This is a genomic window from Stenotrophomonas maltophilia (assembly GCF_025642255.1).
Lineage (GTDB): Bacteria > Pseudomonadota > Gammaproteobacteria > Xanthomonadales > Xanthomonadaceae > Stenotrophomonas > Stenotrophomonas maltophilia_P.
Window position 1 is genome coordinate 285,239 of record NZ_CP106759.1, and the last position, 42,262, is coordinate 327,500.

Annotated in this window: 43 protein-coding genes (1 of these 43 only partly in view); 17 read left to right on the forward strand and 26 right to left on the reverse strand. The window is 68.1% G+C overall.

From position 1 onward, the window contains the following. The 3 genes in view from N8888_RS01260 to N8888_RS01270 are tightly spaced (each overlapping or abutting the next) and all read left to right on the forward strand, a layout consistent with a single transcriptional unit that may run on beyond the window. Window positions 1–150: the 3' portion of a hypothetical protein gene (locus tag N8888_RS01260; protein ID WP_065182016.1), read on the forward strand. Its footprint begins 36 nt before the window's first position; 150 of the gene's 186 nt are visible here — the last part of the coding sequence; its start codon lies beyond the left edge, outside the window; its stop codon occupies window positions 148–150. Further along, window positions 147–1,370: a sensor histidine kinase gene (locus N8888_RS01265; RefSeq protein ID WP_263176897.1), complete on the forward strand. Its 1,224-nt coding sequence runs from the start codon at window positions 147–149 to the stop codon at window positions 1,368–1,370. Before N8888_RS01260 ends, N8888_RS01265 begins: the two co-directional genes overlap by 4 nt. Next, the gene (locus N8888_RS01270) at window positions 1,367–1,969 is read left to right on the forward strand and encodes a response regulator transcription factor (protein ID WP_053516542.1); all 603 of its coding nucleotides are present in this window, start codon (window positions 1,367–1,369) and stop codon (window positions 1,967–1,969) included. The genes N8888_RS01265 and N8888_RS01270 overlap by 4 nt, the downstream gene beginning before the upstream one ends. Window positions 1,970–2,059: 90 nt before the next feature. On the opposite strand, the gene N8888_RS01275 is transcribed toward N8888_RS01270, so the two are convergent. From N8888_RS01275 to N8888_RS01315, 9 genes are all read right to left on the reverse strand, one after another. Then, window positions 2,060–2,596, reverse strand: a complete 537-nt coding sequence (locus tag N8888_RS01275; protein WP_065182014.1) for a cytochrome b — start codon at window positions 2,594–2,596, stop codon at window positions 2,060–2,062. Next, window positions 2,593–3,696, reverse strand: a complete 1,104-nt coding sequence (locus N8888_RS01280) for a catalase family peroxidase (protein WP_263176899.1) — start codon at window positions 3,694–3,696, stop codon at window positions 2,593–2,595. The genes N8888_RS01275 and N8888_RS01280 overlap by 4 nt, the downstream gene beginning before the upstream one ends. Window positions 3,697–3,837: 141 nt before the next feature. Next, the gene (locus N8888_RS01285) at window positions 3,838–5,205 is read right to left on the reverse strand and encodes a leucyl aminopeptidase family protein (protein ID WP_053516540.1); all 1,368 of its coding nucleotides are present in this window, start codon (window positions 5,203–5,205) and stop codon (window positions 3,838–3,840) included. Between the two features lie 3 nt (window positions 5,206–5,208). Next, a complete protein-coding gene (locus N8888_RS01290) occupies window positions 5,209–5,928 on the reverse strand; it encodes an HAD family hydrolase (protein WP_197600106.1) in 720 nt (239 codons plus the stop codon). Window positions 5,929–5,959: 31 nt separating this feature from the next. Beyond that, window positions 5,960–7,069 (reverse strand): AI-2E family transporter, encoded by a 1,110-nt coding sequence (locus N8888_RS01295; protein WP_053516537.1) that lies wholly within the window; start codon window positions 7,067–7,069, stop codon window positions 5,960–5,962. 67 nt (window positions 7,070–7,136) lie between these two features. Further along, on the reverse strand, window positions 7,137–7,574 hold the full coding sequence (locus N8888_RS01300; RefSeq protein ID WP_053516536.1) for a hypothetical protein: 438 nt from the start codon (window positions 7,572–7,574) through the stop codon (window positions 7,137–7,139). Beyond that, the gene (locus tag N8888_RS01305) at window positions 7,571–8,041 is read right to left on the reverse strand and encodes a phage holin family protein (protein ID WP_053516534.1); all 471 of its coding nucleotides are present in this window, start codon (window positions 8,039–8,041) and stop codon (window positions 7,571–7,573) included. The genes N8888_RS01300 and N8888_RS01305 overlap by 4 nt, the downstream gene beginning before the upstream one ends. Window positions 8,042–8,050: 9 nt before the next feature. After that, on the reverse strand, window positions 8,051–8,416 hold the full coding sequence (locus tag N8888_RS01310) for a hypothetical protein (protein WP_053516533.1): 366 nt from the start codon (window positions 8,414–8,416) through the stop codon (window positions 8,051–8,053). 103 nt (window positions 8,417–8,519) lie between these two features. Continuing rightward, a complete protein-coding gene (locus N8888_RS01315) occupies window positions 8,520–9,953 on the reverse strand; it encodes a Do family serine endopeptidase (protein WP_263176903.1) in 1,434 nt (477 codons plus the stop codon). A gap of 491 nt (window positions 9,954–10,444) precedes the next feature. Here N8888_RS01315 and N8888_RS01320 point away from each other — a divergent pair, with 491 nt between their 5' ends. Then, window positions 10,445–11,272 carry a histone gene (locus N8888_RS01320; protein ID WP_111186482.1) on the forward strand — a complete coding sequence of 276 codons (828 nt, stop codon included), beginning with the start codon at window positions 10,445–10,447 and terminating at the stop codon, window positions 11,270–11,272. Between the two features lie 134 nt (window positions 11,273–11,406). Continuing rightward, window positions 11,407–12,090: a hypothetical protein gene (locus tag N8888_RS01325; RefSeq protein WP_111186481.1), complete on the forward strand. Its 684-nt coding sequence runs from the start codon at window positions 11,407–11,409 to the stop codon at window positions 12,088–12,090. A gap of 14 nt (window positions 12,091–12,104) precedes the next feature. On the opposite strand, the gene N8888_RS01330 is transcribed toward N8888_RS01325, so the two are convergent. Further along, window positions 12,105–12,464: a DUF1428 domain-containing protein gene (locus tag N8888_RS01330; RefSeq protein ID WP_053516528.1), complete on the reverse strand. Its 360-nt coding sequence runs from the start codon at window positions 12,462–12,464 to the stop codon at window positions 12,105–12,107. 274 nt (window positions 12,465–12,738) lie between these two features. On the opposite strand from N8888_RS01330, the gene N8888_RS01335 reads away from it, so the two are divergent. Then, window positions 12,739–13,311 (forward strand): OmpO family porin, encoded by a 573-nt coding sequence (locus tag N8888_RS01335; RefSeq protein WP_053516527.1) that lies wholly within the window; start codon window positions 12,739–12,741, stop codon window positions 13,309–13,311. Window positions 13,312–13,497: 186 nt separating this feature from the next. Then, window positions 13,498–14,169: a response regulator transcription factor gene (locus N8888_RS01340; RefSeq protein ID WP_053516559.1), complete on the forward strand. Its 672-nt coding sequence runs from the start codon at window positions 13,498–13,500 to the stop codon at window positions 14,167–14,169. Between the two features lie 9 nt (window positions 14,170–14,178). Here the strand turns inward: N8888_RS01340 and N8888_RS01345 are convergent, their stop codons facing one another. Further along, window positions 14,179–14,568: a DUF6165 family protein gene (locus N8888_RS01345; RefSeq protein WP_065174221.1), complete on the reverse strand. Its 390-nt coding sequence runs from the start codon at window positions 14,566–14,568 to the stop codon at window positions 14,179–14,181. A 164-nt stretch (window positions 14,569–14,732) separates the two neighbouring features. On the opposite strand from N8888_RS01345, the gene N8888_RS01350 reads away from it, so the two are divergent. Beyond that, entirely contained in the window at window positions 14,733–15,425 is a 693-nt protein-coding gene (locus N8888_RS01350; protein WP_253119881.1) for a TorF family putative porin, read from the forward strand. A gap of 52 nt (window positions 15,426–15,477) precedes the next feature. Here N8888_RS01350 and N8888_RS01355 read toward each other — a convergent pair whose 3' ends face one another. Beyond that, entirely contained in the window at window positions 15,478–15,945 is a 468-nt protein-coding gene (locus tag N8888_RS01355; RefSeq protein WP_053516523.1) for a YehS family protein, read from the reverse strand. Window positions 15,946–16,030: 85 nt separating this feature from the next. Here N8888_RS01355 and N8888_RS01360 point away from each other — a divergent pair, with 85 nt between their 5' ends. Next, complete coding sequence (locus N8888_RS01360) at window positions 16,031–16,522, forward strand: hypothetical protein (protein ID WP_263176908.1); 492 nt, start codon at window positions 16,031–16,033, stop codon at window positions 16,520–16,522. Between the two features lie 88 nt (window positions 16,523–16,610). After that, complete coding sequence (locus tag N8888_RS01365) at window positions 16,611–17,363, forward strand: SDR family NAD(P)-dependent oxidoreductase (RefSeq protein WP_065174225.1); 753 nt, start codon at window positions 16,611–16,613, stop codon at window positions 17,361–17,363. Between the two features lie 99 nt (window positions 17,364–17,462). On the opposite strand, the gene N8888_RS01370 is transcribed toward N8888_RS01365, so the two are convergent. The 4 genes from N8888_RS01370 to N8888_RS01385 all read right to left on the reverse strand — a co-directional run bounded on the left by N8888_RS01370 (window position 17,463) and on the right by N8888_RS01385 (window position 21,567). Then, window positions 17,463–18,341, reverse strand: a complete 879-nt coding sequence (locus N8888_RS01370) for an SPOR domain-containing protein (RefSeq protein ID WP_065174226.1) — start codon at window positions 18,339–18,341, stop codon at window positions 17,463–17,465. A gap of 21 nt (window positions 18,342–18,362) precedes the next feature. Beyond that, window positions 18,363–20,051 (reverse strand): arginine--tRNA ligase, encoded by a 1,689-nt coding sequence (gene argS / locus N8888_RS01375; protein WP_053516518.1) that lies wholly within the window; start codon window positions 20,049–20,051, stop codon window positions 18,363–18,365. Between the two features lie 114 nt (window positions 20,052–20,165). After that, window positions 20,166–20,870, reverse strand: coding sequence for a RadC family protein (gene radC / locus N8888_RS01380; RefSeq protein ID WP_065174506.1), 705 nt, complete (start codon window positions 20,868–20,870; stop codon window positions 20,166–20,168). A gap of 70 nt (window positions 20,871–20,940) precedes the next feature. Further along, complete coding sequence (locus tag N8888_RS01385) at window positions 20,941–21,567, reverse strand: response regulator (protein ID WP_053516509.1); 627 nt, start codon at window positions 21,565–21,567, stop codon at window positions 20,941–20,943. A gap of 227 nt (window positions 21,568–21,794) precedes the next feature. On the opposite strand from N8888_RS01385, the gene coaBC reads away from it, so the two are divergent. The 3 genes from coaBC to N8888_RS01400 are packed head-to-tail and all read left to right on the forward strand — an operon-like array spanning window position 21,795 to window position 25,882. Beyond that, on the forward strand, window positions 21,795–23,057 hold the full coding sequence (coaBC, locus tag N8888_RS01390) for a bifunctional phosphopantothenoylcysteine decarboxylase/phosphopantothenate--cysteine ligase CoaBC (protein ID WP_065174227.1): 1,263 nt from the start codon (window positions 21,795–21,797) through the stop codon (window positions 23,055–23,057). Beyond that, window positions 23,054–23,527 (forward strand): dUTP diphosphatase, encoded by a 474-nt coding sequence (dut, locus tag N8888_RS01395; protein WP_053516506.1) that lies wholly within the window; start codon window positions 23,054–23,056, stop codon window positions 23,525–23,527. The genes coaBC and dut overlap by 4 nt, the downstream gene beginning before the upstream one ends. Before the next feature lie 12 nt (window positions 23,528–23,539). After that, the gene (locus tag N8888_RS01400) at window positions 23,540–25,882 is read left to right on the forward strand and encodes a phosphomannomutase/phosphoglucomutase (RefSeq protein WP_263176914.1); all 2,343 of its coding nucleotides are present in this window, start codon (window positions 23,540–23,542) and stop codon (window positions 25,880–25,882) included. Between the two features lie 38 nt (window positions 25,883–25,920). Here the strand turns inward: N8888_RS01400 and N8888_RS01405 are convergent, their stop codons facing one another. From N8888_RS01405 to pyrE, 8 genes are all read right to left on the reverse strand, one after another. Beyond that, window positions 25,921–26,634, reverse strand: a complete 714-nt coding sequence (locus tag N8888_RS01405; protein ID WP_053516504.1) for a response regulator transcription factor — start codon at window positions 26,632–26,634, stop codon at window positions 25,921–25,923. Then, entirely contained in the window at window positions 26,615–29,269 is a 2,655-nt protein-coding gene (locus N8888_RS01410; protein WP_111186504.1) for an ATP-binding protein, read from the reverse strand. Before N8888_RS01410 ends, N8888_RS01405 begins: the two co-directional genes overlap by 20 nt. 36 nt (window positions 29,270–29,305) lie before the next feature. Further along, on the reverse strand, window positions 29,306–29,956 hold the full coding sequence (kdpC, locus tag N8888_RS01415; protein ID WP_065182000.1) for a potassium-transporting ATPase subunit KdpC: 651 nt from the start codon (window positions 29,954–29,956) through the stop codon (window positions 29,306–29,308). After that, entirely contained in the window at window positions 29,953–32,010 is a 2,058-nt protein-coding gene (kdpB, locus tag N8888_RS01420; RefSeq protein WP_193395769.1) for a potassium-transporting ATPase subunit KdpB, read from the reverse strand. Before kdpB ends, kdpC begins: the two co-directional genes overlap by 4 nt. A gap of 10 nt (window positions 32,011–32,020) precedes the next feature. Then, the gene (kdpA, locus tag N8888_RS01425; protein WP_065181998.1) at window positions 32,021–33,727 is read right to left on the reverse strand and encodes a potassium-transporting ATPase subunit KdpA; all 1,707 of its coding nucleotides are present in this window, start codon (window positions 33,725–33,727) and stop codon (window positions 32,021–32,023) included. Window positions 33,728–33,739: 12 nt separating this feature from the next. Continuing rightward, a complete protein-coding gene (locus tag N8888_RS01430; protein ID WP_053516498.1) occupies window positions 33,740–33,832 on the reverse strand; it encodes a potassium-transporting ATPase subunit F in 93 nt (30 codons plus the stop codon). 174 nt (window positions 33,833–34,006) lie between these two features. Continuing rightward, window positions 34,007–34,669: a hypothetical protein gene (locus tag N8888_RS01435; RefSeq protein ID WP_053516496.1), complete on the reverse strand. Its 663-nt coding sequence runs from the start codon at window positions 34,667–34,669 to the stop codon at window positions 34,007–34,009. Window positions 34,670–34,688: 19 nt separating this feature from the next. Continuing rightward, window positions 34,689–35,348: an orotate phosphoribosyltransferase gene (gene pyrE / locus N8888_RS01440; protein WP_065174233.1), complete on the reverse strand. Its 660-nt coding sequence runs from the start codon at window positions 35,346–35,348 to the stop codon at window positions 34,689–34,691. A 163-nt stretch (window positions 35,349–35,511) separates the two neighbouring features. Between pyrE and N8888_RS01445 the strand changes: the two genes are divergently transcribed. The 3 genes from N8888_RS01445 (at window position 35,512) to N8888_RS01455 (ending at window position 37,922) form a co-directional block, all read left to right on the forward strand. After that, on the forward strand, window positions 35,512–36,312 hold the full coding sequence (locus tag N8888_RS01445) for an exodeoxyribonuclease III (RefSeq protein WP_053516492.1): 801 nt from the start codon (window positions 35,512–35,514) through the stop codon (window positions 36,310–36,312). After that, window positions 36,309–37,613: an AmpG family muropeptide MFS transporter gene (locus tag N8888_RS01450; protein ID WP_263176921.1), complete on the forward strand. Its 1,305-nt coding sequence runs from the start codon at window positions 36,309–36,311 to the stop codon at window positions 37,611–37,613. Before N8888_RS01445 ends, N8888_RS01450 begins: the two co-directional genes overlap by 4 nt. Before the next feature lie 78 nt (window positions 37,614–37,691). Beyond that, on the forward strand, window positions 37,692–37,922 hold the full coding sequence (locus N8888_RS01455) for a hypothetical protein (RefSeq protein ID WP_053516488.1): 231 nt from the start codon (window positions 37,692–37,694) through the stop codon (window positions 37,920–37,922). Between the two features lie 155 nt (window positions 37,923–38,077). Here N8888_RS01455 and N8888_RS01460 read toward each other — a convergent pair whose 3' ends face one another. Both N8888_RS01460 and N8888_RS01465 read right to left on the reverse strand, forming a co-directional pair. Next, window positions 38,078–39,205 (reverse strand): anhydro-N-acetylmuramic acid kinase, encoded by a 1,128-nt coding sequence (locus N8888_RS01460; protein WP_164153152.1) that lies wholly within the window; start codon window positions 39,203–39,205, stop codon window positions 38,078–38,080. Between the two features lie 64 nt (window positions 39,206–39,269). After that, window positions 39,270–40,742, reverse strand: a complete 1,473-nt coding sequence (locus N8888_RS01465) for a M23 family metallopeptidase (protein WP_263176925.1) — start codon at window positions 40,740–40,742, stop codon at window positions 39,270–39,272. Window positions 40,743–40,910: 168 nt separating this feature from the next. Between N8888_RS01465 and tyrS the strand changes: the two genes are divergently transcribed. Next, window positions 40,911–42,122, forward strand: coding sequence for a tyrosine--tRNA ligase (gene tyrS, locus N8888_RS01470; protein WP_053516484.1), 1,212 nt, complete (start codon window positions 40,911–40,913; stop codon window positions 42,120–42,122). Window positions 42,123–42,262: the final 140 nt, after the last annotated feature.

Consider the following 42,262-nt stretch of genomic DNA (forward strand, 5'->3'; position numbering starts at 1 on the left):
CAGGTGCAGGTGCGTCGTAACGGCGCCGGCAAGAGTACCGCGATCAGCGGGCTGTTGCGCCTGCGCAGGCCTGGCGGAGGGCAGCGCACGCGGCCGGCAGGGCCGTGCTGGCGCGCCCGCGCCTGCGCAGGATCGGCTGAACTGGCATGATCGGCAGCGATCGTTCCCGCCTGGACCCTCCCGTGTCATCGAGCTGGCTGGCCTCCCTGCTGCGCCCTGCGCCGGACTCGGCGGTCGCCGACACGCTGCGACGTGGCAAGTCGCCCTGGAGCGAGGCGATCCATCTGCTGTGGTCGGTGTGGATCTTCCTGACCCCTCTGCTCGGCCATGGGTTCACCCTGCGCTGGCTGCTGCTGACCCTGGCCAGCTACCCGCTGTTCCTGCTGCTGTACGCCAAGGTGCTGGTGTCGCCCCGCCACCACGCAACCCGTTATGCGCTGGGTCTGATTGCAATGGCCCTGGTCCTGCTGCCCTGGTATCCGTCCGGGCTCACCTACTTCGTGTTCGGCTGCGTACTGATGCGGGTCAGCGGGCGTGGTGGCTGGTGGCGGTACCTGCTGCAGTTGACCGGTCTGAACATCGTGTTCTGCGTGGTCGCGCTCGCGTTCGAGTATCCCTGGCAGAGCCTGGTGTGGATTCCGGCGGTGTCGTACATCGTCGGCCTGGTCGTCAATGTCGAGGCGCTCAACCAGGAGAAGGAGGCGGCCCTGCAGCTGTCGCAGGAGGAAGTACGTCGCCTGGCGGCGACCGCCGAGCGTGAGCGGATCGGTCGCGACCTGCACGACCTGCTGGGCCACACCCTGTCGCTGATCACCCTGAAACTGGAGCTGGCACGCAAACTGCACGATCGCGGCGACGCGCGCGCGCGGCAGGAGATTGGCGAGGCCGAGGCCATCGCCCGCGAAGCGCTGGCGCAGGTGCGCAGTGCGGTCACCGGCATCCGGGCCAGCGACCTGGCCGGGGAGCTGGCCTCGGCGCGGCTGCTGCTGGAGTGCCAGCAGGTGCATCTGCAGTACGCGCCGCCGCCGCCGATGCCGGTGGAGGTGGAGCGTGGCCTGGCGCTGGTCCTGCGGGAGGCCGCGACGAATATTGCCCGCCATGCGCAGGCGACACAGGCGCGGGTGGACTTCATGAAGGAAGGAAAAGTACTGGTGATGCAGATCCGCGATGATGGCCGGGGTGGCATGCAGGCCGAGGGCAATGGACTGAGCGGCATGCGTGAGCGCACTGCGGCGCTGGGCGGGTATGTCACCGTGCAGTCTCCGCGCGGCGAGGGCACGGTGCTGAGCGTGCGCGTGCCGCTGTCGGCGGCCACTGTCCCGTTGCCGCCCGCTGCACCCGCGCCGGTGGCGCAGGATGGCGCGGCATGATCCGCATCCTGCTGGCGGAAGACCAGGCCATGGTGCGCGGCGCACTGTCCGCATTGCTCAGCCTGGAGGCGGACATCGAGGTGCTGGGCAGCGCCGCCGATGGCGAGGCCGCCTGGCGCATGCTGCAGCAGCTGAAGCCGGACATCCTGGTGACCGATATCGAGATGCCCGGACTGTCAGGGCTGGAACTGGCCCAGCGCATCGCACGCCACGAACTGCCCATCAAGGTGGTGATCGTGACCACCTTCGCGCGCGCCGGTTTTCTGCGCCGCGCGCTGGACGCAGGCGTGCTCGGCTATCTGCTCAAGGACGCGCCAGCGGAGAACCTGGCCGATGCACTGCGCAAGGTGAAGCAGGGCGTGCGTGCGATCGACCCACAACTGGCACTCGATGCCTGGTCACAGGCGGACCCGCTGACCGACCGCGAGCGGCGCGTGCTGCGCCTGGCGGGCGAAGGACGGACTGCCAGCGAAATCGCCGAGCAGCTGGGGTTGTCGCACGGCACGGTGCGCAACTACCTGTCCGAGTGCATCGGCAAGCTGGGCGTGGCCAACCGGATCGAGGCGTACCGGCTGGCACGGCAGAAGGGCTGGCTGTAGCGGAGTGGCTCGACCCTTTTGAGCCGAGCCATGCCCGGCGGCTCCCGAGGGGTTCCCTGGCCCACGAGCGATCGACAGGCCGCAGTCGCGTCAGTCCTTCCCGCGCGCCATCGCCTGGAACACGCCATCGCGGCGGACCCACAGGTGGAAGAGGGCGGCACCGACATGCATCAGCACCGTGGCGAACAGCACGTAGGCCAGCAGGCTGTGCGCGCTGCGCAGCGCTGCATACAGTGCCGGTGTGTGCGGCACGATCGGTGGCAGGTGCAGTCCGCCCCCCAGCACGATGGGGTAGCCTCCCGCGGACAGCATTGCCCAGCCCACCAGCGGCATTGCCAGCATCAGCGCGTACAGCATCCAGTGCGATGCCTTTGCCGCCATCACCTGCCACACCGGAAGATCGGCCGGCAGCGGCGGCGGCCGATGGCGCAGGCGGTTGTACAGGCGCAGCAGCACCAGCACGCCGATCGCGATGCCCAGCGGGCGGTGCAGGTCGAGCAGCATCGGCCGCAGGTGCAGCGAGGCGACCATGGTCACGCCGATGAACAGCATGGCGATGATCATCACCGCCATCGACCAGTGCAGTACCCGCGCCAACAGGTTGAAGTGGCCATTGCCGGTACTCATCGTGCAGCCTCCTTCGGTTGCGCTGCCGCTCCGGCCGCGCGCTCGCGCTCGCGCCGGTTGAACGACTGCGAATAGACCGCCGACCGCGCGGCCAGGATCGGATCATCACTGCCGCGGATGCCGCTGGGCAGGATCAGCGGGTCGAAGTTCAGCTCGCCGCAGGCGCCCTGTTCCTGCGACTGCATGCGCTCCAGGCTCAGCACGCCTGCCACCACCGTTTCCCGCGCGTCCGGCCAGGGTACCGACGGGTCATCGATGGCGTCCCCCGGTTCGGCGATGCTGACCACCAGGTCCCATTGCACCGGGCCGGCCGCCAGGCGGCGCTGCAGGTCCTGGCTGAGGAAATCGACATCGGCGCGCTTGCGGGCGTCGGCATCAAGCTCGGCGACCGGCGTGCGGGGCTGCCACTGCCAGCGCACGGCGCGTCTCTGGCCCTGCGCATTGGTGAACCAGAAGCTGTTGACGCTGTTGAAGCGGGTATTGGCCCAGCTGTCGGTCCACGGCGCGGTCCGTGCCCATTGCTGGAACGCCTGCGCGCTGGGGTACTTGGCCAGCACCGCCGCCATCTTCTGCGGGTCGGGCTTGCCGGTCGCCGGATCGGGGATCTGCGCCTGCGTCTGTTCGAAGAAGGCCTCCGCCGTCGGCACCGCGAAGAACGGGAAACTGTTCATCGCCATCCGCCATTCCTGGCCATCGTCGCTGACCAGCTGCAGGGCGATGCTGCGCACCCGGGCGCTGCCATCGGCCCCATGGGGATCGCCACCACCGATCGACAGGCGGCCCAGCACCGGTACCCGGGCCTGCGAGAACACGCGCGCGCTGGACAGCGTCGGCGCCTGTGCACTGGGTGCGAACCAGCCACTCACGCACACGCCCTTGCTGTGCGCACGGCGGAACCCGGGATGGGCCGGGCCGGTGGCCTCGATGGTGTCGGTGAAGCGTTGCGCGGTGAGGCGGTGGCCGACCCAGCCGGCCAGCCAGGCAAAGCCCAGCGTGATCCCGCCAAGAATCAGGGCGATCAGCGCGATCCAGGGCAGCGGCGAATGCCTGCGCGGTGCGCGCGGCCCCTGGCCGGCGCGGGTGTAGCGGAAGAGCGACATGGTCGGAGTCCTGCCTTCACGGAATGTGTGGGTGGTCGACCGACACATCCTCGCAGAACCCGACCGTGGCCGGAATTCAATTTTTCGTCACAACTCGGTGGAGCGGACCCCTGTCCGGCTCCACCCGCGCATCGGCTGCGCTCAGGCGTAGCGTGCCTTCAGCATCGCCCAGGCCGAGCGCAGGGCCAGTGCTTCGCCGCCGGCCGGGCGGCCCGGCCGTTCGCCATCGTTCCAGGCGTACACATCCAGGTGCGCCCAGCGCTGGCCATCCTCAAGGAAGCGCTCCAGGTACAGCGCGGCGGTAACCGAGCCCGCCATGCGCGAACCGGCATTGGCCAGGTCGGCGATGCCGCTGCTCAGGTAACGCAGGTAGGGACGCCACAGCGGCATGCGCCAGACCGGGTCGCGCGTTTCATCTCCGGCCTGCAGCCACTGCTGGGCGACGGTGTCATCGTTGCTGAAAAGTGCCGGCAGGTCCGGGCCCAGCGCGATGCGCGCAGCGCCGGTCAGGGTCGCGAAGTCCAGCACCAGGTCCGGCTTCTGCTCAGCGGCGAAGGTCAACGCGTCGCACAGGATCACACGGCCTTCGGCGTCGGTGTTGTCGATCTCCACGCTCAGGCCCTTGCGGGTGGCGATGACTTCGCCCGGACGGAACGCATCCGGGCCGATCGCGTTCTCCACCGCCGGCACCAGCAAGGTCAGGCGCACCGGCAGCTGCTGGGCCATCACCAGTCCTGCCAGGGCCAGCGCGTGCGCGGCGCCGCCCATGTCCTTCTTCATGTTGCGCATGCCATCGGCCGGCTTGATGTCCAGCCCACCGGTATCGAAGCACACGCCCTTGCCGACCAGCACCAGCGCCGGATCCGTCGCCTTGCCCCAGCGCAGCACGACCAGGCGCGGCGCGCGATGCGATGCGCGGCCGACGGCATGGATGGCCGGGAAATTCTGCGCCAGCAGCGCATCACCGGTGATCGCTTCGACCTCGGCGCCGTGCGCCGCTGCCAGCGTGCGTGCGGCCTCTTCCAGCTGCTGCGGACCCATGTCCTCGGTGGGCGTGTTGACCCAGTCGCGCACGCGCAGGCTGGCGGCGATCAGATCCGCCACTTCCCCGGTCGGTGCGGCAACCAGCTGCGCCGGGTGCCGGTTGCGCTTGCGGTAGCGGTCGAAGCGATAGCTGCCCAGGCCCCAGCCCAGCTGCAGCAGTGCCTGCTCGCTGGCCGGCAGCTCACTGGCGAGCTGCCACACGCTGCCTTCGGGCAGGGCGTGCGGCGCGTGCGCATAGCTGTAGGCATCGCCGCGATCGCCCACGCCCATCACCGCACCGGCCAGACCCTCGCTGCCGGGCAGCAGGGCGATGCTGTGCGAGCCGGCGGTGAAGCCCTGCGAGGCCAGCCAGGCCTGCGTGGCGGCCGGCTGTCCGGCGTTCCAGCGGGCGAACTGCTCGCGATCCAGCACGTACAGCGGCAGTGCGGCAGAAGTGTCGGCGGTGAAGCCCGTGATCTCGCTCATGCGTCAATTGCTCCGGGATGCGGTGGCGCCGAGGTTGGCGTCCAACCAGTCGGCCAGGCCGGTGAGGGTGTCGAACTGCAGGTCGGGCTGCAGCTGCGGATGGGTCCAGGTGGCGGCGTCGCGGTTGATCCAGCAGCCGCGCAGGCCGGCGGCGATGGCGCCGGCCACGTCCATCTCGATGTGGTCACCGACATGCAGCACCTGCGCCGGGGCCACGCCCAGCCGGGCACACGCGGCATGGAAAATGCTCGCCTCCGGCTTCGCCGCGCCATGTTCGCGCGCACCCAGCTGGAAGGCGAAATGATGGGCCAGCCCGATCCGCTGCAGGTCCGCATTGCCATTGCTCAGCGCGGCCACCGGTACCCGCGCGGCGATACGCGCCAGGGCATCAAGCGCATCGGGATAGCACTCCACCTGATTGCGCGCGGCATAGAACGCTTCGTAGGCCGGCTCCAGCAGGTCCAGGCTGGCGCCGCTGTTCTGCAGCGCCTCACGCAGCGTCAGCCGGCGCAGCGCGCTCAGGTCATGATGCAGATGCGGGTTGTCGCGGAACGAGCGCTCGCGCAGTTCGCGCATCGCCGCCAGCGGATACATCGCGGCGGTGGCCGGGCTGTGTTCACGCATCCAGTCGTGCAGCACCTGGTCGATGCGGGCGCCGATCGGTGCGAACGGCCACAGCGTGTCGTCGAGGTCGAGGGTGATGGCAAGGACAGGGAAATTCACCCGGCCATTCTACGCCTGCCCGCACGCGCTTTCATTCCAGCAGGCGCGCCCAGCCCTGCATGCCGTCCAGCCGGGCCAGCACCAGCTTGATGCAGACCAGCAGCGGCACCGCCAGCAGCAGCCCGATCATGCCCCAGGCCCAGCCGAACACCATCAGTGCCAGGATCAGGACCAGCGGCGAGAGCTTCATGCGCCGGCCCAGCACGATCGGGGTCACCAGCTGGCCCTCCAGGGTATGCAGGCCCAGATATGCCGCAGCGGGCAGCAGTGCCTGCAGCGGGTCGCGGAATTCGACGAAGCCCATCAGCAGCATCAGCGCCACTCCGATCAACGGGCCCACATAGGGCGCGAAGTTCAGCAGTGCCGCCACCGTCCCCCACAGCAGCGCTTCCTGCAGGCCGATACCCAGCAGCATCAGCACGCCCGCGAAAACCAGGCCGACCAGCGTGTTGATCACGCTGATGGTCAGCACATAGCGCGACACCTCGCGCTCGATCGAGCGCAGGATGTCGCTGGTGAAGCGCTGTTGCTGGCGGTTCGGGAACAATGCGATCGCCGCGCGCTGCAGGCTTTGCCCATAGATCATGAAGAACAGCGTCAGCAGGACCACGGCCAGTACCGAGGCGGCCAGCCGGGGTGCGCGGGTCAGCATGCGATAGGGATCGTCCAGCTGGGTCCGGATCACCTGCACCTTGCGATTGCTGTCGCCGCCGGCAACGCGGGCGAAGTTCTCGGCCGCCAGATTGGCCTGCTGCACCGGCTTGGTCAGATCCTGTACCTGCCGGGCGACCTTGCGCAGCTGTTGTGGCGCTTCCTGCGCCCATTCCATCGCCGGGCCGATCAGCTGCACGGCCAGCGAGCTGGTCACGCCCAGGCCGGCACCGAGAACCAGCAGCGCTCCCAGCGCCCGCGGAATCCACAGCTTCTGCAGCAGGCGCAGGATCGGGTTGCCGACCAGCGCGAAGAACATCGCCAGCAGTACCGGCAGGATGATGTCCTGTGCGGCCCACAGCGTGTAGGCCACCGCCAGCGTTGCCAGCACCACCAGCGACATCGGCCCGCGCGGGCGGGTGGGCGGCGGAAGGGCGGCAGCAGACGGTGCGGGTTCGGCCGGTGACGGGGACAGGAGGGACTCGCTCATCGACGTACCGACCGGGAAGGGGAGCCTATTATCCGTCCGCCGCAGTCAACGCGGCGGATGCTGTTCGTCAACGTTCGGACAGTTCGGTGGCCGCTTCGGCAGGCCGCGGTTCGCGCGCCTCAGGCTCGGCAGGTGGCGCGGAAGCGGGTGCCGCGGCAGCGGGAGCGACCGGATCGGCGGCGGCTTCGGCAGTGTCGGCCGCATCGTCTGCGGTGTCGGCGGCGTAGGCTGCCACGGCGGCAGCCAGCGCTGCCTGGCCGCTGGCCACCAGGCTGGAGACCGAGCCGATCATCTGCAGCCAGCGCGCACCGTTCACTTTGCCCGGCACTTCCAGCTTGCCGGCCACGAAGCCACCGGCCAGGCCGACCACCACGATGCGCAGGGGAGACCAGCCCCTGCGCCAGACCTCGCTGAGCACGGTCCAGTTGTCCTGGGTTTCACCCATGCGCACGGCCACCACCTGTTCGCAACGTTTCACCCGCCGCTGCAATGCGCCGAACTTCATGGCTTGCCCTCCGGTATCTGTACGCCGGCATCGGGATCGTCTTCGCTGGGCTCGTCGAACAGGCCAAGGCGCGACAGCTGGCGCCGGGTAGCATGCATGCCGGTGTGGTGGAAGAAGTAGGACACCCGCCAGATCGCATAGCCGGTTACCGCGAGGCTGATCAGCGAGGTGATCAGAAGCGCCTGCAGCCAACTCAGGCCCCAGCTCTGCAGCAGGGCGATGAGCGTGGCGGCCATCAGCAGCCAGGCCGAGGCCCCGAACACGATCGCCACGCCCGCCCAGGCCAGGGCCCGGCCGAACGCACTGCGGGCGAGCGCGAAATCCGACGAGGCCAGGCGACGCAGCGAGCGCAGCGTGTGCTTGGCCGAATCGGCGGCGGCGCGACCGGCCGCGCCGACCTGGCGGATGCTCTCGTCCAGCGGCGGGGTGGCCGCCGGATCGGGGCGTTGCGTGTTGTCTTCGCTCACGCCGTGGACTTACTTGTCGCTGCTGCCGCGAGCCAGCTTGGCGATGATCCAGCCAGTGGCGAAGGCAACACCGAACGATGCCAAGGGACGTTCACGGATCAGTTCAGCGGCGCTGTCGATCAGATCCTTGCCCTTGTCCATCAGTGCATCGACCTGTTCCTTGGCGGCAGCGCCGCCGAATTCAGCCGCAGCCAGGCCGGACAGCGCCGTGTCGGACAGCTCGGCCTTGACGTTGGCCTTGCCGATGCGCAGTTCGTCGGTTGCAGCGCCGGTCGCGCCCTTGATCGCACCGCCGGCAGCACTGGCGGCCTGCTTGAGGTGGGAACCGGCTTCACCCAGGTGTTCCTTCAGGTTCTCGGTATTGGTGGGGCTCATCGAATCACTCCTGTTGCGATGGGGGAACGGACGATCGGCTTCAGCCGACAGGGACGTACAGCAATAGCACTGGCCGGGTATAGGGGGTGTTACGGCGGAGCGATCAGCGCATCACCAACTGGCCCTGCTGCTGGCCGTTGTTGCGCAGGATGCGCAGCACCAGGGTCGGCGGCCGCTGCTGGAAATTGGCGCGCCAGCTGGCCAGGTCGGCGAATTCACCCACCGTGGCATCGGTGATGATGTCGCCCTGCTGGAGCCCGTTGCTGGCTGCGCGGCTGCCGCGCTTGACCTCGCTGACCAGCACCCCGCGTACGCCGGACTGGCGCAGCGATTCGGGCAGGTCGACGAAGGTCGCGCCGCCCAGGCGCGGGTCCAGGCTGTCGCCGCTGGCGGCGCGCGCCTGCTCCTTCAGCGTCGCCCGGATCTGCAGCGGCTTGCCTTCGCGGCGCACGTCCAGCGTCAGTACGCTGCCTACCGCTGCCAGGCCCTCCACGTTGTGCAGGGCTTCGGCGCTGTCCACGCGCTGACCGTTGGCAGCAACCACCACGTCGCCCGGCTTCAGCCCGGCCGCCGCACCGGCCGAACCGGCCAGTACCCGGGTGATCAGCGCGCCGCGGGTTTCGCCCAGGCCCAGGCCCTGGGCGATCTGCGCGCTCAGGTTCTGGCTTTCCACGCCCAGGGTGCCGCGCACCACCACGCCATGCTTGACCAGCTGGTCGACCACGCTGCGCGCCAGGTTGGTGGGAATGGCCAGGCCCAGGCCGATGTTGCCGGCCATGCTGCCCTGCGGGTTGAAGCTGGCGGTGTTGATGCCGACCAGCTGGCCCTGCAGATCGACCAGCGCACCTCCGGAGTTGCCCGGGTTGATCGAGGCGTCGGTCTGGATGAAGTTCTGGTAGCCCAGCCCACGGATGCCACTGCGGCCGACCGCCGAGACGATGCCCGAGGTCACCGTCTGGCTGAAGCCGAACGGATTGCCGATCGCCACCACGAAGTCGCCGACCCGCAGCTGGTCGCTGTTGCCGAGCTTGATCTCGGTGAGGTTCTGCGCCGGGATGCGGATCAGGGCGATGTCGGTGTCGCGGTCCGAACCGAGGAATTCCGCCTTGACCGTGCGCCCGTCAGCGAGCGTCACCTGCACGTCATCGGCGTTCTCGATGACGTGGTGGTTGGTCAGCACCAAGCCTTCCTTCGCGTCGATGATGACGCCCGAACCCAGCGATTCGTTGATCCGTTCCTGCGGAATGTCCGGGAACAGGCGGCGGAAGAACGGGTCGTTGAAGAAGGGGTTGCGTACCCGTACCACCTGCTTGGTATTGACGCTGACCACGGCGGGCATGGTCTTTTCCAGCATCGGTGCCAGCGAAGGCACCGGCTGGCCGGCGACCGAAGCCGGCAATGCGGCGGTGGCCGGAAGGGCAGCCGGCAAGGGCGCGGCGTCGGCGCGGTTGTCCAGGTGGGCGTTGATGCCGGTGGCGACGAATCCACCGAAGGCGGCGGCGATTGCGAGCGTGAGAAGGGTAGGTAGCGGTCGCATGGGAGTCGGTTCGCAGGCGTGGGATGGGGGCCGTTGGCCCATACGGTAAAACAAGCTGAATGAATCTGCCGCGGCGTGGATAAATGCGCGATGAAAGAGACCCTCGTCGATGCGGCGCCCGACGACGGCTGACCCGCCTGCGGTGCGGTCGGCCATCGGCGCTACACCGATAGGGTGTGTCCGCCGGCGTGGCCAGGACACCCTCTGATACTTGCGCAGTTCCGCCGATCCACGGTGCGCGATGGCACGTCGCGCGTGCAGGTTCCGGCAAGGGGCGTGCAGGCAGCCCGTCGCCGCGACGTGCACCTCAATCCGATGGCGCAGCGCTGAAAAAAAGGGGTTTGCTGCGGATCGACGGTAGCAGCACCAGCCTCCCCCTACACTACTATCGTCGCAGCAGACGCGATTGCAGGCGTACCACCCGTTCCACGATCGTCATTGTCGGTATAGCATCGCCCCGTTTTGACAATCCACGCCCCCAGGAGGGCAACATGAGCAACGGTAATGGTGTGTCGGTCGTGACCGACGCCGTCGAGAACGCGAAAGAAACCGCCACCAACGTCGGCGAGACCATCGCCCACGCCGCTGAAGACGCAGTGAAGTCGGTCAAGAAGACCGTCAAGCGCGCCCGCAAGGCCGCCACCACCCGCGTCGCCAAGGCCAAGAAGGCCGTGGCCAAGGTCGAGAAGACCGTTGCCAAGAAGGCCGAGAAGGCCGCCAAGTCGGTCGGCAAGACGGTCGCCAAGGCCAAGCAGAAGCTGGAAGCCGCCAAGAAGAATGCCAAGGCCGAAGCCGCTGCCCTGAAGAAGGAAGTGGCCAAGAAGAAGGCCGCTGCCGGCAAGACTGTCGCCAAGAAGGCTGCTGTTGCCAAGAAGTCCACCAAGGCCGCCACCAAGGCTGCCGGCAAGAAGGTCGCCACGGTGAAGAAGGCTGCGACCAAGAAGGCAGCCGCCACCAAGAAGACGGTTGCCAAGAAGGCCGCCGCCGCGAAGAAGGTTGTCGGCAAGAAGGTGGCCACCGCCAAGAAGGCCGTGGCCAAGAAGACGGTCGCCGCCAAGAAGGTGGCTGGCAAGAAGACCGTGGCCGCGAAGAAGGTCGTCGGCAAGAAGGTTGCCGCTACCCGCAAGGTCGCCACCAAGAAGACGGCTGCCGCCAAGAAGGTTGTCGGCAAGAAGGCCGCTGCTACCCGCAAGACGGTTGCCAAGAAGGCAGCGACCACCAAGAAGGCTGTCGCCCGCAAGGCTGCACCGCTGAAGAAGGCCGCTGCCAAGAAGGCCCCGGCGAAGAAGGCCGTGCGCAAGGCCGCCAAGCGCAAGTAATCGCGCGAGCGGCGAAGGCCCCTCCGCCCTGCCGGGCGGTGGGGCCTTCTGCGTTCATGGGGGACAACGGCCCGGCATGAAGCCTGCGGGATCGTCCTGGGGCAAGATGAAGTCCCTCCGCTGGAGTTCCCATCATGCGCGGCATCGATTTCAGTTCCTGGCAGGGAGTGCTTTCCACGTTGGCCGGCCTGGTCCTGATCACGCTGCTGGGTGTGGGTATCCGCCTGCTGGTGATGCAGACCCTGCAGCAGCGCCGCGAGCGCGAGAACCGGCAGATCAACGAACGGCTGCGCACGCTGATGGCCGCCTACAAGACCCTGGGCGGTTCGTTCACCGGTGAGCTGGGGGTCGACCCCAGCCATCTGCGCGACCTGCGCCAGCGCGCCCATGAGCAGGGCATCGTCGAACCCGGCTCGGATCGCGCGAGGCGCATCCGCGATGCCGTCGAAGCGGCCTTGTCGGACATCCTGCTGCTGGGTACCGATGAGCAGGTGCGGCTGGCCGCGCGCGCCGCCGATGAGCTGGCGCAGGGACGGCCGGTGCACACGCATGAGCTGGTGGTGTCGCTGCGCGATTTTGTCCGCGAAGCCTTGGATCTGGCGCCGATCCCGGCCGATCTGCAGATTCCACGGCAGGGCCCGACCCGGCCCGCGGGCGGCAGCGGGGGCGGCAAAGGCCGCCCTGAAGGCGAAGGCAAGGGCGGCCGTGCGGGCGGCGGCGGAATGGGCATGGGCGCCGGCATGGGCGGGCTCGGCCTGGGGGCCGGCGCCGCGCTGGGCGCCGGCACTGCCGGAGAAGACGACGCAGGTACGCGCTGAGCGCCGCGAAGGCGTCAGCGGGTCAGTTCGTAGATGGGTGTGAAACCGCCATAGATCATCCGCGCACCGTCGAACGGCATCGGGTTCTTCGCGGGGTCCAGGCGCGGGTCTTCCATCATCTTCTGCATGCCCGCATCACGGGTGGCCTTGTCAGGCCACTCGATCCAGGAAAACACCACCGTCTCTTCCGGTGTCGCTTTCACTGCGCCGAAGAAGTCCGTCGTCTTGCCATGCGGCACGTCATCGCCCCAGCACTCGACCACGCGCAGCGCCCCGTACTCGATGAAGACCACGTCGCCGCTTCGCGCATGGGCGAGGAACTTTTCCTTGTTGGCGGTGGGAACCGCCAGAACGAAACCATCGATGTAACTCATTGCCTGCCTCCGTGATGGACCGCACTGCATGTGCGGCCTTCTTCTGTTCGACGAACCAGGGCGCCGCAGATCGACACGGCCGCGATCGAAGCATTCAGGACGTACCCGCGCGCCGCGCGTATGCCAGAGACCGCCTGAATCAAGCCAGAAAATTCAGCAATGCGAAGGTTGCTGTTTTCAGGGTGCGTTGTGGCGAATAACGGAGAATTTACATTCCCGATGCGACGGCGCTTCCGCGCTGCTGCTCACCATAAGAAAGTAAAGGTGTACCCCCATGAAGAATTCGCTGATTGCCCTGGCGCTGGCTGCTGCCCTGCCGTTCTCCGCCTCGGCTGCCGAGAACCTGTCCTACAACTATGCTGAAGCCAACTACGCCAAGACCGACATCGACGCGTTCAAGGCCGACGGCTGGGGCGTGAAGGGTTCCTACGGCTTCCTGCCGAACTTCCACGCCTTCGGTGACTACAGCCGCCAGGAAATCGACCACACCAATCTCAAGCTGGACCAGTGGAAGGTCGGCGTCGGCTACAACCAGGAAATCGCACCGTCGACCGACTTCGTGGCCCGCGTGGCGTACCAGAAGCGTGACCTGGAGCATGGCCTGGATTTCAACGGCTACAGCGCTGAAGCCGGCATCCGCACCGCGTTCGGTGCCCACGCCGAAGTCTACGGCATGGTTGGTTACGAAGACTTCTCGAAGAAGCGCGGCATCAATCCGGAAGGCGAGTGGTACGGCCGCCTGGGTGGTCAGGTGAAGCTGAACCAGAACTGGGGCCTGAACGGCGAGCTCAAGATGAACCGCGACGGTGACAAGGAATACACCGTCGGCCCGCGCTTCAGCTGGTAATCGCTGCAGGCGCTCTGCGCCCTGCGTGCATCGACAGGCCCGGCATCTGCCGGGCCTGTTGCGTTCCACCCAACCGAAATGAAATCTGACTGCGGCTGCGCAGTCGATGCTGCATTGCAACGAATTGGATTCCGCCGTTGCAGGGCGCGACCTACGGTGGGCATCCACTTCCGCCGGATCCGACTGATGCCGCCCGCCCCCGCCACCCCGCATACCGGGAAGCTGCGCCGCCTGGCGCTGCTGGATCCGCATCCGGTGCTGCGGCTGGGCCTGGAAGTGTTGTTATGTGAGCACAGCGGTCTGCAGGTCCGTGGCAGCTTCGCCAATGAAGCCGACCTGCTGTCGCTGCTGCATCAGCAGCCCGGTTGTGTCGATCTGCTGGTGATCGATGCCCTTCCGCTGGGTGACCAGGGGGTTGGCCTGCAACTGCTGCGCACGCTGTCGCAGCAGTGGCCGTCGTTGCCGGTGCTGGTGCTTTCAGCCCATTGCAACGCCAGCACGGTGGTGACGGCCATGCAGGCCGGCGCGCGCGGCTTCCTGTCCAAGGCGACCGCACCGCGCGTGCTGCTGCGGGCTGTGGAGGTGGTGGCCCGGGGTGGGCGGTTCGTGCCGCCGGAACTGCGCCCGCAGTTGAGCCGCTCGCGGGCGCGCCGCATGCCCTCATTGATGCCGCTCAGCCGCCGCGAGCGCGAGGTGCTGCGCCTGGTGCTGGAAGGCTGCAGCACCGGCGAAGTCGCGCAGCGCTTCGGCCGTTCCGCAAGCACGGTCAGCTCGCAGAAAAAAGCCGCCTACCAGAAGCTCGGCATCCGCAGCGACGGCGAGTTGTTCCGCATCCGCCACCTGCTCGAATGCGGCTGAAACCCGGGCTTATTCGCCCTGGTACTGCTTTTCTTCGACCAGTGCCGAACCTGCAACGCGGTTGATCTCGTTCTTGACCTGCACGCGCTCGCCATTGGTACCGTACACGCCGCGCGCCAGCTGGACGAAGGCATCATCGAACACCTGTGCCGCTTCCTTGTCGCGCAGCTGGTCCTGGATGTCCCACATGCGCTCGTTGATGGCCTTGAGCTGCTGCTTCAGCGCGGCAAGTGCCGGCTGTGCCTGCAGCTGCTGCTGCAGCAACGGCAGCAGGCCGTCCAGCTCGGTGCGCACATTGGCCAGCTTGGTGGCATCGCCGATGCGTTCGGCCTTGATCTCGAGAATGGTGATCTTGTCGATCAGCTCGCCGATCGATACCGGCGTCAGGATGGCGTCCATGGGGGGTTTCCTGGAAACAGGCGGCCATCATACCGCGCCACTGCCAAGCGGTTTTACGCTGATTTTGCGCCCCGGCCACGGTAGCGCCATCGAACCGTTACGGCCCTGCCATCGACACTGCCGTCCCGGCGGTTGAGCCGCCATTGGATGAGGAATGATGTGCAGTGAACAGCAAGGGGATGATCGCGGCGGTGGCCGCGGCGTTGGCGGGGCTGCTGGGCGTCGGCACCGCACAGGCACAGGTGAGCGGCAACGCCACGTTGACCAGTGACTACGTCTGGCGCGGCAGTTCGCAGAGTGACGGCGACCCGGCGGTGCAGGCCGGAGCGAAGTTCGCGCTCGCGTCCGGGTGGTATGCCAGCGCGTGGGGCTCGAACGTATCGTTCAAGCCGGACAACGGCGCACGCAGCGAGTTCGATCTGGTGGCGGGCTGGTCCGGCACACCGGCCGCGGACTGGACGCTGGACGCCAACCTGACCCGCTATGTGTATCCGGGGACAGCCCGCGCGCTGGACTGGACAGAGTTCGCTGCCACGGTGGGCTGGAAGCAGCGGACCTGGCTGCAGGTCGCGCATTCCAGCGATGCCCTGGCCGGTGGCCATCGCGGTACGTATGCACAGCTGGGCGTGCGCCTGCCGCTGCGCGAGCGCTTCCGGCTTGAAGCGGCCGTGGGCCACTACTGGCTGGAGGCCGCACAGGGGCCGGATTACCTGCACGGGCAGCTCAGCGCCATCGCCACGTTGGCTCCGGCGTGGGAAGTGCGGGCCACCGTGCATGACACCGATACCGCGGCCAGACGCCTGTTCCCGGGCAACGCGGGCGGGCGCTGGGAACTGGCGCTGCAGGGCAGCTTCTAGCGGGCCGGCGCCGCTACGACGGTATCGGCCCCATGGGCCGGTACCGCGCGGCTCAACCGCGCAGGCGCTGGCTCAGGCCCTTGAGGAAGTTGCGCAGCATCTGATCCAGGCAACGTCGGTAGTTGGCATGTCCGGGTTGGCGGAACAGCGCCCCGATCTCGGACTTGGATACCTTGAAGCCGGCGCTGGCGAAGATGTCCATCAGATCGACGTCGCGCAGCTGGAACGCCACGCGCAGCTTCTTCAGCACCAGGTTGTTGTCGACGCGGGTTTCCACGGCGCGCTGCGGCTGGCTCTCGTCGCGGCCGCGCAGGTGCACGATCAGGCCATCCAGGAAGTGCGCCAGCGCACTGTCGTCCATCGGCACGAAGCCGGCTTCATCCTCGCGCCGCAGCCACGCCCTGGCCTGCTCCAGATCCACCGCGAAGGTCGGGTCGGCCAGCTGGCACAGGGCCACCACGTGATGGTCGCCCAGGTCCAGGGAGTAGCGCACGCTGCGCAGTACATCATTGTTGATCATGGCCCATTGTAGCGGTCTGGCCGTTGTCACCGGATTGTCACCGGATTGAAGCATCGTGAGCGCTGTTCCGTAGAGACCTCCTCCGATGCGCCGGTACCTCGTTCTCCTCCTGCTGGCGGCCAGCAGTGTTGCCGCCCATGCCCAGGACCGTTTTGTTCCGGTCGAACAGCGGCTCACTGCGGCCCAGCTGGCCGAAGTGGGGCTGAGTCCGGCCCAGCTGCAGGCGTTGAACCGCGTGCTGCGCCAGGCAGAGGCCGCGTCGCCTGCCATTTCCGCGGCCACGGCCGCCCCCGCCGACGCGCCGCTGCCTGCGAATGTTCCGGCGCCGGCAGCCATGCACCTGGGGCTGGAAGAAGGCCCGGTCAGCGCACGCGTGGTGGGGGAGGTGGCCGGTTGGGCCCCCGGCACGGTGTTCACCCTCGACAACGGACAGCAATGGCAGGTGATGAAGGGACAGATGAAGCTGCGCAGGGCCCTCCAGGCGCCGCAGATCGAAGTGATCCCTGGCATCGCCGGCCGCTGGTTCCTGCAGGTCGACGAGGATCTGCCGAAGGCCCGCGTGTTCCGCCTGCGCTGAGTGTGCCCGGCGCGAAGACCGATCAGGCAAGGCAGGGTCCTGCCGACGGTGCCAGAATGGGGGTCTCGTTCCTCCATGGAGTTGCCTGATGTCCCGCACCGTCCTGATTACCGGCGCCACGTCCGGGTTTGGCGCCGCCGCCGTCCATCGCTTCGCCCAGGCAGGCTGGAAGGTGATCGCCACCGGCCGTCGCAGCGATCGCCTGCAACCGCTGGTCGAGCGCTATGGCAAGGACGTGGTGCACGCAGCGGCGTTTGATGTCCGCGATCCGATCGCAATGGAAGCGGCGCTGCTGGCGCTGCCCCCCGCATTCGGTGAGATCGACCTGCTGGTCAACAACGCCGGTCTCGCGCAGGGCACCGCTCCGGCGCAGAGCGCCAGCCTGCAGGACTGGACGACGATGATCGATACCAACATCACCGCCCTGGTGACGTTGACCCACCGCCTGCTGCCGCAGCTGGTCGAACGCAGGGGTGCGATCATCAACATCTCGTCGGTTGCCGGTGTCTACCCGTACCCGGGCGGCAACGCGTATGGCGGTACCAAGGCGTTCGTCAGCCAGTTCTCGCTGGGCCTGCGTTCGGACCTGCACGGTACGGGCGTGCGTGTGACCACCATCGAGCCGGGCATGGCCGAGACCGAGTTCACGGTGGTGCGTACCCACGGTGACCAGGCCGCGTCGGACAAGCTGTATTCCGGCGCCAACCCGATGACCGCCGAGGACATCGCCGAGCAGATCTTCTGGGTTGCCAGCCTGCCGCCGCATCTGAACATCAACCGCCTGGAACTGATGCCGGTCAGCCAGTCGTTCGCCGGCTTCCAGGTCGCGCGCGAGGGCTGACCTGCGTGCCTTCAGGGCCGCCCGGCGTGGGTCGGCCCTGCGGGGCCCAAAAAAAGAAAGCCGGGCAATGCCCGGCTTCTTCCGTTCAGACCCGAACGATCACTGTGCCTTGATCGCCATCGCCTGCAGGCCGGTGCCATCCAGCTTCTGCTTGGCTTCGGACAGCTCACCGGCGCTGCCGTAGGGCCCCATGCGCACGCGGTACACGGTCTTGCCATTGATCTGCGCCGACTCCACCCGTGCCGCCAGGCCCATCATCGCCAGCTTGGCCTTGGTGGCCTCGGCGTCGCCGGAGGCGCCGAACGCACCTGCCTGCAGGATGTAGCGCGCGTTGTCGCCGGCCACGGCCGGTGCTGCAGCGGCGGCCGGCGGCGCGTCCACGCGGGCGGCCTGCGCGGTCGATGCCGTGCTGGTCGCCGCCGGACTGGTCGTGGCCGGTGCAGCCGTTGCCGGGCGTTCGCTCAGCGGGGCAGGCAGCGGACGGCTGGTCGCGGTCACCGGTGCCGTGCTGGCGACACTGGCCGTCGCGGTCGGTGCCGGCGTTGCGGGGACCGGTTTGCCCTCCAGCGCCGCCTGCGCGCGCTGCGCTTCGGCCTTGGCCCGGCGCTGTTCCTCGGCGCGGGTGCTGGCAGCCAGTTCGGCATCGGACATCTCCACTTCCTTGCCGGGCAGCAGGGTGTAGAAGTCGTACTGGGTCGCCGCCGGCTTCTCGGCTTCGGCCGGTTTCGGCGTGGCCGGTTGTGCGGCCGGCTGCGTGCCGACATCGCTGTCGGCATCGGCGACCGGCGCCGGCTGCGCGTTCGGGTTCGGCTGCGGACCGGCGCGCAGGAAGCCATCGCCCTCGCCCTTGAACAGATTCGGCGCCGCCAGGAACACCACGGCGGCGATGGCCACACCGGCGACCAGCCACACCCATCCCGGGGTGCCCTGGCTGCTGCTGTTGCGTCGTGCCTGGTTTTTGCCGCGTCGTGCTGCCATGTGTACTGCGTCTCCTGATGCTTACATTTTTTCCGGGGCGCTCACGCCCAGGAGGTCGAGGCCATTGGCCAGCACCTGACGCGCCGCGCAGGCCAGCGTCAGCTTGGCGTTGCGATCGTCGGCGTCGTCCACCAGCACCGGTGTCCCGTGATACCACGTGTGGAAGGCATGCGCCAATTCACGCAGGTACTGCGCCACCAGATGCGGCTCCAGCGCCACGCCGGCGGCTTCGACCACTTCCGGATAGCGCGAGATCTCGTTCATCAGCAGCAGCGAGGCGTCATCGGCCAGGCGCACGAGCTGACCCAGGCCACTGCCCTGGTCATAGGCCAGGCCCTTCTCCTGCGCCTGGCGGAGCAGGCTGCACACGCGGGCATGCGCGTACTGCACGTAGAACACCGGGTTGTCGTTGCTCTGCTGGCGGGCCAGATCGATGTCGAAGGTCAGCTGCGAATCGGGCTTGCGCGCGATCAGGAACCAGCGGGTCGCATCGCGTCCAGCTTCTTCGATCAGGTCGCGCAGGGTGAAGTAGCTGCCGGCACGCTTGGACAGCTTCACTTCCTCGCCGCCGCGCATGACGGTGACCATCTGATGCAGCACATACTCGGGCCAGCCCTGCGGGATGCCCACTTCCAGCGCCTGCAGGCCTGCACGCACGCGCGCCAGCGACCCGTGGTGGTCGGCGCCCAGCTCGGTGATCGCGCGCTCGTAGCCGCGCTGCCATTTGGACAGGTGGTAGGCCACGTCCGGCACGAAGTAGGTGAAGGTGCCGTCGGACTTGCGCATCACGCGGTCCTTGTCGTCACCGAAGTCGGTGCTGCGCAGCCACAGTGCGCCGCCTTCCTCGTAGGTGTGGCCGGACGCCTGCAGCTTGGCCACGGTTTCCGCGACCTTGCCATCGGCGTACAGCGAGCTTTCCAGGAAGTAGATGTCGAAATCGACGCCGAACGCGGCCAGGTCCAGGTTCTGCTCGTTGCGCAGGTAGGCCACCGCGAAGCGGCGGATCGCCTGCATGTCGTGCGGATCCTTGGCGCCGACCACGAGGGTGCCTTCCAGGTCGACGCTGGCGCCGGCCATGTAGGCTCGCGCGACATCGGCGATGTACTCGCCGCGGTAGCCGCCTTCCGGCCAGCCCTCCTGGTCGGGGGCGATGCCCTGGACGCGGGCCTGCACCGACAGCGCCAGGTTCTCGATCTGCACGCCGGCGTCGTTGTAATAGAACTCACGCTTGGCGTTCCAGCCGTTGGCGTCGAGCACGCGGGCCACGCAGTCGCCGATCGCCGCAGCGCGGCCATGGCCGACGTGCAGCGGACCGGTCGGGTTGGCCGACACATACTCCACGCCCACCGTGCGGCCGTTGCCGGACAGGTTGCGCCCGTAGTCGTGGCCTTCCTTGATGACCGAGGCGGCTTCGCGCTGGTACGCGGCCGGAGCCAGGTGGAAGTTGATGAAGCCGGGTCCGGCGATCTCGACCTTGCTGACGTCCTCGCTGCGCGGCAGCGCCTCGACCAGTGCCTGCGCCAGTGCGCGCGGGTTGCTGCGCGCGGCCTTGGCCAGCAGCATCGCGGCGTTGGTGGCGAAGTCGCCATGGTCACGGGTCTTCGGGCGCTCGACCACGAAGTCCGGCGGCAGGGAGTCGGCGGGCAGGGTGCCATTGGCGCGCAAGGCTTCGATGCCTTGGCTGATCAGGGCGCGGAGGAGATTTTTCACGAGGCCTGCTGTGAGAATGAGCGGCGGAATCGCCCATTTTAGCGCAGATGCCGGCGGCCACGCTGACCGTTGCCTGCCTGTGCGGTCCCCCCGGGGCGGCCGGGGAGCCGGGGCTCAGCCGAACAGGCGGGCCTGGCGCTGGCCCAGCAGGCCACGTTCAGCAAACGAAACAGGGCGGCCTTCGCCCACTACGAAATGGTCGAGCAGGCGGATGTCGACCAGGGCCAGGGCCTGCTGCAGCTCCTCGGTGATGCGCGCGTCGGCCGGCGATGGCTCCGGGTCGCCGGACGGGTGGTTGTGGCTGATGATCACGGCGGCGGCATTGAGCTGCAGGGCGCGCCGCACGACCTCCCGTGGATAGACCGCCGCTGCGGTGAGGGTTCCGGCAAACAGTTCCTCGCACGCGATCAGCCGGTGGCGGTTGTCCAGGAACAGCACCAGGAACAGTTCGCGGGCCTGCCCGCGCAGACGGTGCTGCAGGTAGCGCCCCACCGCCCCGGGATTGTCGCCAACTGCTTCGCCGTGCTGCAGTTCGGCGGCCAGGTACCGGTGGGCCAGTTCCAGGCCGGCGGCCAGGGTGCAGCTGCGGGCCGGCCCCAGCCCGGGCAGCCGTGCCAGCTCGCCGGCAGGCCGGTCCAGCAGCACCCGTAGCGGACCGTGCGCGTGCAGCAGGTCGCGTGCAGTCTGCACGGCATCGCGGCCGCCGACCCCGGAGCCGAGGAACAGCGCCAGCAACTCCGCGTCGGACAGCATGGTGGGACCCCGCGCCAGCAGCTTCTCGCGGGGACGTTCCTGTTCAGGCCAGTCATGGATGGGCATGCCTGCATCATCGCCAGCGGCGCCCGGCGCTCCCATCGGCACTTGCCGCCGATGACCGTCAGCCGATGCCTCAATCGCGCACGGTCTTCAGGTAGTCGAACAGTTCCTGGTTGCTCTGCAATCCCAGCTTGCGCTTGGCCTCGGCCTTCTGCCGGCTGATCGTCTTCGGGCTGCGGCCGCAGCGGGCCGCGATGGCGTTGATGTTCAGGCCCTCGGCGAGCAGCTGCAGGACTTCCTGCTCGCGCGCGGAGAGCGAGACCGGTGTGCGCTGGAACAGCAGGTCGCGCGACTGCAGGTGATGACGCAGCTGCTGTGAGACGAAGACCTGGCCGGACATGGCTGCCGCGAGCGCCATCGGCAGCTCGGCGAAGCCGGCGCATTTGTCGACCAGGCCATCGATGCCTTCGCGCAGCAGCCTGTCCAGCAGTCCCGGGTGGCGCGCTCCGGTCAGCACCACCACCGGCAGGCCCGGATGACGCTCGCGCAGTGCGCCCAGCAGCGCAGGGCCGTCGGGGCCGACGCCGGGCATGGACAGGTCGGTGAGGACGGCATGGCAGGTTTCACGCTGCAGCAGGTCGAGCAGCTGGGCACCGTCGGCCGCGCTGCCGGCCACCTGCATCTGGTGAGCCTCCAGCACGATACGGATGCCATGCAGTACAACCGGATGGTCGTCGGCGATGATGATGCGCGGTTGCACGCGGGATCCTCGGGGAAGCGGAGCGGCGCACCGGAGGTGGCCAGTACCGATTCTGCAAAGCCGACCAGGGCACGGGTATAGGAAAGTTCCGAATCATCGGCGGGTGAACCCGGGAACTGCGGTAGTGGAAGTTCCATCTGCTGATAGCTGCCAGCTATGTGCGCTGTGCATCGGGACATTACCGACCATCGGGTAAGCTAGCGCCCTCGTTTGCACAGGAATTCCAGGTGGCTGACTCCCCCAACGCATCCCCCGCGCCGGCCGGCGCGCTGGAAGGCCAGAAACTGCTGTTGTGTGTCGGCGGCGGGATTGCGGCTTACAAGGCCCTGGAACTGGTGCGGCGGCTGCGCGATGCCGGGGCGCTGGTGCAGGTGGCGATGACTGCCGGCGCCCAGCAGTTCGTGACCCCGCTCAGTTTCCAGGCCCTGTCCGGGCAGCCGACCCGCACTACGTTGTGGGACAGCGCCGCCGAACAGGCCATGGGCCACATCGAGCTGGCGCGCTGGGCCGACCGCATCGTGATCGCACCGGGCACCGCCGACCTGCTGGCGCGCCTGGCCCATGGTCACGCCGACGACCTGGTCAGCACGTTGTGCCTGGCCAGTACCGCGCCGCTGACCGTGTGTCCGGCGATGAACCATCGCATGTGGCTGCATCCGGCCACGCAGGCCAACATCGCACTGCTGCGCCAGCGGGGCGCGCAGGTGATCGGACCGGTCGACGGGCCGTTGGCCGAGGGTGAGTCCGGCCCGGGGCGGCTGGCCGAGCCGGGTGACATCGTTGCCGCGCTGGCGGCCAACGGCAATGCCGTGGCGCCTGCCGCGCCCGCGGCAACCCGCGCGCTGCAGGGACTGCGTGTGCTGATCAGCGCCGGACCCACCTACGAGGACATCGACCCGGTGCGCTACGTCGGCAACCGCAGCAGCGGCAAGATGGGCTTCGCACTGGCCGCGGCCGCGGCGACGATGGGGGCGCAGGTGGTGCTGGTCAGTGGTCCCGTGCAGCTGCCGACGCCGGTCGGCGTGCAGCGCGTCGATGTGCGCTCGGCCGCACAGATGCGCGACGCCGTGCTCTCATCGCTGCCGGCCGACATCTATATCGGTGCCGCCGCCGTGTCCGACTACACCCCACGGCAGGTGGCGCCGCAGAAGCTGAAGAAGACCGCCGACAGCCAGTCACTGGTGATCGAACTGGTGCGTACCCCGGACATCCTGGCCGAGGTGGCCGCGCAGACGCAGTCGCTGAAGCTGGTGGTCGGTTTCGCCGCCGAAACCCACGACGTGGAGAAGTACGCGCGTGGCAAGCTGGTCGACAAACGCCTGGATCTGGTGATCGCCAACCAGGTCGGCATCAGTGGCGGTGGCTTCGAAAGTGACAACAACGCCGCCACGGCCTTCTGGCAGGATGGCGAACAGGTATTCCCGGCGACCTCCAAGCGCGAGCTGGCCGAACAACTGCTGGCGCTGATCGCGCGGAGACTTCAGGCATGACCCAGGTGATTTCATCGCAACCGTTGCAGGTCAAACTGCTCGATCCGCGCTTCGGCGACAGCTGGCCGCTGCCGGCGTATGCCACCGAGGCCAGTGCCGGCATGGACCTGCGCGCAGCGCTGGACACCGCGCTGACTTTGCAGCCGGGCGATACCGCGCTGGTTCCCAGTGGCCTGGCCATCCACATTGCCGATCCGCACCTGTGCGCGGTCATCCTGCCGCGTTCGGGCCTGGGCCATCGCCACGGCATCGTCCTCGGCAACGGCACCGGCCTCATCGACGCCGACTACCAGGGTCCGCTGCTGATCAGCGTCTGGAACCGGGGCCGCGAGGCCTTCACGATCGAGCCGGGTGACCGCATCGCGCAGCTGGTGGTGGTTCCGATTGCCCGCGTCAGCCTGCAGGTGGTGGATACTTTCACCGACAGCGTGCGGGGAACGGGTGGATTCGGCCATACCGGGGTGCGTTGACGGGGGACATTGATGAGCGGCATCGGGGAAAGGCAGCAGGGACGGTCGTTGGGGCGCAGCGCACCGCTGCTGGCAGTGCTGCTCGTGTTGCTGGCCGGCTGGTTCGGCTGGAGCGCCGTGCAGCAGTGGCGCCAGGAGGCAGGTGGCAAGGCGCTGGAAGAGGCGCGTGACCAGGCCGTGCAGGGCCTGCAACAGGCCGCCAGTGGCCAGTTGCAGCAGCTGCAGCAGCAGTTGAAGAACGAGCGCCTGCAGCAGGCGCTGCAGGCCGGCGATGCGTCCGCCGCTGCGCTGGCCCTGCGCGAGAGCTGGTCCGGCGTGGAGCGGGTGGAGGTGCTGGGCGCCGACCTGGCCGCTGCCTACGCCGATCCGGCCACCTTTGGCTATGCGCGCCTGGCCCTGCTGGAGCAGGCATTGGGCGAGGACCGGCCGAGCCTGCGGGTGGTCCGCGATGGCGGTGGCAACCGCCTCGGCCTGGCTGCGCCGGTGCAACTGGGCAGCCTGGGGGCGGCGGTCGTCTACGTCCGTCAGCCGCTGCTGCGCCTGACCGCGCCGCTGGATCAGATCCGCGCGCCTGCCAGTGGTTTCCTCGGCCTGCGCCAGGGCACGCACGATCTGGTCACCCAGGGCGATTCCGGCCTGGCGCAGATCGCCGAGGCGCAGGCCAGGCCGATTGCCGGCACCCCGCTGCGGCTGGCAGCGGCCGTGCCCAACGTCGAACCCGGCCCGCTCGGTCTGGGCGCGCTGGCCAGCGGTATCGTCGCGCTGCTGCTGGCCTTCATCGCCGTGCTGCTGCTGGTCGGTCGCGACCGCCTGCCGAAGCGCCTGCCGCTGCCGCGGCGCACGTCTGCCGTCGAGGTGGATGAGGGCCCGACGCTGCGCGAGAGCCTGCAGATGGCGCCGCCACAGGCCGCCGAAGCTGCCGCCGACGCCACAGTGGCCCCTCCGCCGCCGGTCCCGGCGGAAGCGCTGGCAGCGGGCATCTTCCGGGCCTACGACATCCGAGGTGTGGTGGGCAGCGAACTGACGGTAAAGACCGCCGCGCTGATCGGCCAGGCCATCGGTACCGCTGCGCTGGAACAGGGCCTGCGCGAGGTGGTGATCGGCCGTGACGGGCGCCTGTCCGGCCCCGAGCTGGCAGCCGGCCTGGCCGAAGGCCTGCGCCGTGCCGGCTGCGCGGTCATCGACATCGGCCTGGCGCCCACGCCGGTCGTCTATTACGCCGCATTCCACCTGCGTACCGGCACCTGCGTGGCGGTGACCGGCAGCCACAATCCTCCCGAGTACAACGGCTTCAAGGTCGTCATCGGCGGCGAAACGCTGTCCGGCGATGCCATCACCGGCCTGTACCAGCGCATCGTCGAGGGCCGCCTGGTGCAGGCGGCAGAACCGGGTGACTACCAGCAGCGCGATGTCGGCGCCGATTACATCCAGCGGATCGCCGATGACGTGCAGCTCGACCGCCCGCTGAAGGTGGTGGCCGACGCCGGCAACGGGGTTGCCGGTGCGCTGGCCCCGCAGCTGCTGGAAGCGATCGGTGCCGAGGTGATTCCGCTTTACTGCGATGTTGATGGCACCTTCCCCAATCATCATCCCGATCCCAGCGAGCCGGACAACCTGCAGGACCTCGTACAGACGGTCAAACGCTTTGGCGCTGATCTCGGCGTGGCCTTCGACGGTGACGGCGACCGCCTGGGCGTGGTCACCGGCGAGGGCAGGATCATCTACGCCGACCGCCTGCTGATGCTGTTCGCCGCCGATGTGCTGATGCGCAATCCCGGGGCGATGGTGATCTACGACGTGAAGTGCACGGGCAAGCTGTCCGACCACGTGCTGCGCAACGGCGGCAGCCCGCTGATGTGGAAGACCGGGCACTCGCTGATGAAGGCGAAGATGCGCGAGACCGATGCCGAGCTGGCGGGCGAGATGAGCGGCCACTTCTTCTTCAAGGAACGCTGGTTCGGCTTCGATGACGGGCTGTACGCCGCCGCGCGCCTGCTGGAGATCCTGGCCCAGCGCGAGGAAACCCCGGATGAGGTGCTGTCCGGACTGCCGGAGATGGTGGCCACACCGGAGCTGAAGGTGCCGGTGTCCGAGGGTACGCCGCACGCCCTGGTGGCGATGCTGGTGGCGGCAGCGCAGTCGCCGGACAACCCGTATGTGGGTGGCCGCCTGTCGACCATCGACGGCCTGCGTGTGGATTTCCCCGACGGCTGGGGACTGGTGCGCGCCTCCAACACCACCCCGGTACTGGTGCTGCGCTTCGAGGGCGAGGACGAGGCGGCGCTGGAGCGCATCCAGGCACTGTTCCGCAGCCAGCTGCAGCCGATCGTCGGTGACACCCCGCTGGGGTTCTGATCGATCCGGGTGGGTGCCGACCGTTGGTCGGCACACCCTCACCCCTTGAACCGCAATCCGACGCCAGGTTCGGTGAACAGGTAGCGTGAATCCAGCGCCGAATCGCCCAGCTTGTGCCGCAGCTTGCCCACCAGGATGCGCAGGTAGTGCGTGTCGTGCTGGTGGGTGGGTCCCCAGATCTCCTGCAGGATCTGCGGCTGGGTGACCACCCGGCCGGCATTGCGCAGCAGCAGCGACAGCAGCGCGTACTCCTTGCGGGTCAGCGCCACCGGTTCGCCCGCGATCGCCACTTCCCGGCGCACCAGGTCCACATGCAGATGGCCGTCGTCGAATACCGGAGGCGTGCCATCGGTCGGCACGCTGCGTGTCCGCAACAGCGCGCGCACCCGCGCCATCAGTTCCTGCGTGCCGAAGGGCTTGGTCACATAGTCGTTGGCACCGTTGTCCAGCGCCCGCACCTTTTCCGCTTCTCCGGCACGCACGGTCAGCATGATGACCGGCACCTGGCTCCATTGCCGCAGCTGCTCCAGCACCTGGTGGCCCTCCATGTCCGGCAGGCCGATATCCAGGATCACCAGGTCCATGTCCTCGCTGGCAGCCAGCTGCAGGCCTTCCTGGCCGGTCGCGGCCTGCCTGACCTGATAGCCCTGCGCCCGCAGGCTGATATCCAGGAAACGGCGGATCTGGGTCTCGTCATCGATCACCAGCACGCGCGGGGCCGGTACGCTCGCATCAATCGGGGTCGGGCTCATCGTGGGAGGCTGGCTTGAGCAGGGGCAGGGTGATGCGGATCAGGGTACCGCGACCGTCACGTCCCGGCAGCGCCTGCACGCTGCCGCCATGCGCGCCGATCATTCCCTGGCAGATGGTCAGGCCCAGACCGGTACCATGGCGGCCACGGTCGCCACGCTCGACGCTGTAGAACATGTCGAAGATGCGTGCCCGCTCTTCGTCGGGGATGCCGGGACCGGCATCGATCACGTCGATGCGCAGTTGGCCGTCCAGTTCGCGCGCCTGCACCTGTACCGCGGCATCGGCGGGGGAGAACTTGGCCGCATTCTCCATGACATTGAATACCGCCTGCTCGACCAGCGCCGGATGCACCCAGATCGGCGCCAGGGTCGGCGGGATATCCAGTTCCAGCCTCACGTTGGGCTGGTAGCGCTGCAGCCGTCGCGCGGCCGACCCGATCAACTCGTCCACCCCGATCCAGTCGCGGTTGATCTTCAGGCCTTCGTGGCCCAGCCGGGTCATGTCCAGCAGGTTCTGGATGTAGCGGTCCAGCCGTTCGCCTTCGACCAGGATGGTGTCCAGCAGCGCGCGGCGGTCAGCCACGTCCATCGCCGTGCCATAGCTGGCCAGGCTGTCGGCCGATCCGATCATCGCCGCCAGCGGCGAGCGCAGATCGTGCGATACCGAAGACAACAGAGCAGAGCGCAGGCGCTCGGTCTCGTTGCTGACGTGCGCCCGCTCCAGCTCGGCCACCAGCCGCGTGCGCAATGCCGCCTGGGCAATGTCGTCCACCATCGCTTCGGCGAGCTGGCGCTGCTCGGGCAGCAGGCGTGCACCTGGCAGATACAGGCCGGCCACGCCGATTGCACGGTCCTCGCCATCAAGCAGGGGCAGGAACCACCATTGCGCGCCGGCCAGCGTATCGGTGAAACGCCCGCTGGGCTGGCCGTGGCGCAGTGCCCAGTCGGCGGCAGCCAGGTCGGTGTCGCCGGGCAGGGTGCGGCCGCCGGCGGTGGTGTCCACGCCGATCCGCAGCCATGCCGGCACGTCCATCGCCTGCTCCAGCGCATGGCGGCCGGCCAGTGCCACCTCGCCATCGCCGGCAGCGCTGGCCAGCTGTCGCCCCAGCTGCTGCCGCGCGCGCGCATGACGGTTGGCGGCCCGCAGGGCGATCACCTGCATGCGCAGCCGTGATGCCAGGCGCCCGGCCACCAGTGCCGCTGCCAGGAACAGGAACACGGTGATCACGCCTTGGCGTGCGCCGATGGCGAAGGTGAAGCGTGGTGCGATGAACAGGAAGTTGTAGGCAAGGAAGCACAGGATCGCGGCCATGACCGCCACGCTGGCGCGGGTGCGGGCTGCGACCAGCACGACCGCCACGATAAACACCATCGACAGGTCGGCCATGCCCACCCAGCGTTCAACCAGCCACGCGACCAGGCAGGCCAGCGCGGTGGCGAGCAGGGCCTGCAGTGGTTCGTGGTTGATGCCGCGCGCCGGCGGCAACAGGCCTTCGCGGCGCGAACGCGCACGTGCCTGCGGCGTGCTGATGATGGTGATTTCGTAGTGCGCACCGCGCTGGATCAGCTGCTGGGTCAGGGTGCGGTTGAACATCCGTGCCAGCGGCCGCTCGCGGGTGCGGCCCAGCACCAGGGTCGAGACACCGTTGTGCGCGGCGTGGTCGAGCAGGGCATCGGCGATGCTGGAGCCATGCAGCAGTTCGGCATCGCCGCCCAGGCGACGTGCCAGCGCGAACGCCGCGTCGATCTCGCGTCGGGTTGCTTCGTCCTGGCGTCGTCCCTGCACCGTCACCACCGTCCACGGCGCATCGCGCCGTTCGGCAATGCGGCGCGCGACCCGCACCAGATACTCGCTCTGCCCGCCACCATCGATCGCCACCAGTACGCCGCGGCGCAGCGGCAGGTTGCCCTCGCCGCGTGCGGCACGGGTCTCGCGCAGGCTGCTGTCGACACGATCAGCGGCTTCCTGCATGGCCAGCTCGCGCAGTGCGGTCAGGTTGGCCGGCGAGAAGAACGCCTGCAGTGCCTGTGCCGCCTGCTCCGGCACGTACACCTTGCCCTGCTGCAGGCGGGCGATCAGTTCGCGTGGCGGCAGGTCCACCAGCACGATGTCGTGCAGGCGGTCGAGCACACCGTCCGGCACGGTTTCGCTGACCCGCACCCCGGTGATGCGCATCACCACGTCATTGAGGCTTTCCAGGTGCTGGATGTTGACCGTGGTCCAGACATCGATGCCCGCATCCAGAAGCTCCATGACATCCTGCCAGCGTCGCTCGTGGCGGCTGCCCGGTGCATTGCGATGTGCCAGTTCGTCGACCAGCACCAGCGCCGGGCGCCGCGCCAGCACGGCATCCAGGTCCATTTCCTGCAGGGCGTGGCCGTGGTAGGCCACGTCCTTCAGCCGCAGCCGTGGCAGTCCTTCCAGCAGCGCCTGGGTATCGGCACGGCCGTGCGTCTCCACCAGACCCACCACCAGGTCGACCCCCCGGCGCAGCTGTTCCTGCGCGCGGTTGAGCATCGTGTAGGTCTTGCCCACGCCCGGCGCCGCGCCGAGGAATACCGTCAGCTTGCCACCGGCTTCGCGTTGCAGGCCTTCCACCAGGGCGTCGGCCTGGCGGGTTCGCAGGTCAGTCATGGCGGCCATTGTGCGCGCAGCGGGTGCACGATCGCATCACGGCCTGGCGGCTGCGTGGTCCAGCGCGAAGTTCAGCGTCACCACGTTCACCCGCGGCTGGCCGAACAGACCCCATTGGCGTCCCTCGGTGTGGGCCTGCAGCAGCGCCTGCACACGTTCCACCGGCAGGCCCCGGGCACGCGCCACGCGGGCCACCTGCAACTGCGCCGCCGCCGGCGTCAGCTGCGGATCGAGCCCGCCGCCGGATTGGGTGACGAGGTCCGCCGGCACCTGGTCCGGTGCGACGCCTTCGCGCGCTGCGACCGCAGCCGTGCTTGCGGCGACGCGCTCGGTCAACGCAGGGTTGCTGCGTGCCAGGTTGGAGCCGGCCGCCGCCATCGGGTCATAGTTGGCGGCCGATGGCCGCGCCTGGAAGTAGCCATCGCCAGTGAACGGCTGCGCCAGCCACGCCGACGCACGCACTTGGCCGCTGCCATCGCGCAGCAGGCTGCCTTCGGCCTGCATCGGGTACGCCAGGCCGGCAAAACCGGTGGCGATGCCGGCGTAGACCGCACCGGCCAGCAGCAGGGTCGCCACACCCAGGCCGATCGCCGGGCGCCAGCTGGCGTCGTCCTGCAGGCGGGCCATGCGGGATGCGGCCTTGGCTTCGCGCGGAAGGGAAGAAGAAGTGGAAGCAGAGCGGTTCATGAGCCGGATACCAGGACAAGAAGGAGGTCGATCGCCTTGATCGCCGCGAACGGCAGCAGCACGCCACCCAGGCCGTACACCAGCATGTTCCGGCGCAGGAGCGCGGTGGCCGTGGCCGGGCGGAAGCGCACGCCGCGCAGAGCCAGCGGAATCAGAGCGGGAATCACCAGGGCGTTGAAGATCAGCGCGGCCAGCACCGCGTTGCGCGGACTGGACAGCTGCATCACGTTCAGCGCTGCCATCGCGGGTACCGCCGCGGCGAACAGCGCCGGCAGGATCGCGAAGTACTTGGAGACATCGTTGGCCAGCGAGAAGGTGGTCAGCGCGCCGCGGGTGATCAGCTGCTGCTTGCCTACTTCCACCACCGCCAGCAGCTTGGCCGGATCCGAATCCAGGTCGACCATGTTGCCGGCTTCCTTGGCGGCCTGCGTGCCGGAGTTCATGGCCAGCCCGATGTCGGCCTGGGCCAGCGCCGGCGCATCGTTGGTGCCATCGCCGACCATCGCCACCAGACGGCCCCCGGCCTGTTCCTGGCGGATGCGTGCCAGCTTGTCCTCGGGCCGGGCTTCGGCGATGTAGTCGTCGACGCCGGCTTCGGCAGCGATGGCGGCCGCGGTCAGCGGGTTGTCACCGGTGATCATCACCGTCCGGATGCCCATCGCCCTCAGCTGTGCGAACTTCTCGCGCATGCCGTGCTTGACCACGTCCGACAGTTCGATCACGCCCAGCACATGGCGACCTTCCGCCACCACCAGCGGCGTGGCGCCGTTGCGGGCGACCTGTTCGACGCGCCCGCCCAGCTCGGCCGGCACCACGCCTCCCTGCGCCTGCACATGGTTGCGGATCGCATCCAGCGCACCCTTGCGGATCTGCCGGCCATGGGCAAGGTCAACGCCGGACATGCGGGTCTGCGCACTGAAGGCCAGGTAGACGGCCTGCTCCGGTTCGGCGGTGGTGCACCCCTGCTCGCGTGCCAGGCGCACGATCGACTTGCCTTCCGGGGTCGGGTCGGCCAGCGAGGACAACAGGGCCGCGTCGCGCAGCTGGCTGGCGTCGATCCCGGCCAACGCATGGAAGTGGCTGGCCTGGCGGTCGCCGTAGGTGATGGTGCCGGTCTTGTCCAGCAGCAGCACATCGACGTCGCCGGCCACTTCCACCGCCTTGCCCGACTTGGCCAGCACGTTGGCCGCCAGGGCGCGGTTCATGCCGGCGATGCCGATGGCCGGCAGCAATCCGCCGATGGTGGTCGGGATCAGGCAGACCAGCAGTGCGATCAGCAGCAGTGGATCGACCTGGACGCCGACATGGGCGCCGATGGCCGGCAATGTCGCCACCACCACCAGGAAGGTCAGCGTCATCGCCGCCAGCAGCAGGGTCAGGGCGACCTCGTTCGGTGTCTTCTGCCGGTTGGCGCCTTCCACCAGCGCGATCATCCGGTCCAGGAAGCTGTGGCCCGGCTCGGCGGTCACACGCACGACGATCTGGTCGGACAGCACCTTGGTACCGCCGATCACGCCGGAGCGATCGGTACCCGCTTCGCGCAGCACCGGTGCCGATTCGCCGGTTACCGCCGCTTCGTTGATGGTGGCCAGGCCCTGCACGATCTCGCCATCGGCTGGCACCAGCTCGCCGGCACTGACGATGACGTGGTCGCCCGGGCGCAGTTCGGCGGCCGGCACCTGCGTTTCTGCGGCCCCTGGCTGCGCGGCGGCCAGTCGGCGCGCCACCAGGTCCTGGCGGGCACGGCGCAACGATGCGGCCTGGCCCCGGCCGCGTGCTTCGGCGACGGCCTCGGCGAAGTTGCCGAACAATACGGTGACCAGCAGGATCGCGGTCACCGCCAGGCCGAAGCCCAGTGGAGCGTTGCCGGTCAGGGTGATGATCGCGGCGACGATCGTGCCGGCCATCACCACCGCCATCACCGGGCTGCGCACCAGATGCATCGGTGAAAGCTTGCGTACGGCGTCGACCAGTGCGCGGCGCAGGCCGGCCGCATCGAGCAGGGCAGGGCGTGACGCAAGCGGGTTACGGGTTGAGGTTGCGTGGCTACTCATGGGGGTGTCCTCAATGCAGTCCCAGGCTCAGGTGGTCGGCGATCGGGCCAAGCACCAGCGCCGGCATGAACTGCAGCACGGTCAGGATGACGATCACCGACACCAGGGTCAGGGCGAACGTCGGGGTTTCGATCTGCAGGCTGCCCGCTGACTCCGGTGCCTGCCGCTTGGCGGCGAGCTGGGCAGCAACCACCAGCGGAATCACCAGCAGCGGAAAGCGACCCAGCAGCAGCACCAGCGAGCAGCTCAGGTTCCACCACGGCGTGGCATCACCCAGTCCCTCGAAGCCCGAACCGTTGTTGGCGTAGGCCGATACGTATTCGTAGAACACCTGGCTGATGCCGTGGAAGCCGGGATTGGAGGTGCCGGCCAGGCCGGGCACGGCCAGAGTGACCGCGGTGAACACCAGCAGGGTGATGGGCTGCAGCAGCACCAGCAGGGCCAGCAGGCGCACCTGCGGGGTCTCCAGCTTGCGACCGAACAGTTCCGGCGTCCGGCCCGTCATCAACCCCGCCAGGAACACGCCCAGCAATAGGTAGACGATGAACTGCTGCAGGCCGCAGCCGATGCCACCCCAGATCGCACTGACCAGCATGTTGACCAGGGCAATGCCACCGCTCAGCGGGGCCAGCGAATCGTGCATGCCGTTCACCGAGCCATTGGACACCTGCGTCGTCACCGCCGCCCACAACGCGGTGCCGTCGGCGCCGAAACGTACTTCCTTGCCCTCCATCAGCAGGGGCGTGGCCGCACTGGCACTGTGGCCTTCGCTCCACACCATGGCGCCGGTGGACAGCAGCGACATTCCCAGCATGCAGACGAACACCAGCGCGCCGAAGCGACGTCGCCCGGTGAATGCCCCGATCATGAAGATCACCGCCATCGGTACCAGCAGGATGCCGATCACTTCGAGAAGGTTCGAAACCGGCGTCGGATTCTCCAGCGGGAAGCTGCTGTTCGGGCCATACCAGCCGCCGCCGTTGGCGCCCAGCTGCTTGGCGGCGACCATCGCCGCGACCGGACCCAGCGGCAGCTTCTGCGTCGTCATGCCGGCGGAGGCATCGATCGGCGTAGCCTGCGGCCCCGCCGCCAGCGTCGACGGCACGCCCTGGCTGGTCAGCAGCAGTGTCCACAGCAGGCACAGCGGCAACAGGACGCGCACGCACAGGCGCACCACGTCGGTGTAGTAGTTGCCCACTGCGACCTGGCGGTCATCGCCGGCGCTGCCTGTGGCCGACTGCGGCGCCGGCGCGAACAGCGCGCGCAGTGTGGCCACCGCCAGCGCCAGGCCCATCATCGGGGTCACCACCTGCAGACCAGTGATCCCGGTCATCTGCGAGAGGTAGGACAGCTGCGCCTGGCCCGAATAGTGCTGCTGGTTGGTGTTGGTCAGGAACGAGATCATCGTGTGCAGCGCGGTGTCCCAGCGCATGTTCGGGATCTGGTCCGGATTCAGCGGCAACCACGCCTGGGTCATGAACACCGCCAGGGTCAGCACCGCCACCACCCCATTGCTGAGCAGGAATGCCAGCACGTAGCCACGCCAGGACATCGAGCGTGCGGGATCGACGCCGAAGACCTTGTACAGCGGCGTTTCGATCCAACGGAACAGCACGTCGACCTTCATCGGCGTGCCGCGCATCACGCGCGCCAGGTACAGTCCCAGCGGCCATGCCAGCGCGACGCTGGCAGCAAGAATGACAAGAATTTCAATCATGGCCGGCTCCGCTCAGAACGACTCGGGCCGCAGCACGACATACAGAAGATAGGCGGCGGCGATCAGCACCAGCACGCCACACACCAACGACAGCCAGGGGGACATGGGAATTGCGTCCTGGTGGAACCCCTCCACCTCAGGCCGTCATGGTCGGCCTGCGCCCCGTAAACGCACTACCCGGCGGACCGGGCCGGCGCGTAAAGACTGCATAAATTCCGCGCGTCAGGCCGTAACCTGGCCACGGGTAGCGCCGGGCCATGCCCGGCGGCAGGAGCGTTTTCAGCCAGCCGGGGCAGCCGGCGCCAGGCCCTTCAGCTCGCGATAGCGCTGCAGGGTGCTTTCGATCTCCGCCTTCAACGCCTGCTGCTGCTGCAGGAAGCCGGACTGCAGGCGCTGCTGCGACTGCAGCTGTACGTGCCGCTGGCGGATCGCTTCGGCCTGCGGGTCGCCCACCTTGGCGCCCGCCAGCTCGCGGTCGCCGGCCGCCGACAGCAGCGCGACCAGCGATTCACGCAGGCTGGCCACGTTGTACTGGGCGGTCTTGAGGTTGTTGTCGAGCACTTCCTGGCGCTCGGCGAACACCCGCCGCAGGTCGTCTTCGCTGCCGTAGGTGGTCAGCATCGCCTGCTCGGTGCGCTGGCGGGTCTGCTCGGCCATCCGGTCCAGCTGCTGCTGTGCCGCCGCGGTACTGGCGGCGGCACGTTCTTCGTCGGTCAGCGCGCGCTGCACCTGCGCATTGCGCAGCCCACTGCGGGCATTGAACTCGTCGCGCGCGTGGTTGACCGCATCGGCAGGAAGCGCATCGGTGCAGATCCGCTCCTGGCCCTCGTTCCAGCAGTACAGCTTCTTCTCGACCTTGTCGCCGCCCCGCGACTGCCCCGCCACGGTGAACGGCAGGGCCAGCAGCAGGCCGGCGAAGAGAACAGCAGGAATTCGGGACATGCGACCTTCCCCCTGGCGGTCAGCGTGTGGAGCGGACGCCGTACTGGGCCCGATAGGCTTCCAGCGGCTGCCGGTAGCCGACAAGTTCCGGGTTTCCCGAGGCGAAATCAAGCAGGTCGCCCAGCGAAGCCACTGCGATCACCGGGATGCCGGCTTCCTCGGCCACTGCCTGCGCCGCGGAGCGGCGATCGGCTTCCGAAGCGATCTCCTGGCGATCCAGAGCGACCACAATGCCGGCCGGAGTGCCGCCTGCCGCGCGGATGATGGCCAGCGCTTCGCGGATCGCAGTACCCGCAGTGATCACGTCATCGACGATCAGCACGCGCTTGCCATTCATGTCGGCGCCGATCAGCTGGCCGCCTTCGCCATGGTCCTTGGCTTCCTTGCGGTTGAACGACAGCGGCAGGTCGCGGCCACGCTGGGCCAGCTCGCAGGCCATTGCCGTGGCCAGCGGAATGCCCTTGTAGGCCGGGCCGAACACCACGTCGTACTTGACCCCGCTGGCGTCGATGGCATCGGCATAACAGGCGCCGAGCTGGGACAGCAGCGAGCCGGAGTCGAAGCGACCGGCGTTGAAGAAATAGGGGCTCAGCCGGCCGGACTTGAGGGTGAACTGGCCGAAGCGCAGGGCGTCGGCGGTCAGGGCCAGCTGCAGGAAACGGTGACGGTGGTCGCTCATCAAAACTCGATTCATCTTCATTTGGAGCACAAATCCTAATGCAGCCGGGCCTTCCGCGCTCGTCGGCGCTCTTCCGGGGGGGCCGTCCGGCCGCGTCCGCCGGACTGCGCAGCCCAGCAGCCAACCGGTATGCTTGCCCGGTTTCCCGTCGTAGGTCCCCCGCATGCGCATCATCAGTTTCAACGCCAATGGCATCCGTTCCGCCGCGACCAAAGGCTTCCTCGACTGGTTCCGCGCCCAGGACGCCGACGTCCTGTGCCTCCAGGAGACCAAGGCCCAGGAAGACCAGTTGACCGACCCGATGTTCCGGCCCGACGGACACCATTGCTTCTACCGCGATGCCATCACCAAGAAGGGCTACAGCGGCGTGGCGATCTACAGCAGGCGGGAACCGGACCAGGTCATCACCTCGCTGGGCTGGGCGCCGTTCGACGATGAGGGGCGCTATATCGAGGCGCGCTTCGGCAACCTCAGCGTGGTGTCCTTCTACATTCCGTCCGGCAGCTCCGGCGACCTGCGCCAGGGATTCAAGTTCGAAGTGATGGAGTGGCTGCGGCCGATCCTGGAGGAGTGGGCGCGCAGCGGTCGCGACTACGTGCTGTGTGGCGACTGGAACATCGTGCGGTCGGCGCTGGACATCAGGAACTGGAAGTCCAACCAGAAGAATTCCGGCTGTCTGCCCGAAGAGCGCGACTGGCTCAACGCGCTGTGCGCTGATCATGGCCAGGCCACCGACGTGGCGGCCGGTCGTGGCTGGGCCGATGCGTATCGCCTGCTCAATCCCACCGGGGAGGACTACACCTGGTGGAGCAACCGCGGGGCGGCCCGCGCCAACAACGTGGGATGGCGCATCGACTACCAGTTCATCACGCCGGGCCTGCGCGACAAACTGCGTGGCTGCTCGATCTACCGCGAAGAGCGCTTCTCCGACCACGCCCCGTTCACCGTGGACTACGACCTGTGAGCGAGGCGGCCAGGCCGGTCAGCTACAAGGGCTGGGCAGGAATCAAGCGCGCCTTCGGTACACCGTCGGCGCTGACCATGGCCATGCTGGGTTTCGGCAGTGGCCTGCCGTTCCTGCTGATCGCGTCGCAGACCTTGTCCACGCGCCTGCGCGATGTGGGGCTGGACCTGGGCAGCATCGGCCTGATCAGCCTGGCCAGTTTCTTCTACCTGCTCAAGTTCCTGTGGGCACCGCTGCTGGATCGGTATGCCTTCCCGTTGCTGGGCCGGCTCGGCCGTCGTCGCTCCTGGCTGCTGATATCGCAGGTCATGGTGCTGGTCGGACTGATCGCGCTGGCCTTGGTGCGCCCCGAACAGGGCGTCTGGCCCCTGGTGATGTGGGTGCTGGTGGCGTCCTTTGCCGGCGCCACCCAGGATTCGGCCGTGGATGCCTACCGTATCGAGATCGCGCCGCAGACCGCTCAGGCCGCGCTGGCGGCCACCTACACGTTGGGTTACCGGATCGGCCTGATCCTGGCCGGTGCCGGCGCGCTGTATCTGGCCCAGTTTGAAGGCTGGGTCATCGCGTATCTGGCGATGGCCGCCCTGATGCTGCTGCCGATCATCACCACGCTGCTGTGCGCCGAACCGGAGCGTCCCGCCACCGCCGTGCAGCGCCGCATCGATGTCGCCGAAGCCTTCGTCCAGCCGATCACAAGTTTCTTCAGCCGCAACGGCGTGGCATTGGCGCTGGTGCTGCTGGCCTTTGTCGGCCTGTTCAAGTTCCCTGACCAGGTGATCGGGGTGATGGCGGGGCCGTTCTACCTCGATTCCGGCTTCGACAAGGCCGACATCGCCACGGTCTCCAAACTGTTCGGGGTGTGGATGGGCATCGGCGGTGCCTTCCTGGGAGGCATCGCGGTGGCCGCGTTTGGCTTCCGGCGCATGCTGCTGGTGGCGGCACTGGGCGTGGCGCTGTCCAATCTGGCCTTTCTGCTGATGGCGCACAACCCGGGCAAGCTGTGGGCGTTCTATGCCGCCCTCAGTGCCGACAACCTGTTCCAGGGCTTTGCAGGCACCGTGCTGGTCGCCTTCATGTCGTCGTTGACGGACCGCAACTTCACCGCGACCCAGTATGCGCTGCTGGTCTCGCTGGCCAACCTGCCCGGCAAGTTCGTCGGCGGTGTGTCGGGCTACATCGTCGAGGCCACCTCCTACAGCACGTTCTTCATCCTCAGCTCGGTCACCGTGGTGCCGACCCTGCTGCTGCTGGTCTGGCTGTGGCCGCGCATCGTCGACCGCGGGCCACCGCCGGCCGCCTGATTGCCTGCCCGCCCGGTCTGCGGGATCATCGCCCCCGACGCGCCGAGGGGGCGGTGCCCTGCGAACGGGGAAGTGAGCATGGCTGATGTTGTGCTGCGGGACCTGGACCCGCTGCTGCTGGAACGCATCCGGCGGGTCGCGGTTGCCCGTGGCTGGAGCCACGAACAGACCTGTGCGGCGTTGCTGGAACAAGGGTTGTTCAGCAGCGAGCTGGAGGTCCGCTCCGGTTTTGGCGATACCGAGGTCGATGCGCTCGCTGCGGCCATCATCGCGCTGCAGGCGCTGCCGGCCGGGCAGGGCTTCGATTGATCTGATACCTCACCGCCGGGCATGGCCCGGCGCTACCAGTTGGTCGCCGAAGGGCGCGCGCCGGGCCATGCCCGGCGGAGGATGCCGAAGGGGTAGCGCCGGGCCATGCCCGGCAGGGGGTAGCGCCGGGCCATGCCCGGCGGGGGGGGGCCACCTCAGGCCAGATGGATCGCGCCGAGAATCCGCGGTCCCTTCGCGCCGGTGACGCTGGGCAGGTTCCCCGTCAGCCCGTCCATCGTCCGCTGCGCCAGCCAGGCGAAGCCCATGGCTTCCACGTACTCCGGGTCCAACCCATGCACGGCGCTGGATTCCACCTGCAGCGCCGGCAGCCGTTCGGCCAGCCGTTTCATCAACTGCCGGTTGTGCACGCCGCCGCCACAGACCAGCAGGCGGCGTGTCTGCGGCTGCTGCGCCAGCAGCGCATCGGCCACGGTCGCCACGGTCAGCTCAAGCAGGGTCGCCTGCACATCGGCAGCGGCGTACTGGCCTTCACCCATGTGCGCCTCCGCCCACGCCAGATGGAACTGTTCGCGACCGGTACTCTTCGGCGGGGGCAGGTCGAACCAGGGGTCCGCACGCCAGCCCGCCAGCAGGGGGCCATCCACCACACCGCTGGCGGCATAGGCGCCTTCGGCATCGAAGGTGCGCCCGGTGTGGCGCTGGCACCAGGCATCCATCAGCGCATTGGCTGGACCGGTGTCGAAGCCGCGTACGGCACCCTCCCGCGGGATCAGGGTCAGATTGGCGATGCCGCCCAGGTTGAGCACGGCCCGGTCCTCGTCGGCCGTGCCCAGCATGCCGAGGTGGAAGGCCGGCATCAGCGGTGCGCCATGACCGCCGGCAGCCACGTCGCGGCGGCGGAAATCGCACACCGTGGTGATCCCGGTCAGCTCGGCGATGCGGTTGCCGTCGCCCAGCTGCACGGTGAAGGCCGGATCGGCCAGCGGCCGGTGGCGCACGGTCTGCCCATGCGAGCCGATCGCCCGCACCCGGGTGCGGTCCACGCCGGATTCGTCCAGCAACTGGTTGGCGGCGTCGGCGAAGGCGATCGCGATCCGCGCGTCGAGTTCGCCAAGCTCCTCCAGCGACGCCAGCGGCCCCCCTTCGCCCAGCGCCACCAGCCGCGCGCGCAGCAGGGGCTCCCAGCGCGCCGTCAGGCCATGCACGAAGCGGCAGCCGCCCTCGTCGGGAAACTGCACCAGCGCGGCATCGATACCGTCGGCGCTGGTGCCTGACATCAGGCCCAGGTACAGGGGAGTGTTGGCGTCGGCAGGTGTGCTCATGGCGCGCAAAAGAAAAGGACGCGGCAAGCTTGGGCTGCCGCGTCCTTGTTCGTCAACGCAGGTCTCAGCCGCGCTTGCGGCCGCGGGTCTGCGTGTCCTTGGCGCTGGCCACCTCCGTGGCCGCCTCGTCCTGACCGGTCGGCGCCGGGCTGGCGTCGGCGTAGATCAGCTTCTCCATGCCTTGGATGCGCGCCATCGCCGGCGCGGTCTGGGCGCGGAAGGCGGCCAGCTCGGCGCCCTTGAGCGGCTCCGGCGGCGGCATGGTCACCGTCAGCGGGTTGCGGTGCACGCCGTTGACGCGGAATTCGTAGTGCAGGTGCGGGCCGGTGGCCAGGCCGGTCGAGCCGACATAGCCGATCACCGTGCCCTGCGCCACGCGCTGGCCGGTGCGGATGTTCGCAAAGCGCGACATGTGCCCGTACAGGGTGGTGTGGCCACGACCGTGGTCGAGGATCACCACATTGCCGTAGCCGCGCTGCACGCCGGCGAACTGCACGCGCGCATCGCCGGCCGCCATGATCGGCGTGCCGGTGCGGGCGGCGTAGTCCACGCCCTTGTGCATGCGCATCTTGCCCAGCACCGGGTGCTTGCGCGCGCCGAAGGTCGAGCTCAGGCGCGCGAACGGGATCGGCATGCGGATGAAGCTCTTCTTCAGCGAGCGCCCATTGATGTCGTAGTACTCGGACTTGCCGTTGCGTTCGAAGCGGAAGCCCGAATAGGTCTTGCCGCCGGTGGTGAAGGTCGCTGCCAGGATCTTGCTGGTATCGACCTTTTCGCCCTCGCGCCAAGTCTCATCCATCACCACGCTGAAGCGGTCGCCCGGCTGCAGGTCCTTGGAGAAGTCGATGTCGTACTTGAAGATGTCGTCGGTCATGGTGGCGATCGCCGAGGGTGACAGCCCGGCCCGGCGCGCTGCGGCATACAGCGAACTGGTGATCTCACCACTGGTGACCACCGTGCGCGTGGAGGTCTCGCGCTTGGTCACGGTTTCCTTGATGTTGTCGCCGGCCAGGCTCAGCTCGACCCGGTTCTCGCCGTCGCGGTCGAAGCGGATGCTGCGCAGGTCGCCGGACAGCGGCATGTCGAAGGCGATCTCGGCGCCCGGACGCAGCTTCGTCAGCGATTCGCGGGCACCGGGGTGGTCCAGGACGCGATGCAGGGTGGTCGCCGGAATGCCGGCCTGGTCGAACAGCTCGCTGAGGGTCTGGCCACGCTGTACGCGCAGGACCTGCCAGCTGTCACCGGGCACCTGCTGCTGGCGGGCCAGCGACAGCGGCGGCAAGGGCAGGGCCAGGCTGGTGTGGCTGTCGGCGTAGGGGGCGTCGATGGTGTGCGAGAAACCGGGGACGATCGTGGCGACCAGCGCACCGATGGTCGCGAACAGGCTGGCATGCATCCAGTGACGCCGGGTCCAGCGCTCATTGAAGGCGGCGGGAAGATGTTGCCTGAGCTTCCGATGCAGGGCGTTGTCGTGCAGGACGTGAAGGCGTTCCTGGAAGCGCTGCTTGCGTGCGCGCCCTTGTTCGGAGTTGTGCATCGGCGGTTTTTCCTGGCTGGCCCGGGAGCGCGGGCCTGAACGCCGGTTACCATAGACACCTGAGAAAAGCGCGTCAAACCCTTGTGCCCATTGGCTTTTGTGAAGCCAATCGGGTTAACTTGGCTTTAACACCCCCACACAAGAATCGGCGTTGCCGGGAGTAGTCACGTGTCCTCGATTGAAGAAGCCCTTTCCCTGATCGGCCGTGGTGCCGACGAGATCCTCAAGCTCGAGGATCTGCGTGCGCGCCTGCAGGAAGGCCGTCCGCTGCGGATCAAGGCTGGCTTCGACCCCACCGCGCCGGACCTGCATCTGGGTCATACGGTGCTGCTGAACAAGATGCGCCAGTTCCAGGACCTCGGTCATCAGGTCATCTTCCTGATCGGCGACTTCACCGGCATGATCGGCGACCCTTCGGGCAAGAGCCTGACCCGCAAGCCGCTCAGCCGCGAGGATGTGCTGGCCAATGCCCGCACCTACGAGGAACAGGTGTTCAAGGTGCTGGACCGCAGCCGTACCGAAGTCCGCTTCAATTCGGAGTGGTTCGGCAGCATGGGGGCGGCCGACATGATCCGCCTGGCCGGCCAGCACACCGTGGCACGCATGCTCGAGCGCGACGATTTCGCCAAGCGCTACGCCGCACAGCAGTCCATCGCCATCCACGAGTTCCTGTACCCGCTGGTGCAGGGCTACGACTCGGTCGCCCTGCAGGCGGACGTCGAACTGGGCGGTACCGACCAGAAGTTCAACCTGCTGATGGGTCGTGGCCTGCAGGAGCACCACGGGCAGAAGCCGCAGGTGGTGCTGACCATGCCGCTGCTGGAAGGCCTGGATGGCGTCAACAAGATGTCCAAGTCGCTGGGCAACTACATCGGCATCAGCGAGCCGGCCATCGACATCGTCACCAAGACCATGAAGGTGGACGATGCCCTGATGTGGCGCTGGATCGAACTGCTGTCCTTCGATATCAGCCAGGCCGAGGCCGCGCAGCTGCGGGAGCAGGTGGCCAGCGGCGGTCTCAACCCGCGCGTGGTGAAGCTGCGCCTGGCGCGGGAGCTGGCAACCCGCTTCCACGACGCAGCCGCCGCCGAACAGGCCATTGCGGGCTGGGAAGCGGCGGTGACCGGACAGGGCGACATCACCCAGTTGCCGCTGCAGGACGTGGCGATTCCGGCCGAAGGTCTGCGCATCGCGGCGCTGCTGACCGCTGCCGGGCTGACCCCGAGCAACTCAGAAGCCAACCGCAAGCTCAAGGAGCGCGCCGTCAAGGTGGATGGCGAGGTCGTGGAAGATGGTCAGCAGGTGCTGCAGCCGGGCTTCGAAGGCCTGCTGCAGGTCGGCAAGCGCACATTCGCCCGTGTGCGCCTGATCGCGGCCTGAGACCTGTCGGACAAGCGCCGGGCACGCGCCCGGCCGCTCGTGGCGCCGTTCATCGGGCGCCTGTCGGATGAACGGTGCCAACATCCGATGAAAAAAGTCGCCACACCCCCTTCACAAATGGGGCGAACAGGGACATACTT

Excerpts from the sequence above, each read along its gene's own strand:
- N8888_RS01265 (WP_263176897.1), top strand. The coding sequence starts at position 147 with ATGATCGGCAGCGATCGTTCCCGCCTGGACCCTCCCGTGTCATCGAGC.
- N8888_RS01270 (WP_053516542.1), top strand. The coding sequence starts at position 1,367 with ATGATCCGCATCCTGCTGGCGGAAGACCAGGCCATGGTGCGCGGCGCA.
- N8888_RS01275 (WP_065182014.1), bottom strand. The coding sequence starts at position 2,596 with ATGAGTACCGGCAATGGCCACTTCAACCTGTTGGCGCGGGTACTGCAC.
- N8888_RS01280 (WP_263176899.1), bottom strand. The coding sequence starts at position 3,696 with ATGTCGCTCTTCCGCTACACCCGCGCCGGCCAGGGGCCGCGCGCACCG.
- N8888_RS01285 (WP_053516540.1), bottom strand. The coding sequence starts at position 5,205 with ATGAGCGAGATCACGGGCTTCACCGCCGACACTTCTGCCGCACTGCCG.
- N8888_RS01295 (WP_053516537.1), bottom strand. The coding sequence starts at position 7,069 with ATGAGCGAGTCCCTCCTGTCCCCGTCACCGGCCGAACCCGCACCGTCT.
- N8888_RS01300 (WP_053516536.1), bottom strand. The coding sequence starts at position 7,574 with ATGAAGTTCGGCGCATTGCAGCGGCGGGTGAAACGTTGCGAACAGGTG.
- N8888_RS01310 (WP_053516533.1), bottom strand. The coding sequence starts at position 8,416 with ATGAGCCCCACCAATACCGAGAACCTGAAGGAACACCTGGGTGAAGCC.
- N8888_RS01315 (WP_263176903.1), bottom strand. The coding sequence starts at position 9,953 with ATGCGACCGCTACCTACCCTTCTCACGCTCGCAATCGCCGCCGCCTTC.
- N8888_RS01320 (WP_111186482.1), top strand. The coding sequence starts at position 10,445 with ATGAGCAACGGTAATGGTGTGTCGGTCGTGACCGACGCCGTCGAGAAC.
- N8888_RS01325 (WP_111186481.1), top strand. The coding sequence starts at position 11,407 with ATGCGCGGCATCGATTTCAGTTCCTGGCAGGGAGTGCTTTCCACGTTG.
- N8888_RS01330 (WP_053516528.1), bottom strand. The coding sequence starts at position 12,464 with ATGAGTTACATCGATGGTTTCGTTCTGGCGGTTCCCACCGCCAACAAG.
- N8888_RS01335 (WP_053516527.1), top strand. The coding sequence starts at position 12,739 with ATGAAGAATTCGCTGATTGCCCTGGCGCTGGCTGCTGCCCTGCCGTTC.
- N8888_RS01340 (WP_053516559.1), top strand. The coding sequence starts at position 13,498 with ATGCCGCCCGCCCCCGCCACCCCGCATACCGGGAAGCTGCGCCGCCTG.
- N8888_RS01345 (WP_065174221.1), bottom strand. The coding sequence starts at position 14,568 with ATGGACGCCATCCTGACGCCGGTATCGATCGGCGAGCTGATCGACAAG.
- N8888_RS01355 (WP_053516523.1), bottom strand. The coding sequence starts at position 15,945 with ATGATCAACAATGATGTACTGCGCAGCGTGCGCTACTCCCTGGACCTG.
- N8888_RS01360 (WP_263176908.1), top strand. The coding sequence starts at position 16,031 with ATGCGCCGGTACCTCGTTCTCCTCCTGCTGGCGGCCAGCAGTGTTGCC.
- N8888_RS01365 (WP_065174225.1), top strand. The coding sequence starts at position 16,611 with ATGTCCCGCACCGTCCTGATTACCGGCGCCACGTCCGGGTTTGGCGCC.
- N8888_RS01370 (WP_065174226.1), bottom strand. The coding sequence starts at position 18,341 with ATGGCAGCACGACGCGGCAAAAACCAGGCACGACGCAACAGCAGCAGC.
- radC (WP_065174506.1), bottom strand. The coding sequence starts at position 20,870 with ATGCCCATCCATGACTGGCCTGAACAGGAACGTCCCCGCGAGAAGCTG.
- dut (WP_053516506.1), top strand. The coding sequence starts at position 23,054 with ATGACCCAGGTGATTTCATCGCAACCGTTGCAGGTCAAACTGCTCGAT.
- N8888_RS01400 (WP_263176914.1), top strand. The coding sequence starts at position 23,540 with ATGAGCGGCATCGGGGAAAGGCAGCAGGGACGGTCGTTGGGGCGCAGC.
- N8888_RS01405 (WP_053516504.1), bottom strand. The coding sequence starts at position 26,634 with ATGAGCCCGACCCCGATTGATGCGAGCGTACCGGCCCCGCGCGTGCTG.
- N8888_RS01410 (WP_111186504.1), bottom strand. The coding sequence starts at position 29,269 with ATGACTGACCTGCGAACCCGCCAGGCCGACGCCCTGGTGGAAGGCCTG.
- kdpC (WP_065182000.1), bottom strand. The coding sequence starts at position 29,956 with ATGAACCGCTCTGCTTCCACTTCTTCTTCCCTTCCGCGCGAAGCCAAG.
- kdpB (WP_193395769.1), bottom strand. The coding sequence starts at position 32,010 with ATGAGTAGCCACGCAACCTCAACCCGTAACCCGCTTGCGTCACGCCCT.
- kdpA (WP_065181998.1), bottom strand. The coding sequence starts at position 33,727 with ATGATTGAAATTCTTGTCATTCTTGCTGCCAGCGTCGCGCTGGCATGG.
- N8888_RS01430 (WP_053516498.1), bottom strand. The coding sequence starts at position 33,832 with ATGTCCCCCTGGCTGTCGTTGGTGTGTGGCGTGCTGGTGCTGATCGCC.
- N8888_RS01435 (WP_053516496.1), bottom strand. The coding sequence starts at position 34,669 with ATGTCCCGAATTCCTGCTGTTCTCTTCGCCGGCCTGCTGCTGGCCCTG.
- pyrE (WP_065174233.1), bottom strand. The coding sequence starts at position 35,348 with ATGAGCGACCACCGTCACCGTTTCCTGCAGCTGGCCCTGACCGCCGAC.
- N8888_RS01445 (WP_053516492.1), top strand. The coding sequence starts at position 35,512 with ATGCGCATCATCAGTTTCAACGCCAATGGCATCCGTTCCGCCGCGACC.
- N8888_RS01455 (WP_053516488.1), top strand. The coding sequence starts at position 37,692 with ATGGCTGATGTTGTGCTGCGGGACCTGGACCCGCTGCTGCTGGAACGC.
- N8888_RS01460 (WP_164153152.1), bottom strand. The coding sequence starts at position 39,205 with ATGAGCACACCTGCCGACGCCAACACTCCCCTGTACCTGGGCCTGATG.
- N8888_RS01465 (WP_263176925.1), bottom strand. The coding sequence starts at position 40,742 with ATGCACAACTCCGAACAAGGGCGCGCACGCAAGCAGCGCTTCCAGGAA.